At 65.9% G+C, this 57,324-nt stretch carries 49 protein-coding genes (2 of these 49 cut by a window edge); 26 read left to right on the top strand and 23 right to left on the bottom strand.

All coding sequences use genetic code 11. The features are described from left to right. On the bottom strand, positions 1-2,646 hold the 5' portion of the coding sequence (locus tag LGM56_RS03535) for an ATP-binding sensor histidine kinase (RefSeq protein ID WP_226202848.1). 2,496 nt of this gene lie to the left of the window's left edge; 2,646 of the gene's 5,142 nt are visible here — the first part of the coding sequence; its start codon is at positions 2,644-2,646; its stop codon lies off the left edge, out of view. A 498-nt stretch (positions 2,647-3,144) separates the two neighbouring features. Between LGM56_RS03535 and LGM56_RS03530 the strand changes: the two genes are divergently transcribed. After that, positions 3,145-4,053 carry an AraC family transcriptional regulator gene (locus tag LGM56_RS03530; protein ID WP_089496681.1) on the top strand — a complete coding sequence of 303 codons (909 nt, stop codon included), beginning with the start codon at positions 3,145-3,147 and terminating at the stop codon, positions 4,051-4,053. Between the two features lie 20 nt (positions 4,054-4,073). Here LGM56_RS03530 and LGM56_RS03525 read toward each other — a convergent pair whose 3' ends face one another. After that, on the bottom strand, positions 4,074-4,946 hold the full coding sequence (locus LGM56_RS03525; RefSeq protein ID WP_264170797.1) for an alpha/beta fold hydrolase: 873 nt from the start codon (positions 4,944-4,946) through the stop codon (positions 4,074-4,076). A 57-nt stretch (positions 4,947-5,003) separates the two neighbouring features. Further along, a complete protein-coding gene (locus LGM56_RS03520) occupies positions 5,004-6,017 on the bottom strand; it encodes an MBL fold metallo-hydrolase (RefSeq protein ID WP_089496679.1) in 1,014 nt (337 codons plus the stop codon). Between the two features lie 451 nt (positions 6,018-6,468). Between LGM56_RS03520 and LGM56_RS03515 the strand changes: the two genes are divergently transcribed. Beyond that, complete coding sequence (locus LGM56_RS03515; protein ID WP_089496678.1) at positions 6,469-7,431, top strand: LysR family transcriptional regulator; 963 nt, start codon at positions 6,469-6,471, stop codon at positions 7,429-7,431. 807 nt (positions 7,432-8,238) lie between these two features. Here LGM56_RS03515 and LGM56_RS03510 read toward each other — a convergent pair. After that, positions 8,239-9,333 (bottom strand): potassium channel family protein, encoded by a 1,095-nt coding sequence (locus LGM56_RS03510; RefSeq protein ID WP_069251854.1) that lies wholly within the window; start codon positions 9,331-9,333, stop codon positions 8,239-8,241. A 90-nt stretch (positions 9,334-9,423) separates the two neighbouring features. Continuing rightward, positions 9,424-10,758: an NAD(P)/FAD-dependent oxidoreductase gene (locus tag LGM56_RS03505; protein ID WP_226202844.1), complete on the bottom strand. Its 1,335-nt coding sequence runs from the start codon at positions 10,756-10,758 to the stop codon at positions 9,424-9,426. Positions 10,759-10,982: 224 nt separating this feature from the next. On the opposite strand from LGM56_RS03505, the gene LGM56_RS03500 reads away from it, so the two are divergent. Both LGM56_RS03500 and LGM56_RS03495 read left to right on the top strand, forming a co-directional pair. Continuing rightward, positions 10,983-11,837 carry a helix-turn-helix domain-containing protein gene (locus LGM56_RS03500; protein ID WP_006485970.1) on the top strand — a complete coding sequence of 285 codons (855 nt, stop codon included), beginning with the start codon at positions 10,983-10,985 and terminating at the stop codon, positions 11,835-11,837. Positions 11,838-11,963: 126 nt separating this feature from the next. Beyond that, entirely contained in the window at positions 11,964-13,631 is a 1,668-nt protein-coding gene (locus LGM56_RS03495; RefSeq protein ID WP_226202842.1) for an ATP-dependent helicase, read from the top strand. Between the two features lie 55 nt (positions 13,632-13,686). Here LGM56_RS03495 and LGM56_RS03490 read toward each other — a convergent pair whose 3' ends face one another. Next, a complete protein-coding gene (locus tag LGM56_RS03490) occupies positions 13,687-15,246 on the bottom strand; it encodes a methyl-accepting chemotaxis protein (RefSeq protein WP_089496676.1) in 1,560 nt (519 codons plus the stop codon). A 230-nt stretch (positions 15,247-15,476) separates the two neighbouring features. Between LGM56_RS03490 and LGM56_RS03485 the strand changes: the two genes are divergently transcribed. After that, positions 15,477-16,991, top strand: coding sequence for an MDR family MFS transporter (locus tag LGM56_RS03485; RefSeq protein ID WP_226202840.1), 1,515 nt, complete (start codon positions 15,477-15,479; stop codon positions 16,989-16,991). A gap of 86 nt (positions 16,992-17,077) precedes the next feature. Beyond that, positions 17,078-17,905: a hypothetical protein gene (locus LGM56_RS03480; RefSeq protein WP_226202838.1), complete on the top strand. Its 828-nt coding sequence runs from the start codon at positions 17,078-17,080 to the stop codon at positions 17,903-17,905. A 40-nt stretch (positions 17,906-17,945) separates the two neighbouring features. On the opposite strand, the gene LGM56_RS03475 is transcribed toward LGM56_RS03480, so the two are convergent. Next, a complete protein-coding gene (locus LGM56_RS03475) occupies positions 17,946-18,944 on the bottom strand; it encodes a quinone oxidoreductase family protein (protein WP_226202836.1) in 999 nt (332 codons plus the stop codon). Between the two features lie 131 nt (positions 18,945-19,075). Between LGM56_RS03475 and LGM56_RS03470 the strand changes: the two genes are divergently transcribed. The 3 genes from LGM56_RS03470 to LGM56_RS03460 all read left to right on the top strand — a co-directional run bounded on the left by LGM56_RS03470 (position 19,076) and on the right by LGM56_RS03460 (position 21,437). Continuing rightward, positions 19,076-19,948: a LysR family transcriptional regulator gene (locus tag LGM56_RS03470; RefSeq protein WP_226203239.1), complete on the top strand. Its 873-nt coding sequence runs from the start codon at positions 19,076-19,078 to the stop codon at positions 19,946-19,948. Positions 19,949-20,027: 79 nt separating this feature from the next. Next, positions 20,028-20,588 (top strand): GNAT family N-acetyltransferase, encoded by a 561-nt coding sequence (locus LGM56_RS03465; RefSeq protein ID WP_226202834.1) that lies wholly within the window; start codon positions 20,028-20,030, stop codon positions 20,586-20,588. 9 nt (positions 20,589-20,597) lie between these two features. Next, positions 20,598-21,437 carry a MerR family transcriptional regulator gene (locus tag LGM56_RS03460; RefSeq protein ID WP_089485512.1) on the top strand — a complete coding sequence of 280 codons (840 nt, stop codon included), beginning with the start codon at positions 20,598-20,600 and terminating at the stop codon, positions 21,435-21,437. Here LGM56_RS03460 and LGM56_RS03455 read toward each other — a convergent pair. Next, positions 21,408-21,548, bottom strand: a complete 141-nt coding sequence (locus LGM56_RS03455) for a hypothetical protein (RefSeq protein WP_226202831.1) — start codon at positions 21,546-21,548, stop codon at positions 21,408-21,410. The two genes, LGM56_RS03460 and LGM56_RS03455, sit on opposite strands and share 30 nt — an antisense overlap. A gap of 12 nt (positions 21,549-21,560) precedes the next feature. Between LGM56_RS03455 and LGM56_RS03450 the strand changes: the two genes are divergently transcribed. The 3 genes from LGM56_RS03450 (at position 21,561) to LGM56_RS03440 (ending at position 23,663) form a co-directional block, all read left to right on the top strand. Continuing rightward, complete coding sequence (locus LGM56_RS03450) at positions 21,561-22,544, top strand: sulfonate ABC transporter substrate-binding protein (protein WP_089496671.1); 984 nt, start codon at positions 21,561-21,563, stop codon at positions 22,542-22,544. A gap of 414 nt (positions 22,545-22,958) precedes the next feature. Next, the gene (locus tag LGM56_RS03445; RefSeq protein ID WP_006485974.1) at positions 22,959-23,162 is read left to right on the top strand and encodes a cold-shock protein; all 204 of its coding nucleotides are present in this window, start codon (positions 22,959-22,961) and stop codon (positions 23,160-23,162) included. A 276-nt stretch (positions 23,163-23,438) separates the two neighbouring features. Further along, a complete protein-coding gene (locus LGM56_RS03440) occupies positions 23,439-23,663 on the top strand; it encodes a hypothetical protein (protein ID WP_089427204.1) in 225 nt (74 codons plus the stop codon). A 314-nt stretch (positions 23,664-23,977) separates the two neighbouring features. Here LGM56_RS03440 and LGM56_RS03435 read toward each other — a convergent pair whose 3' ends face one another. Further along, positions 23,978-25,411: a CoA transferase gene (locus LGM56_RS03435; RefSeq protein WP_226203237.1), complete on the bottom strand. Its 1,434-nt coding sequence runs from the start codon at positions 25,409-25,411 to the stop codon at positions 23,978-23,980. 102 nt (positions 25,412-25,513) lie between these two features. Here LGM56_RS03435 and LGM56_RS03430 point away from each other — a divergent pair, with 102 nt between their 5' ends. Further along, positions 25,514-26,812, top strand: a complete 1,299-nt coding sequence (locus tag LGM56_RS03430) for a citrate synthase family protein (RefSeq protein WP_226202829.1) — start codon at positions 25,514-25,516, stop codon at positions 26,810-26,812. A 233-nt stretch (positions 26,813-27,045) separates the two neighbouring features. On the opposite strand, the gene speB is transcribed toward LGM56_RS03430, so the two are convergent. After that, positions 27,046-28,014, bottom strand: a complete 969-nt coding sequence (gene speB, locus LGM56_RS03425) for an agmatinase (RefSeq protein ID WP_226202827.1) — start codon at positions 28,012-28,014, stop codon at positions 27,046-27,048. A 435-nt stretch (positions 28,015-28,449) separates the two neighbouring features. On the opposite strand from speB, the gene LGM56_RS03420 reads away from it, so the two are divergent. The 5 genes from LGM56_RS03420 to LGM56_RS03400 all read left to right on the top strand — a co-directional run bounded on the left by LGM56_RS03420 (position 28,450) and on the right by LGM56_RS03400 (position 33,741). Further along, the gene (locus tag LGM56_RS03420; RefSeq protein WP_226202825.1) at positions 28,450-29,121 is read left to right on the top strand and encodes a lysoplasmalogenase; all 672 of its coding nucleotides are present in this window, start codon (positions 28,450-28,452) and stop codon (positions 29,119-29,121) included. Between the two features lie 246 nt (positions 29,122-29,367). Then, positions 29,368-30,957, top strand: a complete 1,590-nt coding sequence (locus LGM56_RS03415; protein WP_226202823.1) for a flavin-containing monooxygenase — start codon at positions 29,368-29,370, stop codon at positions 30,955-30,957. 21 nt (positions 30,958-30,978) lie between these two features. Then, positions 30,979-31,911 (top strand): SDR family NAD(P)-dependent oxidoreductase, encoded by a 933-nt coding sequence (locus tag LGM56_RS03410; protein ID WP_226202821.1) that lies wholly within the window; start codon positions 30,979-30,981, stop codon positions 31,909-31,911. Beyond that, the gene (locus tag LGM56_RS03405; RefSeq protein ID WP_226202819.1) at positions 31,908-32,813 is read left to right on the top strand and encodes a metal-dependent hydrolase; all 906 of its coding nucleotides are present in this window, start codon (positions 31,908-31,910) and stop codon (positions 32,811-32,813) included. The genes LGM56_RS03410 and LGM56_RS03405 overlap by 4 nt, the downstream gene beginning before the upstream one ends. A 4-nt stretch (positions 32,814-32,817) precedes the next feature. After that, positions 32,818-33,741, top strand: a complete 924-nt coding sequence (locus LGM56_RS03400) for an alpha/beta fold hydrolase (RefSeq protein ID WP_089496663.1) — start codon at positions 32,818-32,820, stop codon at positions 33,739-33,741. On the opposite strand, the gene LGM56_RS03395 is transcribed toward LGM56_RS03400, so the two are convergent. Then, positions 33,690-34,256: a putative glycolipid-binding domain-containing protein gene (locus LGM56_RS03395; protein ID WP_089496662.1), complete on the bottom strand. Its 567-nt coding sequence runs from the start codon at positions 34,254-34,256 to the stop codon at positions 33,690-33,692. The two genes, LGM56_RS03400 and LGM56_RS03395, sit on opposite strands and share 52 nt — an antisense overlap. A 256-nt stretch (positions 34,257-34,512) precedes the next feature. Between LGM56_RS03395 and LGM56_RS03390 the strand changes: the two genes are divergently transcribed. The 4 genes from LGM56_RS03390 (at position 34,513) to LGM56_RS03375 (ending at position 41,432) form a co-directional block, all read left to right on the top strand. Further along, positions 34,513-35,406, top strand: coding sequence for an urea transporter (locus tag LGM56_RS03390; RefSeq protein ID WP_226202817.1), 894 nt, complete (start codon positions 34,513-34,515; stop codon positions 35,404-35,406). Further along, positions 35,381-36,157: a class II aldolase/adducin family protein gene (locus LGM56_RS03385; RefSeq protein ID WP_089496660.1), complete on the top strand. Its 777-nt coding sequence runs from the start codon at positions 35,381-35,383 to the stop codon at positions 36,155-36,157. The genes LGM56_RS03390 and LGM56_RS03385 overlap by 26 nt, the downstream gene beginning before the upstream one ends. A gap of 52 nt (positions 36,158-36,209) precedes the next feature. Further along, on the top strand, positions 36,210-36,398 hold the full coding sequence (locus tag LGM56_RS03380) for a 4-oxalocrotonate tautomerase (RefSeq protein WP_039344138.1): 189 nt from the start codon (positions 36,210-36,212) through the stop codon (positions 36,396-36,398). Positions 36,399-36,590: 192 nt separating this feature from the next. Beyond that, positions 36,591-41,432, top strand: a complete 4,842-nt coding sequence (locus tag LGM56_RS03375; protein ID WP_226202815.1) for an NAD-glutamate dehydrogenase — start codon at positions 36,591-36,593, stop codon at positions 41,430-41,432. A gap of 40 nt (positions 41,433-41,472) precedes the next feature. Here the strand turns inward: LGM56_RS03375 and LGM56_RS03370 are convergent, their stop codons facing one another. From LGM56_RS03370 to LGM56_RS03345, 6 genes are all read right to left on the bottom strand, one after another. Further along, the gene (locus LGM56_RS03370; RefSeq protein WP_226202813.1) at positions 41,473-42,333 is read right to left on the bottom strand and encodes a class I SAM-dependent methyltransferase; all 861 of its coding nucleotides are present in this window, start codon (positions 42,331-42,333) and stop codon (positions 41,473-41,475) included. Positions 42,334-42,340: 7 nt separating this feature from the next. Continuing rightward, positions 42,341-42,691 carry a VOC family protein gene (locus LGM56_RS03365; RefSeq protein ID WP_089496656.1) on the bottom strand — a complete coding sequence of 117 codons (351 nt, stop codon included), beginning with the start codon at positions 42,689-42,691 and terminating at the stop codon, positions 42,341-42,343. A gap of 1 nt (position 42,692) precedes the next feature. After that, positions 42,693-42,869, bottom strand: coding sequence for a ribbon-helix-helix protein, CopG family (locus tag LGM56_RS03360; RefSeq protein WP_176050107.1), 177 nt, complete (start codon positions 42,867-42,869; stop codon positions 42,693-42,695). 91 nt (positions 42,870-42,960) lie between these two features. Further along, positions 42,961-43,791 (bottom strand): arylamine N-acetyltransferase family protein, encoded by an 831-nt coding sequence (locus LGM56_RS03355; RefSeq protein WP_226202812.1) that lies wholly within the window; start codon positions 43,789-43,791, stop codon positions 42,961-42,963. A gap of 121 nt (positions 43,792-43,912) precedes the next feature. Next, positions 43,913-44,599, bottom strand: a complete 687-nt coding sequence (locus tag LGM56_RS03350) for a hypothetical protein (protein WP_226202810.1) — start codon at positions 44,597-44,599, stop codon at positions 43,913-43,915. A 287-nt stretch (positions 44,600-44,886) separates the two neighbouring features. Then, the gene (locus tag LGM56_RS03345; protein WP_226202808.1) at positions 44,887-46,371 is read right to left on the bottom strand and encodes an amidase; all 1,485 of its coding nucleotides are present in this window, start codon (positions 46,369-46,371) and stop codon (positions 44,887-44,889) included. A 367-nt stretch (positions 46,372-46,738) separates the two neighbouring features. On the opposite strand from LGM56_RS03345, the gene LGM56_RS03340 reads away from it, so the two are divergent. Together LGM56_RS03340 and LGM56_RS03335 are read left to right on the top strand one after the other, a co-directional pair. After that, positions 46,739-47,173 (top strand): universal stress protein, encoded by a 435-nt coding sequence (locus tag LGM56_RS03340; RefSeq protein ID WP_089442158.1) that lies wholly within the window; start codon positions 46,739-46,741, stop codon positions 47,171-47,173. Between the two features lie 628 nt (positions 47,174-47,801). Next, on the top strand, positions 47,802-48,050 hold the full coding sequence (locus LGM56_RS03335) for a hypothetical protein (protein ID WP_039344123.1): 249 nt from the start codon (positions 47,802-47,804) through the stop codon (positions 48,048-48,050). A 68-nt stretch (positions 48,051-48,118) separates the two neighbouring features. Here LGM56_RS03335 and LGM56_RS03330 read toward each other — a convergent pair whose 3' ends face one another. Continuing rightward, positions 48,119-49,501, bottom strand: coding sequence for a lysozyme inhibitor LprI family protein (locus LGM56_RS03330; RefSeq protein WP_226202806.1), 1,383 nt, complete (start codon positions 49,499-49,501; stop codon positions 48,119-48,121). 224 nt (positions 49,502-49,725) lie between these two features. Here LGM56_RS03330 and LGM56_RS03325 point away from each other — a divergent pair, with 224 nt between their 5' ends. Next, positions 49,726-50,199, top strand: coding sequence for a nuclear transport factor 2 family protein (locus LGM56_RS03325; protein ID WP_226202804.1), 474 nt, complete (start codon positions 49,726-49,728; stop codon positions 50,197-50,199). Between the two features lie 9 nt (positions 50,200-50,208). Here the strand turns inward: LGM56_RS03325 and LGM56_RS03320 are convergent, their stop codons facing one another. After that, the gene (locus LGM56_RS03320) at positions 50,209-50,964 is read right to left on the bottom strand and encodes a BPL-N domain-containing protein (RefSeq protein ID WP_264170770.1); all 756 of its coding nucleotides are present in this window, start codon (positions 50,962-50,964) and stop codon (positions 50,209-50,211) included. A 600-nt stretch (positions 50,965-51,564) separates the two neighbouring features. Here LGM56_RS03320 and acnB point away from each other — a divergent pair. Continuing rightward, entirely contained in the window at positions 51,565-54,150 is a 2,586-nt protein-coding gene (acnB, locus tag LGM56_RS03315; protein ID WP_089427183.1) for a bifunctional aconitate hydratase 2/2-methylisocitrate dehydratase, read from the top strand. A 168-nt stretch (positions 54,151-54,318) separates the two neighbouring features. Here the strand turns inward: acnB and LGM56_RS03310 are convergent, their stop codons facing one another. The 4 genes from LGM56_RS03310 to LGM56_RS03295 all read right to left on the bottom strand — a co-directional run. Continuing rightward, positions 54,319-54,732: a PPC domain-containing DNA-binding protein gene (locus LGM56_RS03310; protein WP_226202800.1), complete on the bottom strand. Its 414-nt coding sequence runs from the start codon at positions 54,730-54,732 to the stop codon at positions 54,319-54,321. A gap of 66 nt (positions 54,733-54,798) precedes the next feature. After that, positions 54,799-55,350, bottom strand: coding sequence for a GNAT family N-acetyltransferase (locus LGM56_RS03305; RefSeq protein ID WP_226202798.1), 552 nt, complete (start codon positions 55,348-55,350; stop codon positions 54,799-54,801). A gap of 171 nt (positions 55,351-55,521) precedes the next feature. Beyond that, positions 55,522-56,922 (bottom strand): MFS transporter, encoded by a 1,401-nt coding sequence (locus LGM56_RS03300; RefSeq protein ID WP_089475139.1) that lies wholly within the window; start codon positions 56,920-56,922, stop codon positions 55,522-55,524. Between the two features lie 30 nt (positions 56,923-56,952). After that, positions 56,953-57,324: the 3' portion of an NAD(P)/FAD-dependent oxidoreductase gene (locus LGM56_RS03295; protein WP_226202796.1), read on the bottom strand. It continues 873 nt past the right edge of the window; the window shows 372 of its 1,245 coding nt (coding positions 874-1,245); its start codon lies off the right edge, out of view; the stop codon is at positions 56,953-56,955.

The following is a 57,324-nucleotide window of genomic DNA, read 5'->3' as shown; positions in this document are numbered from 1 at the left end:
GTCATTCATCTTCTCGAGCGCGACGAGCTGCGCGATCGAACGCCCGGCGAGTTCGGCCTCAATTTCACGATACGCGTCTGTCAGATCGTCGATCGACGGTTGGGCGGGAAAATCGATGTCGAACAACCTCAAGCCTTCGAGCGCGACATCGACGGCCCCCGCATAATCCGAATTGACGGTCAGCAGTGCTGCCTTGAGCCGATAAGCTTCCGCGGCATCGATCGCCGAACGCATGCGGGGCAGCAATGCATCGATTTCCCGTGCGGCGCTCTCTAGGTGACCAGTGGCAAGCAATGTGCGACAACGCAGCACGGTCAGAGCCTTCGCGAGATCGTACGTATCACTCCAGGCGCTCTTGCCGAGCAAGGTTTCGGCCGCTGCGAGAAATGCAAGCGTCCTGTCGCGCGCGGCGGCTGCCGCGGTGCGCTCCGCCGCGAGAATCAGCGTGCTTGCAAACGAAACTGCCCGTGCACGCTCGACCGGGATGCGAATCGCGCGCTCGATCTGCGCTGCGATATCGAGCACATTGTCCGGATTACCTGCAGACGACAGCGAAATCATTGAGGCAGCAATTTGCTCGTGCCGCGCCGCGCGGGTAGCCGGATCGATCAGCCCGTAAGCCGCCTCGCGAATCCTGTCGTGGGCGAATCCCCATTGCTCGCCCTGCCGCCAGACGAAACCCGTCCGCCGCGCTTGCTCCAGCCGATACAGTACGTCGCCCCGCGACGTTCCCAGTATGCAGGCGATGCGGCCGGAATCACACTCCGTCCCGATACACGCAAGCCAACTGAGCATATCCCGCTCGGCCGGCGACAATCCCCCCAGTCGATGCTCCAACAATTCGACGACGTTTTCCGCGTCGTGGTGTCGTTTGATTGCCTCTCCGTCCCAGGACCACTCATGACTGTCCCCATCGAAGCGAACTAGTCGGGCATCGAAGAGCGCACGCAACAGTTGCCGCACATGGAGCGGATTGCCTTCCGCCTTCGTATGGATCAGTTCACCTAGATCGCGCACACGATCGAGCGGTTCGTTCAGAAAAGATCCGATCATTCGAGCGACGTCGGATACTTGCAGCGGCGTGAGATCGATCGCAGTCGTGCAGACGCCGCGCAGGCGTTCGACGAACGCTCGAAAACGGGCTGTCTGATCGTACTCGGGAGGCCGACAGGTGACGACAACGCACAGGTTCGCCGGCGCATCGGCAATTAACGCCTCGACGAAGTCGAGCGTCGCGTCATCGGCCCATTGGACGTCGTCGATCGCAAGCAACAGCGGCGAACCTGGTGACGCGAAGGCGGAAAATGCGCCGGCCAGTATCTGGTGAACGCGCGATACCGGCATCGTGCCGGTCCCATCCGCTTCGACTTCCTGTATGCCCATCGTCTGCGCGAACTCGGGGGCCAATTGAGCTAGCAAGCCAGCGTGTTCGTGCAGACGCTCACGGATTCCCTGCGTCAGATGTACGCGTGCGTCGTCTTCCCGCGGGGCGACATGAGGTAATAGCGAGCGCAACGCGCCGACGATCGGCGCATACGGTTGCGAAGACTGATATTGATCGACCTTTCCGATGCCGCAGAACTGCGACGACAGATTCAACCGCACCTTGAGCCGGTTGATGAGCATCGTTTTTCCCAGCCCGGCCCCGCCCTCGATCAGTACCATTGACGAGCGCCCCGTCAGCGCAACATCGTCATAGGCATCGACGAGCTGGCGCAGTTCGCCTTCGCGCCCGACGAATGCACCGGACCCAGCCTCCTGCAAGAAGCGGTCGGCACGTGCGAGATCGAACGGTGCTACCGCACCGGACGCCGTCCACGCTGCCACAATGTACGCGAGATCGTGATGAAGCGATTTGGCGGTCTGATAGCGGGTATTCGGATCTTTCGACAACAGCTTGAGGATGACCTCGTCGAGTATCGGCGGCACGTCTGCCCGGTGCTTGCCCGGTTTCGCAGGCTCGATTGCGACATGTGCATGCAACCATTCGGCCAGCGAGGACACCTTGAACGGATACGTGCCGGTCAATAGCTCGAATAGCGTGACGCCAAGCGAATATAGATCACTTCGTTCGTCGTCGAACGCATCTTCCCACATGGTTCGCTCAGGCGCGGCGTACGGCGCCGCAGCCTCGCTGGGCTGCCGTCTGAAACGTAGCTCGCCAGTCAGGTCGCAAGCATGCATGAACGAGCGAATACGGACGATGCCATTCGAGTCACGTACGAAATTCGCAGGCTGAATATCGCCATGTACAAGACGCTGCTCATGCGTCTTCGCGACGCACCGCGCCATTCCAATCGCGATCGAGAGAAACTGAGCAACGGACAATTTTCCGCACAGCGCCGATAGCGACGTGCCAGCGCTCATCTCGTAAATCAATGCCGGTCCGTCCGCGGTCCGGACCAGCGCATGCGGTACGACGGCCCAGTCCTGTGACAGCTTGGCTCGGACATTGAATTCGCGTTCAAGGTGGCTGCACGACACCTCATTTGACCATTCCGTCTGCAATGCAAGCCAGGCTGTGTCCGACGCGAGATCGACAATCTGAAATTCGACAAACTTGTCTGATGCCCGAATGAAGTTCTGCGTGGCTTGCGCGTATCGTCTCTCGTCCCAGACGATCCCTTCAGCGACGTGATTCTCCATGCTTCGTTTCACTATTCAACACATAGTCACATACGACGAATCGCTTCCCCGACTCGTCCCTCCCACCCAGTGCCGCTAGCGGCACGACACTTCAAACGACACGTCCCGTCGGTTATGTGTATCTTGTCCGGTCACAATTTTTGGGATGTTCTGGCGCCATTGTGAGCGCATGTCGGCAAACGCAAGCTGATTGTCTGCGCGCTTCGAATCGCGGCGCTTTCGGGCCGAACCTTCGAAATTGCTTTCAACGTTCACTTACCCTGCACCGCAACGATCGATGCGGTCCCGACTTTATCTCAAAAGAGGAGGCTGTTCTTGTACTTTTGGTACGTGAATTGAAGGAGAGTTACGTCACAGCGCACCGATACGTTCATCGTAGGTTGCAAGCACCGATCGTGCGCACCGTGGCTTTCATTGATTCGAGGTTTTTTTGTGCGGCGCAACAGTGTAATCTTCACTCTTCGCCAACCTTCCTTATTTTGATCCGAGGTACGCCGCATGCTGCTTACTGCCCAGCCCGCCGCCGGCCCGATGAAGAAGGATACGCTTGGGTGCACGTCAAGCCAGCTGCGCACAAATCTGGAAATGCGCGGCACCGATGTGACGTTCTACCGAAAATGCATGGACAACGGTACCGTCCATCGGGTTGCCATGCCCGCCTCGGATCGTGGGTACTTGATTGGCGTATCGATGAACAGTGGTCATCGGCGCGACATTTTCCGTGGGCAACGCAAGATTGCACGACAATTCAGCGACGACTCGATCTATATCCGCGATATGTCCGACGACTATCGCGCCGATCTTCACGGCAATTTCGATTTCGTGCTCATCGAGCTGCCTGGATTATTTTTTGATCGTCTCGATGCCGAACGCGACGCGGGCCGGTTCGCCGGACTGACATGTTCGATCGATCAGCGTGACCCGGTACTGGGCCACCTTGCCCGCGCGGTCGCCGGGTGTTTCGATACCGCGGGCGCGCTGAACGCGCTCTTCGTCGAACAGATGGGGCTTGCCATCGGCATCCATCTTTCGAAGCAATACGGAACGCCTTTGCTTCCCGCAAGCCGTATGGGTGGCATGCTGTCGCGCGCGCAGGAAGCACTGGCAAAAGAACTGCTGATCGCGAACCTGAATGAAGGCATGGCAATCGCGGACGTCGCTCGCGAATGCAATCTGTCACGCGGCTATTTTATTCGCGCATTCGCCAAGACCACCGGTCGCACGCCGCATCAGTGGTTACTGGATCAACGCATTCAGAAGGCCCGCAAGCTCGTCGAGTCATCGGAGATGACGTTAACCGAAATTGCCACTTGTTGCGGGTTCGCCGACCAAAGCCATTTAAACCGCACCTTCACCCGGGTCGTTGGCAAACCGCCCGGCGCCTGGCGACGTCGGGGCGGCCGCTGACGCGATAAGCAAGCGGGTAATCAACGCTCGGTCCAACCGCTCAGAAAATCGAGCAGCAACGCATTGACGCGCTCGGGCTGCTCTTCCTGCGGCAGATGACCGCAACGTGAGATCGGCTCGGCGCGCAGATTGGTCGCCATCCCCTCCCACACCGCCTTCATATCGAACATTCCACCGACCGCGTAAAAGTCCTCGCCCCATATTGCCATCGTCGGGCAGGCGATCCGGATGTCGGCGTCCGCCTGATCTTGCTCGACGTCCTGCGCGTTCGCTCGGTAGTCCGACATCGCGCCCCGTACGGCGCCTGGTCGCTTGTACGCTTTCACGTACGTCTCGAAATCCGTTCCCTCGATCGTGTGCGGGTTGTAACACCAGTCGGAGAAGAAATGGCGCAACCAGGCCTCCTCATTGCCGGCGATCAGCGTCTCGGGCAAGTCCACTACCAGATGGAACAGGAAGAACCAGTATGCGCGCGCCGTTTTCGGACTCATGTTTTCTGCAACGATACGCGTCGGCACATTGTCCATGACCACCAGCCGGTCGACACGTTCCGGATGATCCTTCGCGAGCCGCGTAGCAACCCGCGCGCCGCGATCGTGCCCGACCAGCACGACTTTCTCGATCCCCAGCGCGTCCAGCAGGCGGATGATGTCCAGCGCCATGTTGCGCTTGTCGTATCCGGACGCCGGCTTGTCGGTTTCGCCGTAGCCGCGCAAATCCGGCGCAATCACGCGATACGTTCGGGCGAGCACCGGAATCTGGTGGCGCCATGCGTAGCTGGTCTCCGGAAAGCCATGAAGCAACACGACAACCGGCCCGCTGCCAGCGTCGAGGTAATGTTGCCTGATGCCGTTTGCGACCAGCGTATGGTGAGTGACTGCAATGTTTTCCAACGTTTCCACGATCGATCCTTCAAAAAGTCTTGGAAAATTGCCGCTGCCTGCGCGGCATCAAGGGCCAGGCGTTACACTGGTCCTGGGCATCGGCGAAGCGTCGTAGTTGACAGGCACCCAGTCAAAGGTGTCACCATCCTTCCGCACGTGCCCGAGTCCCGGAAACGAAACATGGGCCGCACCGACGAGGTAACGTCGGTCCGCAACTTCACGCAGAATTTCCTGTCGAGATTCGTGCGCTTCCGATGGATCGCTGTCGTACTTGACGGTAGCTTGCAGTTGCCGAAGCTGAATTGCAGCGACATGCACGACATCCCCCCAGACCAGCAGGCGCGCGGAGCCGCTTTCGACCAGATAGGCCATCTGGCCAGGTGTGTGGCCAGGAAGTGAAATCGCACGAATGCCCGGTTCGAGTACGCCGTCGCGATCGTACGTCTTGAACCGCCCAACAGCACGGTAAGGTTCTATTGCCGCTGTTGCTGCGTCAAAGAACGGCGCGAGAAGCGGCGACGCTTGAGTCTTGTTGGCCGGATTGAGCCAGTAGTCGGCCTCCTTGCGGCTTACCCTGACAACTGCATTCGGAAACACGGCCACACCTTTCGAAGCGATACCGCCGATGTGGTCTTCGTGCATGTGGGTAAGCAAAACCTCGTCGACCTGTTCTGGTCGATAGCCGGCTGCACGAAGGTTGTCGACCAATCGTCCGCAGCAATCACCATACAGCGAGCCAGCGCCAGCATCGATCAAGATCAGTTTCTCTCCGGTATTCACCAGAAACGCATTGATCGATCCTTGCACGGGCGGCGCAAGGAATGCGCGCTGCAGATCGTTCTCGATGTCTGCATTCGACACACCTTCGACCACCTTGTCGATCGGGAACGGATGGGTTCCGTCCGACAGCGCTGTAACTTCGAACGTCCCCACCATCGTTCTGTAGAAGCCCGGCGCCTGTTTGCCGGCAAACGGTGCGGCAGCAAAGGCAGCAGCTACCCATGCCGTCGCGAACCCAGCCAGACACAGCTTCAAGCACTTGCGCGCGTGCATCCAGGCTCTTTCTCGAAAGCTTTCCATTCAAGTCCTCTGGTGTTTGGTCATGTGCATCCAGCATAACGACCGCCGCACGCTGCGTCCCTAAACTTCCTGAATCGTTCTGATTCGTTTTCTTTAGTCGCTAACGCGAGACCCGGCACCGCGACCCCGAGGTCTCCGATCACTTCCGTCGCTTCCGGAAACGAGATATTGCGGTCGCCCTGATCACTGAGGAGCGTCGTCGCTGACGCGAGTCTCGATCGATATGTGTACAGGGAATTGCATGCCTATACGCAAGGAGTATCGACTGTGCCCGGATGTCTAAACCGACCTCCGCATGTATGGATAGCTTGATTGCCAGCACCCATCTATCTTTTGTCTGAAGCACGGCAGTTGATTGACAAGATCACGTGAGCGGAGGCCTGCACCAGCGGTGCATCACCGGTGACGAACCGTGCCACCCTCGACCGTTCGACCAGGACTGAACGTATCCATGGACAAGATCACAAACATGCGCATCTTCGCGCGCGTCGCGGAAGTCAAGAGCTTCACTGCAGCGGCGGAGCATTTGCAATGCACAACAGGCAGCGTTTCGCGCGCCGTGTCGACACTCGAAATCCAGCTACGAGCCCGACTGCTGAACCGCACGACGCGTTCAATTTCGCTAACCGAACCAGGTGAACACTACTATCGGAAATGCAAGAAAATCCTCGCTGATCTCGAGGATGCGGAGACTGAAGTCGGCACGGCGCACCTGTGTGCGCGAGGTCAATTAAAAGTACATTGCATGCCTGAAGTCGGACGCGTGCCCTTGACGCACGCAATCGTCGACTATCGACGAGATTTCCCCGCCGTTTCCGTCAATCTCCGATTCGCGCCGAGAACTGGAAATCTGGTTGAAGAGCATGTCGATGTCTCAATCGTCTCAGCGAAGTCGCTGCCGAATTCAGAAAACGTCGCGAAGCGGGTCGGGGAATGCCGCCGAGTCCTAGTAGCAGCACCATCGTTCGTCCGTGAGCATGCGATCGAGACAATCGACGATCTATCGCAGCATGCACTGACTCCGATCCCGCTAGCAGCCCGTTCTGTACGACCGGCGATCCAGGCTACTGTGCCCGGACATGTCAGCCGAGATTCCCATGCGCCGTTCGTCGTTGACGACCCGGAAGCTATCCGGATCGCGCTGCTTGCAGGAATCGGCGTCGGCGTGCTGCCACTTCATTGCATTGCGGACGACATACTTGAGGGTCGCCTGATACCACTATTTCCCGACCACACCATCGAAGGTACGAGTATTTTCATCGTCTATCCGTGTCGTCAGTTTCTCGATGCCAAGATTGCCACGTTTGTTGATTTTCTGACGGTGCGGTTGCGAGAAATACTCAGCGCGGCAACGACAACGCAGCAAGCAACTCGCACCGCGTTCAGACGCTCTGTCCCGCAGGCTCAAAGCTGACGACCGAATACAGTGGCTTCCAGGCGTCAAGAATTTCACCTTTCCGATAGCGGGTTAGGAGACTCGCCCAGCCCCATCACCAATTGCTTTTCCATGAGCGATCAGTCGCGTGATCGACCAGACCCTGGAGTTCTCCGGCGAAGCACATCAACGTGCCACCGGAACGCGTGGCGCTGGTATGCCGAGTTGGTAAGTGAGCGTCGCGCCGTATGCGAACACGACGGCGAACACTGGCAAATTTCGATTGACGGCCGTCGTCTGGCGGGCGATCACTCGTTCGATATGGCCCTCCTCAACGCATATGCAATCACAAAGGCGCGGGAGGCTCTGGGGCAAACGCAGACCGTCTTGCCGTAACCAGACCGCTTTCATTTCCTATTGCACAAAATCGCTGCCGGTCGCTCCGGTCGTGGGTACTGCCGGCACGCGCTGGACTGGGCATACACGCAAATACGAGCCGACTAGGTGCTCGACAGCCATCTAACGGGAGCGGTCGAGGGCGTCTATTACGCTGTCGGCAACACGATCCAGGCATCCGGCGGCCATGACGGCACGTATCTGGGTGCCGAACTCAAATTCGGATGGTAGGTGTGGCCGATTTATTGAAATCGTTGAAAAACATACCTGTTGCCGCATGGATGCCACCTAACCAGGCTTCGAACCATCGATTCCAACGAGGATCGAAGTGGCTTGATGCGGATTCCGGACGCCTACACGACGCCCATGCAGTGCGCACCGATAAGAATTTTCCTAAAAATGAAATATATCAACGCACTGAATTAGTTTATTTTTTCCAGTCCAATCTCCTCAAACATCCGGATCCGGAATCCGCGCCGACTGGATCACGACCAGCGTGTCCCCTTTCTCGATCCGGCACGGCGGGTCTTCATAGAACGAAAAGATCTTCCCGCACCGATCGAGCCCGACGACGATCGCGCCCGGCACGACGTTCGTCATGCAGCCGACTTCCTGCGGCATCGCCTCGCGCTCCAGCAGCGTCGCGCGGCCGCGCGTCGACAGCATGTCGTTCACGAACGGCACGATATAGCGGCTATGCACGGCGTCCGCGAGCAGCAGCGCGCCGATCTTCGTCGACGACACGATCACGTCCGCGCCCGCCTGCCGCAACTGCCGCTGGTACAGGTTCTCCTGGATCCGCACGACGATCTTCGTATCGGGCGCGATGCTGCGCACCGACAACGTGAGCAGGATCGCGGTCGGATCATCGGTCACCGAAATGATCACGGCCTTCGCTTCGCGCACCTGTGCCTGCTGCAGCAGATCCTCGTGCGCGGGATCGCCGAGCAATCCCGCCACGCCGAGCGACGTCGCGGCCTCGATCGCCTGCTGCTGCGAATCGATCACGATGAGCGTCGCCGGATCGACACCGCTTTCGAGCAGTTCGCGCACGGCGATCGAGCCGGACAAGCCATAACCGCAGACGACGATGTGATCGGACAACTGTTTCTGCAGGCGTTTCATGCGGAATTCCTCGATGACGCGCTGGATCACGAACTGATACGCCGTGCCCAGGAAAATGAACCAGATGACGATGCGGATCGGCACGATGAAGAACGCATCGATCAGGCGCGCCCGCGCGGTGACGGGCACGATGTCGCCATAGCCGACCGTCGCGACCGTGACCATCGTGAAGTACACGAGATCGGCGACGGTCATCGGCGTGCTCTTGGTCGAATCGCGCAACCCGTCGCGATCGAGATACAGCACGAGGAACGCGAGCGTGCACAGCAGCACGACCGCGCCGATACGGAACAGCAGCGTGCGCCGCGGCGACGTCGCGGGACGCGTGAACAGCGTGCGCGCACGCGGCGCCTGCCACGGATTGCGGGCGCGACGCAGGCGTGAGCGCAACGAGCGGCGCTGGGCGGAGGGCGAAGCCAACGGGGAATCTCCTGAAGGATGCGGGCTCGATTCTACGATGGGTCGGCCGCGACCGGCCGGCGTCCTCGTGTCGATGCGCCGATGCGGCCGTTACAGCATGCTGCGCGGCCGCACCATCGTGCCGTCGACGAAGCGCTGCGCACGAAACGCCGACAGGTCTAGCGACGGCGCCCCCGTGTCGATCCATTCGGCCAGCAGCCGCCCGACGATCGGCCCCATCGCGAAACCGTGTCCGCAGAACCCCGTCGCGATCGCGAGCCCGGACGGCGTGCCCGGCGCATCGATCACCGGAATGCCGTCGGGCAGCACGTCGATCAGGCCGGCCCAGGCCTCGACGATCTGCGCGTCCTTCAGCGCGGGAAAGATCGTCTTCAGTTTCGCGAGTGCGCGCGGCGCATGCGCGCGATTCGGCTGCGGCTGCGGATCGCGCGGCTCGATCGGCCCGGTCGCCCCGTTGATGCGTGCCAGCGCATCGCGCCACGCGGCCCCGTTCACGTGCAGCCGGAATTTGTCGCGCTGCGACCAGAACTCCGGCCAGAACAGGCTCAACCCGCGCAGGTGGCCAAGCGTCAGGTCGACGTCGACCTGCATGTCGTCGGCAAGATTGATCGCACCGTTCTTGCGCTGCCGGATACCGAGGCCGTGGCCCCACACCGTCGACGCCGACACCGGCGGCACCACATTGGTGCGCATGCAGGTGCCGCGCACGGCCTGTTGCGGGAGCCGAATGCCGACGCCATCGAGCAGCCGGAAGCTGGTCGCGCCGGCCGCGCAGATCACGCGCCGCGTGCGGATCGTGCCGCGCTCGGTCACGACGCCGACCACCGCACCGCCGGCCGTCTCGATCGCGGTCACGCCGCAGCCTTCGAAGAAGCGCGCGCCCGCCTCGGCGGCACGCGCGGCGAACGCGGCGGCCACGCGACGCGGCTCGGCCTGCCCGTCGGTCGCGGTGTACAGCCCGCCGAGCGTGCGTGCGTCCTGCGAAAGGCCGCTGACGCGCGCGTCGATCTGCGCGCGCGTCAGCGTACGCGTGTCGAGCCCGTGGTCGCGCGCGACGGCGAGCCACGCGTTGAACGACGCCCAGTCCGTTTCGTTGTCCGCAATATAGAGACAGCCGCCCTGCCGCCATTCGAGATCGAAACCGAGGGTTTCCTCTAACTCCTCCCAGATCCTGATGCCGGCCATCATCAGCGGCACCTCGGCCGCTTCGCGCCCCTGCTGCCGCACGAAGCCCCACGCACGGGTCGACTGCTGTCCGGCGAGGCGCGACTTGTCGAGCACGACGGCCTTCAGGCCGCGCAAGCTCAGGTAATACGCGGCTGCGCAGCCCATGATGCCGGCGCCGGCGATCACGATATCGGCTTCTGCCGGGAAGGCGGTATCGGCGAGGGTCAGGGCATCATGCAGCGGATAGGTTGTCGTCATTGTTTCCTGTCAGGCGTTAATGCATCCGAATGTGGGCGGCGGTGGTAACGTCGTGACACACCTTTCACACAAACGCACCTTTCGCCACGCTGAATAACGACCATTTTGCGGTAAAGTTATCTTTTCCGCGCGTGGCCGGTCGGCTCGCCCCTGGACGTCATGAAGACTGTCCGTCGAGACTGCCGCAAGGCGTCGTTCTGAACGTCACGATCCGTTCCCGTAGCATGACCACTGAAGCAATCACCACGGATTCCCTCGCGGTTGCCGAGCGCGTGCGCGAGCTGATGACCCGCAACGGCATCGGCAAGCGCCAGCAGACCACCGAGCTGTGCCGCATCCTCGACCTGAGTTTCTCGCAAGGCCACCGCAAACTGCGCGGCAGCAGCCCCTGGACGCTCGCGCAGATCAAGAAAGTCGCCGAAGCGTACGGCGAACCCGCCGCGCAGCTGTTCGGCGCGCAAACGCTCGACCCCGGCATGGTCGGCGCCTATTCGCAGGAGGCCGTCCTTTACGCGGGCGTCGCCGAGATTCCGTGCACCGCCTGGATCGGCGCGCCGCTCGAAGCCGGCGCGCGCCCCGAATTCGTCGCGTACGAACAGAACGGCCGCTGGCGCGTGCTGCGCCACACCGGCGTGCTGTACCAGAACGCGTACGACGTGCACAAGATCGAGATCTATCCGCGCCGCGCGGAAAGCGACAAGCTCGTCGTCGCGGTGATCGACCCCGATCGCGTCAGCGCGACCGAGCTGTGCCGCTATCTCGAACGCCAGGGTTTCGCGACCGCCGCATTCGACGGCCTCGCGCCGTTCGTCGATGCGCTGCAGGGCCAGGCGTTCGACGCGGTGCTGACCGAATGGCTGTTCGACGACAGCACGGCCGCCACCGCGATCAAGGCCGTGCGCACGTCCGACAACCCGGGCGCACCGATCTTCGTGCTGACCGGCGACCTGCTCACCGGCCGCGCGAGCGAAGCCGACATCAGCGAAGTGATCCGCGCGTTCGACGTCGTCTGCTACGAAAAGCCCGCGCGCATGGCGATCCTCAGCGCCGATCTCGCGAAACGGCTCGCCCGCGGGTAACGTCCCAGGGCCGTTCTTCCTCCTGACGGCCAACGTCCGCGCGGCACGGCGGTCGTGAACCGGTGCATAGCTCAGTACAATAGCCGCACCCGTTCACGCCCACGCCGGCTTCCGCCGCCCGACGCCATGGCCCGCCTCGTCCCCGACGACTGGAAAAGCCTCGCCGCGACCGGCGCGGCCGAACGCGAGCGCGAAACGCTCGCCGCGCTCGAACACGCGCTGCCCGACAGCTACACCGTGTATCACGGCGTGCACTGGACCCGCGCCGACCAGGCGTTCTCGGTGTTCGGCGAGGCCGCGTTCGTCGTCGTGAGCCCGGCCGGCCGCGTGCTGCTGATCGAACAGAAGGCCGGCTTCCTGCGCGAAACGCCGAAGGGGCTCGTGAAGGTCTATCTGCAGAAGGAACGCAATGTCCCGATCCAGCTCGCGCGCACGCAGGAAACGCTGCACCGGCGCCTGACGGCCGCGCTCGGCGCGGGCGTCTACGGCGTCGAGGCGCTGCTGTACTGCCCCGACTACTCGATCCGCGACGCATCGATCGCCGGCGTCGCGACCGACCGCATCGTCGATGCGTCGCGCAAGGCGCAGCTCGCGCAGGTGATCCTGCAGATCCTGCCGGAAGACGACGAGCACTTCCCGAACGCGCCGAAACTCCACCACTTCCTCGCGGACGAGCTCGCGCTCACGCCCGACACGAGCGCGCTCGTCGGGCAGGCCGGCACGCTCGTCACGCGGCTGTCGGGCGGGCTCGCCGCGTGGGCGCGCCAGCTCGAATTCGCACCGTTCCGGCTGCGCGTCACCGGCACGGCCGGCTCGGGCAAGACGCAGCTCGCCGTGCAGGCGATGCGCGATGCGGTCGCCGCCGGCAAGCGCGTGCTCTACGTGTGTTTCAACCGGCCGCTCGCCGACTACATCGCGCGCATCGCGCCGCCCGGCGCGAAGATCGCGAACTACCACCAGTTGTGCGACTGGGTCGCGCGTGACGGCGGCTATACACCCGACTTCCAGGTGCCCGGCGAATTCGAACGGCTCGAAGCGCGCTTCGGGGCAACCCTGATTCCCGAGCGCTGGCGCTTCGACGTGCTGGTCGTCGATGAAGGACAGGATTTCCATGCGCCGTGGGCGGCCGCCCTGGCGCGCCTGCTGGCGCCGGAAGGCGCATGGTGGTGGCTGGAAGATCCGCTGCAGAATTTGTACATGCGCGAGCCCGTCGCGCTGCCGGGCTGGGTCACGCTGAAGGCGCTCACGAACTACCGCAGCCCGCGCGATCTGCTCGAATTCGTGCGCGACATCGTCGGCCGGGTCGAGCCGCTGGCGGCCGAGCTACGCTCGGGCAGCCCGTTCGACGGTTCGGATCCGTCGGTGTCGTCGTACGGGGAAGAAGGCGCGTCGGCAGACGCGCTGGCCGACGCCTGCATCGACGCGACCAAGCGGGCGATCACGCACGCGCTGTCGCTCGGCTTCCGCAAGCAGGACATCGCGGTGCTGTCGTATCGCGGTCGCGAAGGCTCGGTGCTCGCGCCGCTCGACCAGCTCGGCCCGCACCGGCTCAAGAGCTTTACCGGCAAGTACGACCTGTTCGGCAACCCGGAGTATCGCGAAGGCGACGTGCTGCTCGATTCGATCTACCGCTTCAAGGGCCAGTCGGCGCCGTGCGTGATCCTCACCGAGGTCGACTTCGACACGCTCGACGCGCGTGCCGCGCGCAAGCTGTTCGTCGGCGCGACGCGTGCGACGATGAAGCTGCTGATCGTCGCGTCGTCCCGCGCGGCCGCGCAACTCGCGGCCGTCTGATGTAACGGGCGGACGGCAGGCGGGCCAGCGCCCGCCCGTCGCCGCCCACGGTCGATCAGGCGACGCGGAACGCGCCGACCGCGCGGCGCAGCCCGTCGGCCTGCTCTTCCAGCGACGCGGCCGCCGCCGCGGCCTGCTCGACGAGCGCCGCGTTCTGCTGCGACACCTGGTCCATCTGCGACACCGCGCGGTTCACCTGCTCGATCCCGTCGCGCTGCTCGTTCGACGCCGCCGCGATCTCGGTCATGATGCCCGTCACGCGGCCGATCGCCTGCTGGATGTCCTGCATCGTCGCGCCAGCCGTGCCGACGAGCCGCGAGCCGGTCGCGACGCGCTCCACCGATTCCCCGATCAGCGTGCGGATTTCCTTCGCCGCCGACGCCGAACGTTGCGCGAGCGTGCGCACCTCGCCCGCGACCACCGCGAAGCCGCGGCCCTGCTCGCCCGCGCGCGCGGCTTCGACCGCCGCGTTCAGCGCGAGGATGTTGGTCTGGAACGCGATGCCCTCGATCGTGCCGATGATGTCGGCGACCTTCTGCGAGCTCTGGTCGATCTCGTTCATCGTGCCGATCACTTCGCCGACCACCGTCGCGCCGCGCGTGGCGATCTCGCTCGCGGTATCCGCGCAGGCCTGCGCCTGCATCGCATTGTCCGCGTTCTGCTTCACGGTCGCGGTGAGCTGTTCCATGCTCGCGGCCGTTTCCTGCAGCGCGGACGCCTGTTCCTCGGTGCGCTGCGACAGGTCGGTGTTGCCGGCCGCGATCTGGTGCGTCGCCGTCGAGATCGCTTCGGAACCCTGGCTGACCTGGCGGACCGTATCCGCGAGGCTGCGCTGCATGCCGGTCACGCCCTTGACCAGTTCGGCCATCTCGTCACGCGACGACCAGCGCACTTCCGACGTCAGGTCGCCTTCCGACAGGCGGCGGAAATGCGACAGCAGCCGGTTCACCGGCTGGGTGATCGCGTAATGCAGGCCGATCGCGCAACCGAGGCACGCGGCCAGGCCGAACGCGATACCGGCGATCGCGCCCGCGCGCATCCAGCCGTAATAGGTCTGCGCGGTGTCGTACACGTCCTTGCCGCGTGCGACCTGGTACGCATCGAGCGCATCGGTCGCCTGCGTGAGCGCGACCGACAGCGGCGGCGCAACCGACATCAGCAGCCGGTCGGCCTCGTCGCGACGGCCGTCGCGAACCGCGTCGATCATCGGCTTCAGCGCCTGCCCGATCAGCGCCTGGCGCGCGGCGTCGAGGCGGCTCGCGAGCGGGCCTTCGTCGCCGTCGTGCGGCATCGACGCGTAGCCGCGCCAGGCAGTGTCGGCCTTCGCGAGATAGTTCTCGGCCTTCTTGACGAGATCGGGCACTTCCGGCGCTTCCGGATGCAGCATCGCGCGGTCGAGCGTCGTGCGCACGATCGTCAGGTTCAGGCTGGCCGCCGACAGCGCGGTCTTCGCAGCCAGTTGCTGCGTATAAGCCTCGTCGAGCGCGCGGTTCGAGCTCTGCATGCCGGCGAGGCCGATCAGCCCCGATACGACGAGCAGCGCGGCAACGAGGCCGAGCGTGGAGAAAATCCGCGTACGGATCGAGAAACGGGAAAACAGGGCGTTCAGGTTCATGACGGGACGTGAGCGGTGAAAAGAGCCGCGGCAATCGGTCCGCAGCACTCTGGATTACGGTTTGCCTGCAAAAAACTTGAGTCCGTCCCCGCTTTCCCGTGATCTCGGTCAATTTTCCGGGCCGGCAATCTCCTGTTACGGTTGCAACACATCGAGGCTGGGCAGAAATTGACCAGTCAACTATCTGTCGCTATAGTTCGACACAATTCCCTGCCATGGCAGATATCTCGATGACAACCAACATCCTCCTCACTCCGCCGGCCGCCGAAACGGCCCGCCGCGACGCGCCGACCGGGCTGATCGTCGCCGCGCTGCTGCTCGTCATGCTGCTGTCCGCACTCGACCAGACGATCGTGTCGACCGCGCTGCCGACGATCGTCGGCGAGCTCGGCGGGCTCGACCAGTTGTCGTGGGTCGTCACCGCTTACCTGCTCTCCTCCACCGTCGTGCTGCCGCTGTACGGCAAGCTCGGCGACCTGTACGGCCGCAAGATCGTGCTGCAGGCCGCGATCGTGCTGTTCCTCGCGGGCTCCGCGCTGTGCGGCGTCGCGCAGGACATGACGCAGCTGATCGTGCTGCGCGCGCTGCAGGGGCTGGGGGGCGGCGGCCTGATGGTCGTCACGATGGCCGCGATCGGCGATCTGGTGACGCCCGATCGCCGCGCGCGCTACCAGGGGATGTTCGGCGGCGTGTACGGCCTCGCGACGATCATCGGCCCGCTGCTCGGCGGCTTCCTGGTCGAGCACCTGTCGTGGCGCTGGATCTTCACGATCAACCTGCCGCTCGGCTTTCTCGCGCTCGCGGTGATCGGCGTCGCGTTCCGGCCGCACGGCGCGCACGTGAAGCACCGGATCGACTACATGGGCGCCGCGTTCCTCGCCACCGCCCTCACCTGCGTGATCCTGTTCACGAGCGAAGGCGGCTCGCTGCTGCCGTGGACGTCGCCGCAATTGTGGATGACGCTCGTGCTCGGCATCGTCGCGATCGGCGGCTTCATTTATGAAGAGCGGCTCGCGGCCGAGCCGATCATGCCGCTCGAGCTGTTTCGCCATCGCACCTTCGTGCTGGTCAGCCTGATCGGCTTCGTCGTCGGCATCGCGCTGTTCGGCTCGGTCACGTTCATTCCGCTCTACCTGCAGGTCGTGAAGGGCTCGACGCCGTCGCAGGCCGGGATGCAGCTGCTGCCGATGATGGGCGGAATGCTCGTGACGTCGATCGTCAGCGGCCGGCTGATCTCACGGCTCGGCTCGTACCGGATGTTCCCGATCCTGGGCACGCTGACCGGCGGCATCGCGATGGCGCTGCTGTCGACGCTGACGCTCGATACGCCGCTGCACACGATGTATGCGTACATGGCGCTGCTCGGGATCGGCCTCGGCATGGTGATGCCCGTGCTCACGCTTGCCGTGCAGAACACGGTCGAATTCCGGCACATGGGCGTCGCGACGTCGGGCGCGACGCTGTTCCGCTCGATCGGCGGCTCGCTCGGTGTCGCGGCGTTCGGCGCGCTGTTCTCGCACGGGCTGCAGTCGCGGGTGATGGCTGCGCTGCCGGCCGGCACGGAACTGCCGCCCGCGCTCGGCCCGGCCGCCGTCCACCAGTTGCCGGATGCCGTGCGCGACGCGTACCTGCATGCGTTCGCCGGTTCGCTGCACGTCGTGTATCTGGCCGCGGCGACGGTCATCGCGATCGCGTTCGTGCTTGCGTGGTTCGTCGAGGATGCGCCGCTGCGCAGCAAAAACTAAACGGGTCATTCCGACCCAGGCTTTCTTTCGGCTCCATTCCATCATACGATATTGAAATATTCGTAAGAATTGGAGCGTAGGGGACCATGGATCTAAGCGAAGTCAAGCACACCGAGTTGCATTCAAATGACGAAACTGAAAAACCACCGCAGACGAACACCTTAACTCCAGATCAAATTGGAAAAAAATGGGCGTGGGCGTTCAGAATTACATGGCTTGTGCTTATAGGTGCCGTCTACATCATCGGCTATCTTTTTCGCACCGGTTACTTTTCCCTATTTCACCTCGACGCCGGTTCATTTCCGCTTGCCACACCTGAATACTTTGTTCGCGGCGGTTATGCCATCTATCTCACTGCGAGCTCGATCTTAAATGTTGAGGGCAACGGAGCGTGGCAAGTCATTGGCATAACTGTAATATGCACCATCTCAATGGGCGCCTATTTGGCAGCAGTCTCGTTTATCATCGAATGGCTTTCAACCATCATAATAAAAGACAAAAACATCAATAGAACCGCAGAAAAAATAAAACTCACACTAAACAAAAGATTCCTCAAGAAATTTCCAGTAAAGCTTGGCATCGGTGGAATAGTGGCCGTCGCAGTAGGCGCATATTTTTTTGTTGCAATATGCATGATCTCCGTTTTTCTATATGCAATACCGAGCGCGATCGCAAATGCTGCCGCAGAGCGGCAATACCGCACCGAGCTAACCTATTTCGGCAACGGTTGCAAAGATCCGCGAGCACGATATTTCTGCTTTTCAGTGCAAGACAGCAGTGGCTCGACAATCGCACGTGGTTTCATGATTGCTGCCGCACCAGACTACGTTGCACTTAGTGACGACGGCCGAACGCGTTTGGTCTCGTTACTAGGACGCCAGTTGGTCCAACTGGACATGCCTCTGAAGGAGTAAATCGCCGTCCGTACCATCGCCAATTTAACGCGCCACCCCATCACGGCACCAGCACGACCCCGCCCGTCGTCGCGCGCGACTCCAGCAACCGGTGCGCATCGGCTGCCTGTTCGAGCGGCACCCGCGCGCCGATCTCCACATGCATCCCGGCCGCCAGCCGTTCGAGCGTCGCGCGCGCAGCCTCCCGATATCCGTCGACGTCGCGCGCGATGAAGCCCAGCACGCTCGGCCGCGCGAGCGCGATCGACCGCGCCGGCCCCAGTTCGTCGAGATCGAACGTCTGCCGCGCACCGATCGCGGCCACCTGCCCGATGCTCGCGACCATCCCGAACGGACGGACCGCGCCGAGCGTGCGCGTCAGCACGTCGCCGCCGATCCCGTCGATCGCGTAATCGACCCCCGCGCCGCCGCCGAACGCGCGTGCCGCCGCGACGAAATCCTCCTCCCGGTAATCGACGACCGCGTCGGCGCCATGCTTGCGAACAAGCGCGGCTTTCGCGGCCGACCCGACCGTGCCGATCACCCGCGCGCCGAGCGCACGCGCCCATTGCGTCGCCAGCAAGCCGACGCCGCCGGCCGCCGCATGCACGAGCACCGTGTCGCCGGCGCCGACCTGCCGGACGCGATGCAGCAGCATGTAAACGGTGATCCCTTTCAGCAGCCCGGCCGCGGCGGCTTCGTCGCTCAGGCCGTCGGGAATCGGCAGCACACGCCCGGCCGGCATCGTGCGCAGGCTCGCATAGCTGCCGGTCGGCATGCCCGCATACGCGACGCGCTGGCCGGGAACGAGATCCGTCACGCCCGGCCCGACCGCATCGATCACGCCGGCCGCTTCGACACCGAGCGCATCCGGCAGCGCCGGCAACGCGTGCGCGCCCGACCTGAAATAGATGTCGACGAAATTCACGCCGATCGCGGTCTGGCGAATCCGTACTTCGCCCGCGCCGGGCGGCGCGACGGGCGCATCGACGCGGCGCAGCACGCCGGCGTCGCCGTAGCGGTCGATCCCGATCCGGATGGCGGTGGCAGTCTGGGTCATGACGTTCCTCGTAATCGAATGAAGTGACACGATCATCCCATCGTGCATAATCGAACGGAATTACCGTCAATCGCCCATCTACTGTGCAAAATTCGACCGATCACGATCCCGGTTCCGCGTCCGCGCTGCCGATGAGCTGGGACGACATCCGTTATTTCCTCGCGGTGATGCGCGGCGGCAGCCTGTCGGCCGCCGCGCGGGCGCTGCAGGTTCAGCACTCGACGGTCGCGCGGCGCATCGACGCGCTGGAGTCCGCGCTCGGCATCCGGCTGTTCGACCGGCTGCCGCGCGGCTGGCCGCCGACCGACGAAGGGCTGCACCTTGCCGAGCACGCGGCACGCCTCGAAACCGACGCACATGCGTTCGCGCGCGCCGCCCAGGGCGCGGCGGCGCTCGACGGCGTGGTGCGCGTATCGGCGTCGCCGGTGTTCGCCAGCCACTTCCTCGCGCCGCGGCTCGCCCGCGCGCAGCGCGCATGGCCGGCGCTGCGCATCGACCTGCTGGGCGAGATGCACGCGGCGAACCTGTACGCACGTGAAGCCGATCTCGCCGTGCGGCTGTCGCGGCCGACCGAGCCGGGGCTCGCCGCGCGCCGGCTGGGCACGATGCGTTTCGCGCTGTGCGCAGCACCGGAATGGGCGGATGCACCGCCCGACACCTGGCCGTTCGTCGGCTACGACGACGCGCTCGCTCAGACGCCGCAGCATCAGTGGCTCGCCCGCTTCGCGGCCGGCCGCCGTTTCGCGTTCGTCACCAACGATCTGGCCGCGCAGCATCGCGCGTGCGCGGCCGGCGCCGGCGTTGCGCTGCTGCCGCGGTTTCTCGTCGACGATCCGGCCGCGCATGCGGGCGCGCCGCTCGTCGAGCTGACGGCTGCACCGCGCTGCGACATCGAGCGCGAGATCTGGCTCGTGGTGCACCCGGACGTGCGCCGGTCGCCGCGCGTGCAGCGCGTCGCCGACGCAATCGCCGAAGCCGTTCACGCAGCGGCCGGCCGGCTGTAGCCGGGTGCCGCCGAACAACGCTTTGCGATCCGCTCCAGCGACCGGCATAGTGACGCTTTGAATTCACCGGACTGCCGCCATGCCGACCGCCCCCGCCTGTGTCGTTCGCGACGCAACCGACGCCGACCTCGACGCGATCCGCGCGATCTATGCGCACCACGTGCACCACAGCGTCGCGTCGTTCGAGGAAACGCCGCCCGATGTCGCCGAACTGCGCGCGCGCCGCGACGCGGTGCTACGCGACGGGCTGCCGTATCTCGTCGCCGAATGCGACGGCCGCGTGGCCGGCTACGCGTACGCGACGCCGTACCGCATCCGCCGTGCGTACCGCTTCACGATCGAGGACTCGATCTACATCGACGATGCGCAGCGCGGGCGCGGAATCGGCCGCGCACTGCTCGCGGCGCTGATCGAACGCTGCGAGGCCGGCCCGTGGCGGCAGATGATCGCGGTGATCGCCGACGGCGGTACCGGCGGCTCGACGTCACTGCATCGCGCGTTCGGTTTCGAGCCGGCCGGCGTGCTGAAGGCGGTCGGTTTCAAGCACGGCCGCTGGATCGATACGGCGCTGCTGCAGCGCCCGCTCGGTGACGGCGCGCGCACGCTCCCCGTCTCGCCTGAGCCTGTCGCGTCGCGCTAGAATGGCTGCATGTCAAAACAGACTCATTCCACACCCGACGAGGCAGCGCCGGACGCCCGCAACGAGTACACGGTCGACGAACTCGCGCGCGTGTCCGACACGACCGTGCGCAACGTCCGTGCGTACCAGGATCGCGGTTTGCTCGCGCCGCCGGAAAAGCGCGGCCGCGTCGGCATTTACGACGACACGCACGTCGCGCGGCTGAAACTGATCAACCACCTGCTCGCGCGCGGCTACACGCTGTCGAACATCCAGGACCTGATCAAGGCGATCGACGAAGGCCACGACCTGCGCTCGATCCTCGGTCTCGAAAACGCGATCGGCGGCCGCTGGTCGCACGAACTGCCGAAGACCTATTCGCTTGCCGCGCTCGCGCAGATGTTCGGCCCGCAGGCCACCACGCAGCTGTCGCGCGTGACCGAACTCGGCCTGCTCGAACGGCGCGGCCTGTCGTTCGTCGCCAAGAGCCCCGCGCTGCTCGAAGCGGCCGCCGCGATGACGAAGGAAGGCATTCCGCCGCGCGAGCTGCTCGACGTGATCAGCCTCGCACGGCCGCATTTCGACGCGATTGCGCGGCTGCTCGTCGATCTCGTCGTGAAGCGGCTCGACCGCTACGACGCGGGCACGCTGCCGCCCGCCACCGACGTGCCCGAACTGGTCGACGCGATCTGGCGCCTGCGCCCGCTCGCGGCCGTGTTCGTCGAAGGCGAGACGAACCGCGCACTGGAAACCGCGGCGAGCGCGTATCTCGGCGGCCGCGTCGCGACGATCCTCGACAAGAAGCTCAGCGACGAGGCCGCGCGGCAGTCCGGCACACCTTCACCGGAAAACGGCGGCGACGAAGCATAGGCGCGCCGCCGTCATATTGATATCGGCAATGCTTCGTTTGCGGGCGTGATTGCCCATGCGACGATTCTTCCAACCGAGCGGCACCGCCGCCCGCCCGAAGACGTTTTGCATGGAGTCCGTTCGATGATTCGTTTCACCCGCTGGATCGCCCGCACCGCCGCCGTCACCACGCTCGTCGCGCTGTCCGCCGCGTCGGCCTTCGCGCAAGGCGGCGCCGACAAGGTCGTGCGCATCGGCTACCAGAAGGCCGGCCTGCTGTCGGTCATCAAGGCGCAAGGTTCGCTCGAAGCGCGGCTCAAGCCGCTCGGCTATGGCGTGCAGTGGTTCGAATTCCCGGCCGGCCCGCAGCTGCTCGAAGCGCTGAACGCGAACAGCATCGACTTCGGCTATACGGGCGCGCCGCCGCCCGTGTTCGCCCAGGCGGCCGGCGTGCACTTCGTTTATGTCGGCGCGGAACCGCCGGCGCCGCACAACGAGGCCGTGATCGTGAAGGCCGATTCGCCGATCGGTTCGGTCGCCGGCCTGCGCGGCAAGAAGATCGCGCTGCAGAAGGGCTCGAGCGCGAACTACCTGCTGCTCGAAGCACTGAAGCAGGCCGGCGTGCGCTACGACGAAATCCGCCCCGTGTATCTTCCGCCCGCCGACGCGCGCGCCGCATTCGAGAGCGGCAACGTCGATGCGTGGGTCGTCTGGGATCCTTACTATGCGGCCGCGCAGAATGCGCTGAAGGTGCGGACACTGTCCGACTACACGGGCCTCGCGGCGACCAACAACTTCTACGAAGCCACGCAGGACTTCGCGCAGCAGCATCCCGACGTGGTCGGCGCGATCCTGAAGCAGGCGCGCGAGACGGGCCAGTGGGTCAACACGCATCCGGCCGACACGGCGGCGCTGATCGCACCGAAGGTCGGCCTGCCGCAACCGATTGTCGAGACGTGGATCAAGCGTGTCCCGTTTGGCGCGGTGCCGCTCGACGAAAAGATCGTCGCGGCCCAGCAGGGCGTCGCCGATGCGTTTTATGCGGCGAAGCTGATTCCGCAGAAGCTGAACGTGGCCGACAACGCATGGGTCGATAAAAGTGCGCAGCGTGCGCTCGCGGCGAAGTAGCGGGAACGCAGCGCGCAATGTGTCAAAACGGCCGCCGGGCACACGACTCGTCGGCCTTTCTTGTCCTTGTCGAATTTTCGGGAAACGCGGGACGCGCTGTCGGCGTTCGCGCCAGCGCGCGAGTCTCGCGTTTGCGTCTATTGTGGACGCCCCTGCACGCCATGCCGCATAGCACGCTCCGCCCTGCAGGGCCACATCGCTTCATCCGCAAAACGGGCTGCGAAGTGAAACAGTTACAAGTTTGTGATTGACGCCACCGCTGCCCAGCGGTTAATGTCTCGGTCGAAGTTCAAGAAGTCCGATTGCTGTTCATCAATTGATCGCTCCTCAGCGGTATTCGTTGTCCTCTCCCTCCTTGACGCTTCAAGCGCTCTTTCCAGAGCAAATCTTCATATTTTTTCTCAAGGAATCTTCATGGATACCGGTATCGTCAAGTGGTTCAACGACAGCAAAGGTTTTGGCTTCATCACGCCCGACAACGGCGGCGACGATCTCTTCGCTCACTTCTCCGAAATTCGCGCCGACGGCTTCAAGACGCTGGCTGAAAACCAGAAAGTGAGCTTCGAAACGAAGCAAGGCCCGAAGGGTCTGCAAGCGGCCAACATCAAGCCGCTGTAAAGTTTGAAGAACCCGGCGCCCCGTCACGGGCGCCGGGTTGCAGCGACATCCTCGCGGAGCCTGGTCTCCCAAAGTTGGCGCGATTGCTCTTGGCTGCATCGGTTCATTGAGCAGCTCGCCGCGCGCCACACGCCTCGTTGCACTTCATTCCCCCTCCGGCTGCCAAGCCCTTTTTCGCTTTACGACTGCGCCAGATTCAACTCGCAATGGCTTTGAATCGGCATATCCGTGCACATCCGCACGGCACGCGCGCACTCGAACATGATTAAAATTAAAATGCATAACGAACAAATTCATCAATACAACGGCTATGCCGTCCAACCCTCGGCGCATCGTTTGCCCGACGGTAGTTTTTCGTCCAACCTGCTGCTTGAACGCGCCGGCAGCCCTCGCACCGAAGGCCGCTACCAGTTCTATTCGCTCGATTACTTCACGAGCGAGGAGCAGGCGTTGCAGCATTCGGCCCGCTGGGCACGCAACTGGGTCGACACGCGCGGTTAAACACAACGCCAGGCCCTCGATCCAGCGACGAGCAACGCGCCGACGGTCTTCGCCGGCCGACTGGCTTCACTAGCCTGCCCCCTCTCCGCCGAACGCGTTCCGTCTGATCAGGCACATCCCGATCGGCGGCCAGGGCGCGGTGGGGGGACATCCGGAAACACGCCGCCGATCGCTTCGGCCACGTGTTCCAGCCCGCTCGCGCACTGTCCGACGATGACGACCTGCGCATTGCGCTGAGCACCATTCATCGCCGTGGCCAGTTCGATTTCCGCCCCGTCGCCACTCACCGACACCAGCCGACTCGTCGCATCGCGTCACAGATCGTCGTTCGACGACAACCATTCGGGCTCGTACGCACCCAGCGCGCGTGCCGGATAAAACCATCGCAGCGGCGCACCGTCGATCCGTACGGGCGGAAGGAGCCGGGATGCCGGCCCCCACGACGTCGGTTCGACGTGTTCCGCACGATCACGTTGATCGTCGGCAACCAGCTCGATCACCTCGCTCATCGGCTCCGACCGCAACTGCAACTCAGCCGCCGTCCGCGCCAGCGAAGCGCACACCTCGGTACCGACGCCCTCGTCCATTCGCGTCGTCAGCCCGCGAATCGCGGCGGTCGCCATCAGGTAACCCGTCGCATGGTCGATCGCCTGAACGGGCAAGTTCACCGGCTCATCGCCACCCGTCACGCGCATGCCCGCCTCGGCGATTCCCGTGCTCATTTGAATGAGGCTGTCGAAGCCGCGCCGGTAACGCCATTCACCACTCCAGCCATAAGCGTCGAGCGACACGTCGATGAGCGCGGGATTCAGCTCGCGCCGATGCGCGGCATCGAGCCCGAGGCGCGCGAGCGCGTCCGACCGGTAACCGTGCACGACGATATCCGCGCTGCGCAGCAACTGCTTGAGCGTATCGAGATCCTCCACATCCTTCAGGTTCAGCCGCGCACACCGCTTGCCGAGGACGACTTCGGGCACCGTGCCCGGCTCTTCCCAGCCGTACGGATCGATGCGCAGCACGTCGGCACCCAGGCCCGCAAGAAACCGTGTCGCCACGGGGCCGGCGAGAATGCGCGTCAGGTCGAGCACGCGAATGCCGCGCAACGGCCGGTCTTTCGAAGGCCGCCAGGCGTGCGCGACGGCATCGGTCGCGGCACGGACATGCAGCAACGGCTCGGTTGCGACTGCCTTGCCCTGTGGATGCCCGGCCCACTCCTGCGCCGAGTACATCGCCGCGGCACAACCGCCGCGCTCGACGATCGCCTCTTCGAGCGCGCCGGCATCCCAGCGATTCACCGCTTGCGCGACCGACTGCGCATCGGCGGCGCAGCCGAGCACCGACAACGCGGCCAGCCGATGATGCGGCGCGTTCGTGTGCAACCGGATCCAGCGATCGCGTGCCCGATAGTTGCCGGCCACCGGATCCCATTGCGGCGGCATCGACCAGCCTTGCGGACGCAGCGACGTGCCGAACCATAGCGACGCCATGCGCCGGTCGATCCGAACCGCCGGCAACGTCCCGGTCGATGCATGCAGCAATTCGGCAACGGACGTTCCTGCCGCACCGATCGCCGCCGTGGCCAGGTCGGTTACGCGAAATGCCGAAACCAGTTCGCCCGCCCCGCTGAAGCTGCACGACTCGAGAAAAGCCTGAGACCCGCCCGCCGCGCGCCAGAACGCCCGTAGATGACGCGACACCCGCTCGTCATCGGCCGCGGCCCGTTCCCTCGACATTTGATCGACACCCATGTTCGTCTCGCATGAATTGGTGAGGCAAAGATCGTCTCGCTCGCATTTGCTGTCAACGTTGATTATCCTGATCAACCTGTCGAACGATTCCCCCTGCGCACGATGTCGAACTACCTGAATTCGACCGCAGCCGCGGCAAGGCTCGGTGTCTCGCGGCAAACCCTCTACGCGTACGTCAGCCGCGGCCTGCTTCGCGCGGAACCGGGCAACAGCCACCGTGAAAGCCGCTACCTCGCGGCCGATGTCGAGCGCCTCGCGGATCAACGCGCACGCGGCCGCAAGCCGAAGGAAGTGGCGAAGGCCGCGTTGAACTGGGGGTCGCCCGTGCTCGAATCGAGCATCACGTTGATCGATGGCGGCCGGCTTTTCTATCGCGGCGTGGATGCACTCGATCTCGCTGCCCGCGCGAGTCTCGAGGAAGTCGCGGCGCTGCTGTGGCGATGCGACGAGCAGACCGCTTTCGGCCGTCACGTCCCCACGACGCCGTCAGTACTGCGAACGCTCTTCAGGCACTACGCCGGTCAACGCACCGAGCAAGCACTGCTGCCGCTCTTCACCGTCGCGAGCGAGGACGCGCCCACGGCGATCTGGCATCAGTCGGCCGATCGTCAGGCGCAGGGCTGCGGCGATCTCGTGCGGATTCTGGCGGCGTGCCTGCTGCGCACCCGGATCGATACCGCCCCGATCCACGCGCAATGCGCGCGAGCATGGGGCGTCGGGCCGGCGGGCGCCGAGCTGATCAGGATGGCGCTCGTGCTGTGCGCGGATCACGAACTGAACGCGTCGAGCTTCACGGGGCGGTGCATCGCGTCGACGAACGCGAGCTTGCGCGCCGTCGTGGTCGGCGGCCTGGCCGGCTTGTCGGGCGAGCGGCACGGCGCCACCACCGCGCGCGGCGAAGCACTGTGGGACGAACTGGGTAATCAGGACGTCGAGCAAAAAATGGTCGCGCGTCTCGCCCGGGGAGACGGCTTGCCGGGCTTCGGGCATGCGCTCTATCCCGATGGCGACGTGCGTGCGACGTATCTGTTGTCGCGGATCCTGCCGCGACATCCTCAGTGGAAAAGGATGATCGATACCGGGAGCATGCTCGTCGGCCAGAAGCCCTCGCTGGATCTCGCGCTGGTGGCGTTACGCAGACATTTGCGGCTTCCCGTCGGCGCGGCATTCGGCCTGTTCGCGCTTGGCCGGTCGATCGGCTGGATCGCGCACGGGCTGGAGCAGCGCGAGCAATCCGATCTCATCCGGCCGCGTGCGGTTTATACGGGTGCCTGGCCAGATGGCGCCAGCGCCGGGGCGGCGGATCACACTCGTTCTCGCGGACGGTCGGGAAAACAGCAAACAACGCAACCGGCAGCGCCGAAAGACGACATGCTTGCGGCTTTTTTCAGGAGCAAATAGGTTTTTGCTCGATGAAGTCGCGGCACGTCATCGGGGATACGCTAACGCCTCGTTGGTGAACGGAAGCAGCCAACCACAGACGTTTCGCGGATTTCGCCAACGGGTCGGCAGGCCCCTCCACGGAAATCCGCGAAGACTTTTCTCCCGATTCACGGGATACGAACAGCACACGGCGCCTCGATCCGGCCATGCGCGCACCGCGCCAGCGGCACGCGCATGCCCGGCATGCCGACTTACTTCAGCGCCCCCGCCACCTTCTTCTGCCGCCACAGACACAGCAAGTCGCACGCGACATGCGCGGCCGCGATCGCCGTGATGTCCGCGTGGTCGTACGCGGGCGCGACCTCGACCACATCCGCGCCGACCAGGTTCACCGCGCCGAGCGCACGCACGATCGCGAGCGCCTGCGCCGATGACAGCCCGCCCGCGACCGGCGTGCCGGTGCCGGGCGCGAACGCCGGATCGAGACAATCGATGTCGAACGTCAGGTACGCCGGCCGCGTGCCGACGATATCGACGATCCGCTCGACCGCCGCACGCGCGCCATGGTCATGCACCCACGCCGCATCGAGCCGCTCGATCCCGAGAAAGTCGTCGTTCCACGTGCGAATCCCGACCTGCACCGACGTCGCCGGATCGATCAGCCCTTCCTTCACGGCCTTGTAGAACATCGTCCCGTGATTGAGGCTGTCCGGATCGTCGTCGGCCCACGTATCGCAGTGCGCGTCGAAATGGATCAGCGACAGCGGCTTGCCGTAGCGCTCCGCATGCGCGACCAGCAGCGGATAAGTGATGTAGTGGTCGCCGCCGAGCGTCAGCATCTTCGCGCCGGAACCGAGGATCGTGCGCGCATGCTCGACGATCGCGGGCTTGATCGACAGCGGGTTGTGCGCGTCGAACCAGCAGTCGCCGTAGTCGACGGCCGCGAGATCGTCGAACGGGTTGAAGCCCCACGGATACGGATGAAGCTCCGCGAGCTGCACGCTCGCCGCGCGGATTGCGGCCGGCCCGAGCCGCGCGCCGGAGCGGTAGGTCGTCGCGAGATCGAGCGGCACGCCGGAGATCGCGACGTCGACGCCATCGAGCGCGCGCGAATAGTTGCGGCGCATGAACGACAGCACGCCCGCGTAGGTGTTTTCGATCGACGAGCCGTACGGCGTCGTGCGACGGATCGCGCCGTCGCCGTGGAGAAGTTCGGTCATGGTCGGACCTGTTTTCGTGGAGAGGCCCGCCCGCACCGCTTCGCATCAGCGCACGGGCCGGGCACGGCTGGGATTCATCGGGCCCGCACCGGCTCGTGCATCCAGTCGCGAGGCCGGGCGGAAACAACGACAACGACGGCAACCACCACATCGACAACGGCAATACCGCGGCGATCATAGCAAGCCGAATTGCAGTCGTTGCCCCGGTTCAACCGGGGCAACGCGCGGAGAAATCCGGCGGCCGCGCCCACGCATCGGAGCCCGGCATCGCCGGGTTGCCGCGCCGGCGGGCAATCCTCGTGCATCGCGATCCCGGTCGTTTCCTAGAAGGATTCGCCGGTTTTGGCACGCCCTTTCTTCCGGATAATGGCCGACAGCCGCGCGCTCGACCGCGCGCCGTCCACCGCAGACGACAACAAACCGGAGACACCCGCCTTGATCGCCACGCTTCCCGCCCCCTACCGCCGGCTCTGGCCGCTCGCCGTCGTCGCCGCGCTGCTCTATGGACTGTCGCTCGCCGCGGCGCCCTATCCCGGCCAGGCCGCCGCGAAAGCCGCGATGGGCATCCTGTTGCTCGCGGCGGGCAGCACCTGCGCCGCACCGCGCGAACGCGCGTGGTTGTGCGCGGCGCTCGTGACGGCCGTGCTCGGCGACGTACTGCTCGCGCTGCCCGACTGGCCGCTGTCGTTCGTCCTCGGCCTCGGCGCGTTCCTGCTCACGCACCTGTGCTACTGCGCGATCTTCATGCGCTGGCGCGCGCGGCCGCACGGCTGGCGCATCGTCGCGCTCGTCGGGCTGTGGATCGCCGCGCCGGCGTTCTACGTGGCGTTCTTCCCGCACCTCGGCGAGCTGATGGCGCCGGTCGCCGTCTACATGCTCGTGCTGTGCGCGATGGCGAGCTTCGCGCTCGCCGCCCGCACGCGCGGCCCGCTGGTGGCCATCGGCAGCCTGATTTTCGTCGGCTCCGATACGCTGATCGGCGTCGGCCGCTTCCTCGGCGGTTTTCCGGGCATCGACTACCTGGTCTGGGGCCTCTACGCGCTCGCGCAGGTCACGATCGTGGCCGGGGTTTTCCATGAGACAGCCGCTCGGCCGATCCATCCCTGATACCGTTTCAAACAGGCCGCCGCGCGCCGGCGGTCTCGCCCGCACCCTCTCACGCCCTGTCGACGGCCCTTTCCGCGTGTCCCGCATTGCGGAAACCGGCCCGTTCCAAACCCCGCTCAGCCTTTTCCCGTCTGGCTTCCGGCCCTTAGAGCGCCGCTTCTAGCCTCTTGCGGTTTCCGGGTTCACCCACTATCGTTACATCAAACAATGTAACATTAGAAAATGAGCCAAATCGGAGACACCCGGATGAATGCTCGCACGTTGCCTTTCGGTCCGCCCGGCCACGACGGTCTGGACGAAACCATCGACATCGCCATCATCGGCACCGGCTTCGCCGGCCTCGGGATGGCGATCCGCCTGCGTCAGACAGGCGTGACCGACTTCGTCGTCCTCGAGAAGGCCGCGTCGGTCGGCGGCACGTGGCGCGACAATCATTACCCCGGGTGTGCATGCGACGTGCAATCGCACGTCTATTCGTTCTCGTTCGCACCGAACCCGCGCTGGACGCGCATGTTCGCGCCGCAGCCGGAAATCCGCGCCTATCTGGAGGACTGCGTGCAGCGCTTCGGCGTCGGCCCGCACCTGCGCCTGAACCACGAACTGCAGCGCGCCGAGTACGACGAGGCCGCGCAACGCTGGCGCCTCACGTTCGCGAACGGCAAGCGGCTGTCCGCGCGCGTGCTGGTGTCGGGGATGGGCGGCCTGTCGCGCGCCGCGCTGCCGGCGATTCCCGGCGTCGAGACCTTCAAGGGCCGCGCGTTCCACTCTCAGCAGTGGGATCACGACTATCCGCTCGAAGGCAAGCGCGTCGCGGTGATCGGCACCGGTGCGAGCGCGATCCAGTTCGTGCCGCAGATCGCGCCGCGCGTGAAGGCGCTCGCGCTGTTCCAGCGCACGCCGCCGTGGATCATGCCGAAGCCCGATCGCAACCTGACCGGGTTCGAGAAGTGGCTGTTCCGCACGCTGCCGTTCACGCAGAAGGCTGTGCGCAACGGCATCTACTGGATGCTCGAATCGCGCGTGCTCGGCTTCGCGATCCATCCGTCGCTGATGAAGAACGTGCAGAAGCTCGCGCTGCGCCACATCCGCAAGCAGATTCCCGATCCGGAGCTGCGCAAGACCGTCACGCCGAACTACACGCTCGGCTGCAAGCGCGTGCTGATCTCGAACGACTACTACCCGGCGCTGTCGCGCAAGAACGTCGACGTGATCACCACCGGCATCGACCACATCGAAGCCGACGCGGTCGTGACGACCGACGGCAAGCGTCATGAAGTCGACTGCCTGATCTACGGCACCGGCTTCCAGGTGGCCGATCCGTATCCGCGCGGCGCGATCATCGGCCGCGGCGGGCTCGACATCGTCGACGCCTGGCGCGACGGCGCGCACGCGTATCTCGGCTCGACGCTGCCCGGCTACCCGAACTTCTTCATGATCGTCGGCCCGAACACGGGCCTCGGCCACAACTCGATGGTGTTCATGATCGAGTCGCAGATCGAATACATCCTCGGTGCACTGCAGGCGATGCGCCGCGAACGGGCGGACGCGATCGAGGTGCGCCCGCTCGTCGAGGCGCAGTTCAACAGCGACCTGCAAGGCAAGCTCAAGAAGGCGATCTGGTCGACGGGCGGCTGCAAGAGCTGGTACCTCGATCCGCGCACCGGCAAGAACACGACGCTGTGGCCCGGCTTCACGTGGCGTTTCCGCCAGGCGACCGCGCACTTCTCGATCGCCGACTACCACGCGTATCGCGCGCCGCAACACGACACGACCGCGCGGCCCGCCGCCGCGCCCGCCGCTTCCGCTTCGACTTCCCCGTCCGCCGAAGCGGCCTGAGCCAGACAAGGAGCCACCGACATGAGAGATTTTGCCAACAAGGTTGCCGCGATCACGGGTGCCGGCTCGGGCATGGGCCGCGCGCTCGCGATCCAGCTCGCGCAGGCCGGCTGCCACGTATCGCTCGCCGACAAGAACGGCGTGGGCCTCGCCGAAACCGAACGGATCGTCCGCGCGATCGCGCCGAACGTGCGCGTGTCGACGCGCGTGCTGGACGTCGGCGACCGCGACGCGATGTTCGCATGGGCCGACGACACCGCGAAGGAACACGGCAAGGTCAACCTGATCTTCAACAACGCGGGCGTCGCGCTGTCGAGCACGATCGAAGGAATGGAATACAGCGATCTCGAGTGGATCGTGAACATCAACTTCTGGGGCGTCGTGCACGGCACGAAGGCGTTCCTGCCGCACCTGAAGGCCTCGGGCGAAGGCCACGTGATCAACACGTCGAGCATCTTCGGGATCTTCGCGCAGCCGGGCATGAGCGGCTACAACGCGACCAAGTTCGCGGTGCGCGGCTTCACCGAATCGCTGCGCCAGGAACTCGACATGATGAAGTGCGGCGTATCGGCCACCTGCGTGCATCCGGGCGGCATCCGCACGAACATCGCGCAATCGAGCCGCGTCGCGAAGAACATGGTCGGCTTCATCGTCGAGAGCGAACAGCAAGGCAAGGACAGCTTCGAGAAGTTCTTCATCACGACCGCCGACGATGCCGCGCGCACGATCCTCGCCGGCGTGCGCAAGAACAAGCGCCGCGTGCTGATCGGCCGCGACGCGAAGGGCGCGGACTGGATGGCGCGCATCCTGCCCGCCGCGTACCAGGCGCTCGTCGTGCTGGCGACGCGCCGCGAGGCCGCGAAGGCCCGCCGCGCCGCGCGCGGCACGCCGGCGGCCGCACCGCTGCACGCCACCTACAACAATGCAGGCAACCAGGGAGGAGAACAATCATGACCACCCCGAACATGATGCCCGTGCGGCGCGACATCCGTTTCGCGCTGCCCCCCGAACGCGCACGCGACTGGCACGTGCAGGGCGTACCCGTCACGCACTTCATGAACGCGCTGTCGCTGCTGTTCCCGGCCGGCGAACGCTTCTTCATGGATTCGGTGCGCAACTACCGCGACCAGATCGAGGATCCGGAACTGAAGAAGCAGGTGCTCGGCTTCATCGGCCAGGAAGCGATGCACACGCGCGAGCACATCGAATACAACGACCTGCTGCAGGCGTCGGGCCTGCCCGCGCACAAGCTCGACAAGCGCCTGTGGACGATCCTCGGCTGGTTCAAGAAAGTGCTGCCGCATTCGATGCAGCTCGCGATCACGATCGCGCTCGAGCACTACACGGCGATCCTCGCGAACCAGCTGCTGTCCGGCCACGAGCACCGCATCGACGGTTCGGTCGAAGGCTACCAGCAGATGTGGATGTGGCACGCGATGGAGGAAACCGAGCACAAGGCGGTGTCGTACGACGTGTGGCGCACCGTGATGAAGCCGGGCCTCGGCAGCTACCTGCTGCGCACCGGCACGATGCTGACGACCACCGTGTTCTTCTGGGCCATCGTGTTCGACTTCCACGTGCGCCTGATGCGCGCGCACCGTCGCGAGCACGGCAAGTTCGGCGGCATGTGGCGCCTCGTGAAGTACCTGTACAGCCCGAAGCACGGCGTGTTCCCGAGCATCGCACGCGAATGGCTCGACTACTTCCGCCCGGGCTTCCACCCGTGGGACCACGACAACCATCAGTACCTGCACGAGCTCGACACGCTGCTCGAGAACATCGACGCGACCAACGCGCGCTACGCCGCGCAAGCCGCCCCGCGCCGCGTGCCGCTGCACTCGGTGGCGCAGGCATGACGCCATGGCGCGCGCCCACGAGATGCTGACCGTCCAGTCCGGCGACGTGAAACTCGCCGTCTACGTGAGCGGGTCGCGTCGCGCCCCGCCGCTGATCCTCGTACACGGCTACCCGGATTCGGCGGCCGTGTGGGCGCCGATCCGGGCGCGGCTCGCGAAGCGCTACCGCGTGATCGCGTACGACGTGCGCGGCGCCGGCGCGTCCGATGCGCCGCGCCGCCGGGCCGACTACTCGCTCGAGCGGCTCGCCGCCGACCTGAAGGCGGTGGCCGACGCGACCTGCGGCGGCCGGCCGTTCCATCTCGTCGGCCACGACTGGGGGTCGATCCAGTGCTGGGAGGCCGTGACCGACCCCGCGTTCCGCGGCCGGATCGCGTCGTACACGTCGATCTCGGGCCCGTGTCTCGATCACGTGTTCCGCGCGAAGATGCGGCTCAAGCAGAGCCTGAAGTCGTGGTACATCGCGTTCTTCCACCTGCCGCTCGTGCCGTCGCTGGTGTGGCGGCTCGGCGGCGCGGCACTGTGGCCGCGCTGGCTGCAGCTCACCGAGCGTGTGCGTGCGGAGCGCGATCCCGTGCAACTGAAGAACGCGCTGAACGGGCTGCAGCTGTACCGCGCGAACTTCATCGCACGGGCCCGCAAGCCGCGCGAGCGGTACGCGCAGGCGCCCGTGCAGATCCTGGTGCCGGTGCGCGACCGCTACGTGACGCCCGAGATGTCGGTCGACCTCGACCGCTGGCTCGGCGACCACGTGCGCGAGGAAATCGACGGCACGCACTGGATCGTGCTGCGCCACCCCGACCTGATCGCGTCGCGGATCGACCGCTTCGCGTCCGCGCAGGAGCGGCCGGCACTCACCCCGGTCGCGGCCCGGGTTCAGCGCACTGCGGGCGCCAGCGCCGGGAGGCGTCTGAACAGCGTCTCGTAATCGACGACGAGCCCGTCGTCGTCGATCTCCATCTCGGCCGTGAAGTCGCGGAAGATTCCTTCGTAGCGGTAGCGCCGGCCCGGCTCGAGGCACGCATAGGCCTGCTTGACCGGCGTGACCTTCAGGTCCGGCGTCGAGATGTACGCGACGTCGATCGGCCGCCGCTCGCCGCGCGCGAGGCCGAGGCGGCCGATCGGCAGCGAATTCGTGAACGGCGTCGCCGCGATGTCGATGTCGATGCAACCGTCGAGTTCCGACAGTGCGCGGCCCGAGCCGTCGCGCCAGTGGCCCGCGCCGTCGCCGCGCAATTCGAGCGTGCCGCCGCCCATCACCTTGAGCACCGCATGGGTCACGTGCCAGTGCGCGTCGCACTCGACGCGATACGCGAGCCCGTACGCACGGCCATACCGCTGGCCGACCACCGCGCTTTCGACGACGATCCCGCCGCCGCTCCGGTCGAACGTCAGATGTTCGACCCCGTCGCCTTCGAGCGACGCCCAACGCACTTCGCGCATCTTTCCGCCTCCCGGTATTCCCGATGCGAGGCATCGTCGCACGAATCGCTCAACGAAAGTGCCGGCCACCGCGAGGATTCGAGTCCCGAACCGGCCACCCCGCCGAAAGTGCCGACGACGCGGCGTTCGGGCTCGAACCGACCTCCGGATTCACCGTTTCGGGGCATCGGCCACAAATCCTGACTATCCAGAATTCCCTATTCCGGTGCACGGGATTGTGTCCTATGCTCGCGGCTCGTCCTGTTCCGCCGCCATCATGCCTACCGCCCGCCCCGTTTCGCCATCGATCGACCTGCGTATCCTGCTGCGCGGCATCGGGCAGATCGTGCTGCAGGCGAATGCGCTCACCGGCGCGCTGCTGCTCGCCGCACTGGCGCTGACCGACCTGCGGCTCGCGAGCGCGGCGCTGGTCGGCTCGGCCGCCGCCAGCATGACGGCGGTGCTGACGGGCGCCGAGCGCCGCGACGTCGAACAGGGGCTGCACGGCTTCAACGGCGCGCTCGCCGCGCTGATCGCCGTGCTGTTCGCACCCCATCAACTTGCCGCCATCGTGCTGGTGCCGCTGGCCTCGATCGGCGCGGCGCTCGTGCAGCACGCGATGCGCGTGCCGCTCGCACGCTGGCGCCAGTGCCCGTATTCGAGCCCGTGCCTCGCCGTCACCGCGCTGTGGTTTCCGTTTGTCGCATTGCAGCAGGCAGGCGGCGTGACGGCCGGCCCGGCGCTGACGTTTTCATCCGCGGCCGACGCGCTGCTCTCGGGCATCGCGCAGACCACTTTCGCGCAAGGCGCATGGGCCGGCGCGCTGATCGTCGTCGGCCTCGCCATTGCATCGCGCCGCGCGGCCGCATTCGCGCTCGGCGGCGCGCTGGTGTCGACCGTGCTGCTGGTCGCGCTCGGCGCCAGCGGCGCATCATTCGCCGACGGCGTGCTCGGCTTCAACGGCGCGCTCGCCGCACTCGCGCTGATGCCGCGCGGCCCACGCGCGGCGCTCGCGGCCGCCGCACTCGCCGCGCTGATCCAGTGGCTCGCGACGCGCGCCGGCATTCCGGCGTTCACGGCCCCGTTCGCGCTCGCGTCGTGGGTCACGGTGATCGTCGCCCGCCGCTTCACCTTCGGAGAACCCGATGTCGTCATTCGCACACCGTCCTGATGCCGTGAAACCCGGCGGCCCGATCTCGGACGCCGAACGCCGGATGCGCGTCGACCTCGCCGCCGCGTACCGGCTCGTCGCGCTGAACGGCTGGGACGACCTGATCTACACGCACCTTTCCGCGACCGTGCCCGGCGAGCCCGGCCACTTCCTGATCAACCCGTTCGGCCTCACGTTCGACGAAGTCCGCGCGTCGAATCTCGTGAAGATCGACCTGGCCGGTAACCGGATCGGCGACAGCGAGCATGCGGTCAACGTGACGGGCTTCGCGCTGCACGCGGCCGTGCATGCCGCACGCGCCGATGCTGTGTGCGTGATGCATCTGCACAATACGGCCGGCATCGCCGTGTCGATCCAGCGCGACGGGCTGCTGCCCGCGTCGCAGCACGCGCTGCGGTTTCATGGCGACCTCGCGTACCACGACTACGAGGCGCTCGCGTTCTCGCCGGCCGAAGGCACGCGGCTGACCGCGAGCCTCGGCGCGAAATCCGCGATGCTGCTGCGCAACCACGGCACGCTGACGGTCGGCCGCACCGTGGCCGAAGCCTATGTGCTGATGGACACGCTGATCAAGGCGTGCGATATCCAGGTGCGCGCGCAGGCCGGCGGCGGGCCGCTCGTGCTGCCCGCACCGGCCATCGCCGACCGAACCGCCGAACAGCTGCGCGACGGCGGCGCGATCGAGGGCGAACTGGAATGGCCGGCGCTGCTGCGCCGGCTCGACCGGATCGATCCGACGTATCGCGACTGACGACGCCGGCTCCCAACGCCTCATTCATCCCAACCAATCGGAGCACTCCGTCATGCCGACTTTCAATATCCAGCTCTTCGAAGGCCGCACCGTCGACCAGAAGCGCGCATTCGTCGAAGCCATCACGCGCGTCACGTGCGAGACACTCGGCTGCGAACCGGGCTCGGTCGACATCATTCTCACCGACGTGAAGAAGGAGAACTGGGCGACGGCAGGGAAGCTGTGGAGCGACGAGCGCTGAGCATCAAAGGCGGCGTCGCTTCGACGCGGCATGCCCCACACTAATCGACACGCTGCAGCGCCCACGACGGGCGCTGCACGCGGCCTTCTCCAGCCGCCCCTCGTTGTGCGCCCGCACATCGCTTTGTCACGCAATCGGCGCATAATGCCGGACAGACGCAGCAGCCGATGGCCACCCGACGAGGAGACCGCCATGGAAGCGAAGAACGAGGAAGTCGTCGCACACCTGCTCTCGGACGTCGTCGAGTTCGCGCGCGGGCGCCTGCCCGAAGCCACGTTCCGGATCGTCGAACCCTTCCTGCGTCACTACTACGATTTCGTCGATGCCGACGATCTGCAAAGCCGCAGCATCGCCGATCTCTACGGCGCCGCGATGGCGCACTGGCAGACCGCCCAGAAATTCGTGCCCGGCAGCGAACGGCTGCGCGTGTACAACCCGATCCTCGAACAGCACGGCTGGCATTCCGATCACACGGTCATCGAGATCGTCAACGACGACATGCCGTTCCTCGTCGATTCGGTGTCGATGGCCGTCAACCGCCTCGGGCTCGCGCTGCATTCGGCGCTGCACCCGGTATTCCGCATCTGGCGCGGCCGCGATGGCGGCATCGAGCGCGTCGACGCGGGCGGCGCGACGCCCGGCGACGGCCAGTCGCAGCTCGCGTCGTTCATCCATTTCGAAGTCGACCGCTGCGGCGATGCCGCGCTGCTCAACACGTTGCGCAACGACATCGCGCACGTGCTCGGCGACGTGCGCGCGTCGGTGGAAGACTGGCCGAAGATCGTCGAGATCGCACGCGCGACGATCAAGGAAATGAAGGCGCGCGAATCGACCGCGGAAGACATCGAGGCACGCGCCTTCCTCGAATGGATGGCCGCCGATCACTTCACGTTCCTCGGCCAGCGCGACTACGCGCTGGTATCGGACGGCACGGGCTTCGGGCTGCGCGGCATCGAAGGCACCGGCTTCGGCATCCTGCGCGAATCGCTGCGCACGTCGGGCGCGCCCGACGTGACGCCGCTGCCGCAGGCCGCCGCCGACATCATCACCGGCTCCTGGCCGATCTTCCTGACCAAGGCGAATTCGCGCGCGACCGTGCACCGGCCCGGCTATCTCGACTACGTCGGCGTGAAGCTCGTCGGCCCCGACGGCAAGGTCGCGGGCGAGCGCCGCTTCATCGGGCTCTACACGTCGACCGCGTACATGGTGTCGAGCGCCGAGATCCCGATCGTGCGCCGCAAGTGCGCGAACATCGTGCGGCGCGCGGGCTTCCTGCCGAAGGGGCACCTCGGCAAGTCGCTCGTGACGGTGCTCGAAACCTATCCGCGCGACGAGCTGTTCCAGGCCGACGAAGACCAGCTCTACGACATCGCGCTCGGCATCCTGCGGCTGCAGGAACATCAGCGCACGCGCCTGTTCGTGCGGCGCGACCGCTTCGACCGCTTCGTGTCGTGCCTCGTGTTCGTGCCGCGCGACAAGTACAACACCGACCTGCGCCGGCGCATCGCGAAGCTGCTCGTCGATGCGTACAACGGCGTGAACGTCGAGTTCACGCCGCTGCTGTCGGAATCGGCGATCGCGCGCATTCATTTCGTCGTCCACGCGGAACCGGGCACGATGCCCGACGTCGACACGCGCGAGCTCGAAACGCGGCTCGTGCAGGTCACGCGCCGCTGGCAGGACGATCTCGCCGACGCGCTGCTCGACGCCTTCGGCGAAGAGCAAGGCAACCGCCTGCTGCAGCGCTATGCCGATTCGTTCCCGGCCGGCTATCGCGACGACTATCCGGCGCGCACGGCCGTGCGCGACATCGAGCTGATCGAGCGCGTGAAGGATTCGGGGCAGCTCGCGATGAACCTGTACCGGCCGATCGAGGCCGACGCGCGTGCGTTCCGCTTCAAGGTCTATCGCGCGGGCGACCCGATCGCGCTGTCGCGCAGCCTGCCGATGCTCGAGCATCTCGGCGTGCGCGTCGACGAGGAACGGCCGTACCGGATCCAGACGCAGGACGCCGCGCATGCATGGGTACACGACTTCGGCCTCGAGCTCGCCGACGATACCGAGTTCGACATCGAGCGCGTGAAGGGCCTGTTCGAGGATGCGTTCGACCAGATCTGGAGCGGCCGGATCGAGAACGACGACTTCAACCGCCTCGTGCTGCGCGCCCACCTGAGCGCACGCGAAGTGACGATCCTGCGCGCGTATGCGAAGTACCTGCGTCAAGTCGGCTCGACCTTCAGCGACGCGTATATCGAGCGCGCGCTGACCGGCAACCCGGCGATCGCGCGGCAGCTCGTCGAGCTGTTCCTGCTGCGGTTCGATCCGGCCACCGGCGACACGCGCGACGTACAGGCCGAGCGGCTACTGAAGGCGATCGAAGGCGCGCTCGACCAGGTGCCGAACCTCGACGAGGACCGCATCCTGCGCCAGTTCCTCGGCGTGATCAACGCGACCGAGCGCACGAACTACTTCCTCGCCGATGCGAACGGCGAACCGAAGCCGTACCTGTCGTTCAAGTTCAATCCGGCGAAGGTGCCGGGCCTGCCCGAACCGAAGCCGATGTTCGAGATCTGGGTGTATTCGCCGCGTGTCGAGGGCGTGCACCTGCGCGGCGGGCGCGTCGCGCGCGGCGGCCTGCGCTGGTCGGATCGCCGCGAGGATTTCCGCACCGAAGTGCTCGGGCTGATGAAGGCGCAGATGGTGAAGAACGTCGTGATCGTGCCGGTCGGCTCGAAAGGCGGCTTCGTCGTGAAGAATCCGCCGCCGCCGAGCGATCGCGAAGCGTGGATGCGCGAAGGCATCGCGTGCTACCAGACCTTCCTGCGCGGCCTGCTCGACCTGACCGACAACCTCGTCGGCAACGCGATCGTGCCGCCGCCCGACGTCGTGCGTCACGATCCGGATGACCCGTACCTGGTCGTCGCCGCCGACAAGGGCACGGCCACCTTCTCCGACTACGCGAACGCGATCTCGCACGAGTACGGCTTCTGGCTCGACGACGCATTCGCGTCCGGCGGCTCGGTCGGCTACGACCACAAGAAGATGGCGATCACCGCGCGCGGCGCGTGGGAGTCGGTGAAGCGGCACTTCCGCGAGATGGGCATCGATACGCAGACGACCGACTTCACGGTGGTCGGCGTCGGCGACATGTCGGGCGACGTGTTCGGCAACGGGATGCTGCTGTCGCCGCATATCCGGCTGGTCGCCGCGTTCGATCACCGGCACGTGTTCCTCGATCCGAACCCCGATCCCGCGACGAGCTTCGCCGAGCGCGCGCGCATGTTCGCACTCGAACGCTCGAGCTGGGCCGACTACGATCCGGCATCGATCTCGTCGGGCGGCGGCGTCTACCCGCGCACCGCGAAGACGATCCCGCTGTCGCCGGCCGTGCAGGCCGCGCTCGGCATCGACGCGCATGCGCTGCCGCCGGCCGAGCTGATCCGCGCGATCCTGCAGGCGCCGGTCGACCTGCTGTACAACGGCGGGATCGGCACCTACGTGAAAGCCGCGCGCGAAACCCACCTGCAGGTCGGCGACCGCGCGAACGACGCGGTGCGCGTGAACGGCGCGGACCTGCGCTGCAAGGTGGTCGGCGAAGGCGGCAACCTCGGCTGCACGCAGTTCGGCCGGATCGAGTTCGCGCAGCGCGGCGGCCGCATCAACACCGATGCGATCGACAACTCGGCCGGCGTCGATTGTTCGGATCACGAAGTCAACATCAAGATCCTGCTCGGGCTCGTCGTGTCCGACGGCGAGATGACCGAGAAGCAGCGCAACGCGCTGCTCGCGGAGATGACCGACGAAGTCGGGCTGCTCGTGCTACGCGACAACTACTACCAGACGCAGGCGCTGTCGATCGCCGGCCGCTACGCGGTCGAGCTGCTCGACGCCGAAGCGCGCCTGATGCGCTGGCTCGAACGCGCGGGCCGCCTGAACCGCGTGATCGAATTCCTGCCGACCGATGACGAAGTCGCCGAACGGCAGGCCGCGAAGCTCGGCCTCACGTCACCGGAACGCGCTGTGCTGCTCGCGTACAGCAAGATGTGGCTGTACGACGCGCTGCTCGAATCCGACGTGCCCGAGGATCCGCTGGTGGCCGCGATGCTCGTCGACTACTTCCCGAAGCCGCTGCAGCAGCGCTTCAGCGAGCCGATGCGCCGCCATCCGCTGCGCCGCGAGATCCTCGCGACGCACCTGACCAACGCGCTCGTGAACCGCGTCGGCTGCGCGTTCGTGCACCGGCTGATGGAGGAGACCGACGCGAAGCCCGGCGACATCGTGCGGGCGTGCATCATGGCGCGCGACGTGTTCGACCTCGATGCGGTGTGGCGCGATATCGACGCGCTCGACAACCGCGTCGCCGACGACGTGCAGGCGCGCATGTTCGTCGACGTCGCAAGGTTGCTGGAGCGCGCGGCGCTGTGGTTCCTGCGGCACCTGCAATCCGGCGCGGTGGCCGATGGTGGCGTCACCGAGCTGATCGCGCGCTGCCGCGACGCGGCGGAGCGGCTCGCGCCGCAACTGCCGTCGCTGCTGCCGGCCGACGATCTCGAGGCATTGTCCGAGCGGCAGCGCGTGCTGGTCGAAGCCGGTGTCGACAGCGCACTTGCGGTGCGCGTCGCGAGCGGCGACATCTCGGCCGCGCTGCTCGACATCGCCGAAGTGGCCGCGACCAGCAACCGCAGCCTCGAACTCGTCGCGGGAGTCTATTTCTCGCTCGGCACGCTGCTCAATTACAGCTGGATCGGCGAGCGCGCGGCAACACTGCCGACGCCGACGCACTGGGACATGCTGGCGCGCGCGGCCGCGCTCGCGGAAGTCGCGCGCCTCAAGCGCACGCTGGCGACGAGCGCACTCGCGGAATCGCCGGATTCGACCACGCCGGAGACGATCGTCAGCGCATGGCGCGCGCGCCGCGAAGCCGCGCTCGCGCGTTACGAGCACCTGCTCGCGGATCTGCGCGCATCGGGCGGTGCGAGCCTCGCGGTGCTGCTCGTGGTCGTGCGGGAAATGGCCGTGCTCGAACGGGCGTGATGGTCGCTGTGGTTGCTGTGGTTGCTATGATCGCAACAGCTCAGACCGTCGCGACCAGCAGCTCTTCCGCGTTGTTCGGCGGCCGCAGGCCGTCGGTGCGATCGGCGAAGTAACGGCGCGTCAGTTCGGCGGCCGATACGTGCGCGGCCTCTGCGAAACCGGCCTCACGCGCGAGCGCCTGGATCTGCGCCGGCATGAAGAAGCTGATGAACGGCGTGCCGCTGGCGCGCGCGCCCTTCGCGGCCATTTCCAGCCCGGGGCGCACATCCGGATCCGCCTGCTCCAGCGGCAACAGGAACGTCATCGCGAGCGTCGAGCCCGGCGCGAGCGACGCGACTTCGCGCAACGCGGCCGCATTCGCTTCGTGCGTCAGGTACATGCTGACGCCGGTGGACACCACGACCGCCGGCTTGCCGGCATCGAAGCCCGCGCCGACCAGCGCAGCACGCCACGACTGCTTCGCCTCGAAATCGACCGGTACGAAACGCAGCCAGTCGGGCACGCCGAAACCGAGTTCGACCAGGCGGCGCTGCTTCCAGGCCTGCGTCGCGGGCGGATCGACTTCGAAGACGGTCACGCGCGACGCCATCTCCGGCCGGCGCTGCACGAAGCTGTCGAGGCCCGCGCCGAGGATCACGTACTGGCTCACGCCGCGCGCGGCCTGTTCGACGACGAGATCCTCGATGAAGCGCGCCCGCGCGACGATCGACGCACGGAACGGCCGCGTGAACTGCGGATCCATGTCGCCGCGCTGCTGCCAGCCGGGTTCCGGTGCGAGCAATTGCAGCCCGACTTCATCGGCGAGCACGTGCGGCGGCGCGTCGAGTTCGACGTGCAGGGCGCGCCACAGCGCAACGCGCGCGGCCGTGCTGTCGGGGGCGCTTTCTCGGGGTTCGGTCATGATCGCCTCACGCGCCCTGCTTGCCCGGCGCCTGCAGGCGCCATACGCGGCCGTCCGGATCGCGCACGGTCATGTCGCGCGTGCCCCAGTGGGTATCTTCGAACGGCGTGACGACGTCGACGATCGGCTGCGGCTGCACCGCCTGCTCATCCGCCACCTTGAGCACGACCTGCATGGCCGGCGTCTCGCCCGGCGGCACTTCGGCGATGAACAGAAAGGGGCCGTCGCCGCTGCGCAGCTGCCCAGATTGGTGATCGGTTTCGAACTCCAGCTTGAAGCCCAGCGCCTGGAAGAACTTCGCCGACTTGCCCCAGTTGTGCGTCGTCAGGTACACGGCTTCGATTCGCTCGGATGACATGTCACTCCTCCTTGGTGGACGGCTCCGCACCCGGCGGCGGCGCGGCCAGGTACGCGCGCAATGCGTCGGCCACCAGCGCGGACAGCGACTGCTCCGTTTCGATGGCGCGATGCTTGACCTGCCGGATCAGGCCGAGCGGCAGGTACACGTTGAACTGCTTCACTTCTTCATCGGTCATGCTTGCTAGTATGCTAGCAATCTAGCAAAAGTCAATCGCAGGCGCGACCCGTGGGTGCGGGCCGCCGTTGGCGATCGGTCGTGAATCCGGGTTACGCGGCGGCGCGCGCCGCCAGTCGCACAAACAGCGCGTCGAGATCGAATCCCGTCGTGTCGATGCCGATCGTGTCGCGCAGGCACGCGCCCCAAGCGGCCGCATCGTCGAACGTGACGGTGCGCCCGACGCCCGCCGCGTCGCGGATCGTCAGCGTGGTGTTGCGCAGCGCGGCACGGCCGTCGGGCAGCACGCGGCAGGCGATCAGGTTATGCAGGAAGATCGATTCGGGATACGTCGACGTGAACCAGTTCGCGGCGTCGTAATCGATCCACTCGACCCGCTTCGGCTGGAAGCGATAGGTGGTCTGCCAGCCGTCGGGCGTCTCGATCTGCATGTCGAATTCACCGTCGACCGGCGCGGCGACGACGCGGAACGCGCCGTGCGGCGTCAGCTGCCGCTCGTCCGGCACGAAACGCAGCGGCGCGGTGAGCGTCGCGCTGCCGAAGCCGATGTCGGCGAACCAGGCCGCGCCGTCGAGATCGATGCGCAGCAGCATGTGCGTATGCGCGGTGGCGACTTCCGGTGGCAGCATCCAGCGCACGCGCGCGATCATCGGCGTCACGCGAAAGCCGATCGCCGTGAGCGCGGTGTAGAACAGCTTGTTGAGTTCGAAGCAGTAGCCGCCGCGGCGATGCGCGAGCACCTTGTCGACGATCGACGGCAGGTCGAGCGCGACGCGCGCGCCGGTCAGCGGATTGAGGTTTTCGAACGGAATCGCCTGCGGGTGCAGCAGATGCAGCCGGCGCAGCACGTCGAGCGTCGGCTCGACCGGGCCGTCGTAGCCGATGCGGGAGAAATAGCGCGAGAGGTCAAACGAGTCTGTCATGAACCTGCACCGAAAAAAGGGACACGCCACGATAGCATCGTGCGCAATCCCCATGTTGGGCGGGGTCATCTTCGTGTCGCGCGCGATGCCGGCACCGCATCGCGCACGGCCCCGCGCAACGTTACGGCAGCAGCTTCAGCGCGGACGATGCGACCGACGGCACCGAAATGCCCTGGCTCGTCGCGAACTGCACGGCCTGGCTGAGCGTCGTCGCGAGCGACTGCAACTGGCCCGGCGCGCTTTGCGCGATATACGACGCAGCCTGCATGTTCTGCGGATTCAGGCCCGACTGCAACAGCGACGCCGCGCTCGTCGAACCGAGATTGCCGAGCCCCGACTGCAGTTGCGAGTACTGCGTGAGCCCCTGCCCGAGCGACGCGAGGCCGTTGCTGAATGCCTGCTTGTCGATCGGGCCGTGCGTCGCACCGCCGCTCGCGAAGGCCTGGCCGAGCGCCTGCGATACCGATTGCTGCGCGCCGCCCATCTGCGACAGCGCGGCCGGCGTCAGCGCATTGCCGCCGGCGAGCTGGCTCGCGGCTTGCTGCGCCTGCCCGGCAGCACCGGTCAGCCCCATCGCCGACGCGAGCGACGACTGGCCGGTCAGCACCTGCTGGTTCGCGCCAACATAGGCCTGCAGCAATTGCGCGACGCCGCCCTGCGCGGGCGCCGCCTGCTGCTGCCCGCCGCCGAGCAGCGATGCGCCGATCGACTGCAGGTCGAGCTGCGCGTGCGCGGTGGCGCTTGCGAGAATGCCGAACGCGATGCATGCCGAGGCCAGGTGCCGGCCCGTCGCGCGAATCTGCTTCATGTGTTGTCCTCGTGCCCGAATGGTTGAGCCCGATATTGTCGAAGCGCGCCGCGCGCGGCCGCAACGACTGAAACACATCGAAACGAAATCACGCCGCACGGCCGCTTGCAATTGCGCGCGTCACGTACGTGGTCGAGGGAATTCATCCACGATTGCGTGCGATTTCGCGCGGGGGCTGGAATTCGTTCGCGAGCCGCATGAATGGCGGTGGCGGCAGAGGTTGGCAAAGTGAGGCGGCCGGTGGCCGGTGGTCGGCCACCCGCTTTCGGCTTTCGGCCAGTGTCGCGCTACGCCGCCATCCACGCCGGCAACCGCCCGCCGACCCAGTCAGCCGCCTGCTCGTAGCCGCGCGCAAGCTGCAACACGGCGAGATCGGCGCGCGGACGCCCGATCAGTTGCATTCCCATCGGCAGCCCGGCATCGTTGAAGCCGACCGGCACGCTGATCACCGGGCAGCCGGCCAGCGTCCACGGCACGACCGTTTCCATCCAGCGGTGGTAGGTATCCGTCGCACGGCCCGCGATCTCCTTCGGCCAGCGCTGGTCGACGTCGAACGGGAACACCTGCGCGGTCGGCGCCGCGATGAAGTCGTAGCGGTCGAAGAAGCTCAGCACGGCCTGATGCCACGCGGTGCGCTCGACGCTCGCGTCGAACACGGCCGCGCCCTGCATCGCGAGCAACCCCTCGACCTCGTAGATCGCCTCGGGCTTCAGCAGCGCGCGCCGCGCCGGGTCGCGATAGTGCGCAAGCAGCCCGCCGCCGGACAGCAGGTGCCGGTGCGCGAGCCACAGGCGCCAGATCCGGTCGGGCGCGAACGCCGGCAACGCGGCATCGACGTCGCAGCCGATCTCGCGCAGCGTCGCCAGCCCCTGCTCGCACAGCGCGAGCACGCCGGCCTCGGTCGCGAGATAACCGTTCCAGTCGCCGACCCACGCGATGCGCTTGCCGCGCAGGTCGGCGTCGAGCGGCTGCGCGAACACGGCCGGATCGTCCGCGAGCGACAGCGGATCGTTGCGGTCGTAGCCGGCCTGGATCGCGAGCAGTTGCGCGACGTCGCCGACCGTACGGCCCATCGGCCCTTCGATGCCGAGCTGCTGCACGAACACGTCGACGCCCGGCCAACGCGGCACGCGGCCCTGCGACGGACGGAAGCCGTAGATATTGCAGAACGCGGCCGGATTGCGCAGCGAGCCGCCGAAATCGCTGCCGTCCGCCACCGGCAGCATCCGCGACGCGAGCGCCGCCGCCGTGCCGCCGCTGCTGCCGCCCGCGCTCTTGGTCAGGTCGTACGGGTTGCGCGTCGCGCCGTAGACCTCGTTGAACGTGTGCGAGCCGAGCCCGAATTCGGGCGTGTTGGTCTTGCCGATGAAGATCGCGCCGGCCGCGCGCATCCGCGCCACGCCCACGGAATCGGCCTGCGGCACGTTCTCGCGGAAGATCGGCGAGCCGTAGGTCGTCCGCAGCCCCTTCGTCATCGCCAGGTCCTTCGGCGCCTGCGGCATCCCGTGCATCCAGCCGTGGTACTCGCCGCGCGCCAGTGCGGCATCCTTTTCCGCGGCTTCGGCGAGCAGTGCGTCGCGATCGCGCAGCGCGACGATCGCATTGACCGCGCCGTTCACGCGCTCGACGTGATCGAGATACGCACGCATCGTCTCGACGCACGACACGGCCTTGCCGCGGATCGCCGACGCGAGCTCGCCCGCCGACAGGCGCACGATCGGATCGACGGGGATGGAAGCGGGAGCGAGAAGCTGCGGGGCGCCGTGCGGCATGCGAAGTCTCCTGGAATCGGAATGGAATGGCGGGCCGCATGGCGGCGGTCGCGCCCGAACCGGCCGGGAGCGGCCGCGCCGCGGCCGATGCACTACTCTACGCGACGCCCGATCGGCGACCTCCGATATTTTCCGCCGCGATTCATTGCGGTTCCGACTGAATCGGGGTGGCGGGCCACGCTTCGCGCGCGCCGCCCCGGCCGATGAAATCGTTTATGCGCATAAACTTAAATTTCTTATATTTCTATTAGGCGCGGCACGAGGCGGCGCGCGTTAACGACATTTTTACGCGGTCGCCCGTTCTCTTTAGATCGTCCGGCCCGGCGGCGCGCTACGCTGGAATCATCACGTTTCCTGGACAACATTCATGCTCAAGCTGCTGGTTCCGGTCGGCCACTCTCCCCGCTCGCTTCAGGCGGTTCGCCACGCGACCTTCCTGTACCGCGAACGGTGCGCGTCGGAAATCGTGCTGATCAACGTTCAGGCGCCGCTCGAATCGACGCGGCTCGAGGCCTACCATCCGCTGTCGCGGCTGCGCTCGATCGAGGAGAAGTTCGCGTCCGACGATCTGGCCATGGCCGAGCGGATCCTGCAGGAAGCCGGCGTCAAGTACAGCGTCGTGATGAAGGTGGGCCCGGTGGCCGATACGATCGCGTCCGTGGCGGCAGAGACGGGGTGCGACGAAATCGTGGTCGTCGCGCCGCGGCACGACCCGTTGCATGCGCTGCTGTCGGTGTTCCGTCGCAGCGTGATGAGCCGGCTGGTGCGGATTTCGAATGTGCCGGTCACGGCCGTGCAATGACGGCGACGGCGCGCGACGCCGCGGCAGCGGCCCGTTCGTCGACGGGCCGCGGGTTTGCGACGCGCGGTGCGACACGTGTGCGCGTTGCCGCTCACCCGTGTTGCATCGGCGTTCCCGCAGCGCTTAGTCGATGACCTTGCGCACGAACACGAAATAGGCGGCGGCCGAAGACGCCACGAGCAGGATGGCCCACATCGGGGCGAGGCTGATCAGGACGGAAGAGACGTTAAGCATTTGGATTCCTCACTAATTCGATAGCGATGTTCGACACGCACCTGCTTGCCGGAACCGACGCATTCCTCCGCGATCGCGTTCCGTCAAATCATGCATTCATGCTATCGCTTTGAACGGCTGCGCGACCGCACCCTTCCGTCCGTAACCTGACATTCGTCAAACTCCCGTGAATCGCGCGCCTGTCGCGCAGAAGACCGTCGCGCGCATGCGTCGTCGCCCGTCCCGTTTCACCCGCCAGGCGCACTGACGTCGCGGCCTTCCCCCGCAGGCCAGTCTCGGAAAACGGGACAGGATCACCCGTCGCATCCTCATTTCAGCAGACGTTTACCGGGGGAACCCCCAAGTGCTTCGTCGAACGGGTCCGCGTTACGCTTGAGCCACGAGGAGACGAACCATGAGACGAGCCGTACATATCGCTGTTTTCGCGCTGCTGGCGTATCTCATTGGCGATCGCGCGATCCTGCACGCGCAGGGCCGCGACACCAGCCCGCTCGCGTGCGAACAAGGCGCCGCGCAAGTGAAGGTCGATGCGCTCGGCCGCGGTTTCGGCGAGGCCGCTGCCAGCAGCCAGAGCGAGGCGTTCATGTCGGGCTGCCTGGTGACGGGGCGCGGCAACCAGGATGTCGCGCTGGCGAACCGCTAAAAGGCGCCCGTTGACGCTCCGGTCGCGCTCCGGTCACGACGGCTGAACCGGAGCCGCGCACGCCTGCCTCAATTCCCGCTGTTGACGGTCATTTTCTCGATCGAAGTCGCAACGGATGTCACGGTCCGGATGCCGCTCACGCTGAATGTCTGCTCGCGGCCCGACGCGTCGCCGGGAAGACGCATCGACAACTGAGCGACCAGGCCATCCTTCCGGTAATCGCCGAACCAGTCGATCAACCGGCCGATATAGCATTTGTCGCCGACATGAACCCCCATGTCACCGACGATCTCGTACGCATAGTGGCCGGGCCCGTAATTCGCGTATTCGCTGCGATCGTCGCCCTGCACCGAAGGCGGGATCGGACACAGCGGCGCGTCGGAGCCCGCATCGCGCGCGGTGTTGTCGTTCACGTCGTGCAGCGCTTTTTCGAGCGCCGCATGCAGCTTGCCGTCGAGTACCGTCGGACCACTCTGGCCTTCATTGTGTTGCTCGATCGGTACCGACAGGCGGTAACGGTAATGCACCGTCAGTTTCGGCACCTCGCCGACGACGGTAAACGGCCGCAGCAGGTAAAACTCGTCCATGCCGTAGTGACTGTCGCGATACAACGCATAGATGCGCCCGCGCAAGCGAATCCATTCACCGGCCTGATTCGCGCCGCGGCCATTCGTCGTGTACAAGCTGCGGTCGAGTGCCTCGTTCGAATCGCCGGAGACCTCGAACTTGCCGCCCTTGCGGCGCAACACATCGACCGACGACCACAAGCCGGTTCCGTTCGCCGCCGATTCGACGACCAGATCGCGCTGCCCGTCGCCGTCGAGATCGATCAGCGTGTACGACGCCCCCGTCGCGGTGTCGTCCGCACCGCCCGGCGATGCCTTCAACGCCCGCCACTCGTCGGCCGTCACGCCACCCGGCCGCGCCGTCGGCAACACCGGGCCCTGCCCGTCGCTGGCGTCGCTCGAAAAGCGCGTCACGCCGTTCGTGATCCGCAACCGGTCGATCACTTTCTCGACCGGCGAGCTGGAATCCGTGCGGCGCGCCTGGTCGACGAGCGCGCGCAAGTCGTCGAGCGCCGCCTTGTCTTCGGCGTCGGGGCGATAGGCGAGCGCCGTGGCGAGCTGCGACTGCAGGTCGCCAATCCGCGTCAGGTAGCGCTGTTCGAGGCAACCGTGATCGGCGCCGCATTGATCGCGGGCCTTCAGCCAGCCGAGCTGCGCGGTGCGCAACGCGGCACGCTGCCCCTGCGGCAATGCATCGGACAGTCTCCGGTAGAAGGCCGACAGCCGGCTATCGTCCAGACGCAGGTCGTTCGATGCGCAGATGGCTTTTTCCGTCGGGCTGGATGCCTGTACGCAGTCGAGCCCTGCCGCGAAAGCCTGGGGCGCGTAAGCAAGCAGCACGAGCAAGAACGCGCGCCGCAGCGGGATTTCAAGGCGGAATGTCATGAGTGGGTTCCTGGCAGTCGATGCGCGCGCTCGGGTCGAGGCACGATCGGACTTCAGCGCCGGATTGTCCGTCAATTGCCCGGCCGGCGGAACAGCCGCGAGGACCGACGCGCGCACCCGCTGCCATGGGCGACAGCCGGTTTGATTTCCGCTAGAGTGGCGTGCCCGGCATCCGGCCGCCGCGTCGAGACCCCGCTTCATCGCCAACGACAACACACCCAAAGATGAGCCATCCGCACACCGAATTGATCCAGCGCTTCTACACGGCGTTTCAGCAGCGCGACATCGACGCGATGCTCGCCTGCTATGCCGATGACGTCGTCTTCAGCGATCCCGCATTCGGCGAACTGCGCGGCGACCTCGCACGCGACATGTGGCGCATGCTGGTGGCGCGTGCGCAGGATTTTTCATTGACGTTCGGCGACGTCGCCGCGGATCAGCAGGCCGGGCGCGCCGAGTGGATCGCCCAATACCGCTTCACGGCGACCGGCCGGATGGTGGTCAACCGGATCGACGCGCGGTTCCGGTTTCGCGACGGACGCATCGTCGAGCATCGCGACAGCTTCGACCTGTGGCGCTGGGCACGTCAGGCGCTCGGGCTGAAAGGCGCCCTGCTCGGCTGGACGCCTTTCGTGCAACGCGCGATCCGCGCGCAGGCGCGCAAGAACCTCGATGCTTATCGCGCCAAGCGGAAATAGCGCACACCGTCATGGCTTCATCGTCGCGTTGATCAGGTCGTCGGCCATGTCCGGCCGAACGCCGTCCGGATTCTTGAGACCGTTCTCGCGATACCAGCTTTCGTCGGCTTCGGGATGCGGGCCGACGAGCCCGACGCGCCCCTTGCCGTAGCGATAGGTCGCCGCCGCGATATCGCGGTTCGGATAGGTCGCCAGCACGACCGCGCCCCGGGCGGCCGGGAGCATCGCGCCGTCCTGGAAGTAGATCCAGCGCTTTCTCCCGCGCCAGACCACCGGTGTCACGGTGTCCTCGATACCGTGAAGCTTCGAGCCCGGCCGGCCGACCTCGGAGTCCAACTCGCCGGCAACCAGCCCGAAACCCGGGTCGCCCGCCAGGTAGGCTCCCATGCAGATGCCCAGATAGCGGCCGCCGTTCGACACGTAATGCCGCACGGCGTTGATCGAACGCTTGCCGATGCTGGCCGCCGCGCCGGGGATGTCCTGTCCGCCGCCCGGCTGAACATAGAGCGCGGCGCCGGCCAGGACGGCGGGCGTGATCTTGAGTTTTTCCGCCGGCCCGACGTAGATCACCCTGAACCTGTGGCTGGATTCACGCAGGCGCTGCGCGATCGTCTCGGGGCAGCCATCGCATGCGGCCGGGCCGCGATAGACCAGTGCGACGGGACGGCTGGCGGAGTCGCGCGCTTCACCATCGGCCACCGCCGCGTGAGCAACCGACGACGCAATGAGCGACACCACCACGAAAATCGATTCTCTGGATCGCATGTACTTGATCGACGGGCTTTGAGGGCTCGCGGCCGTTCAGGACGGTGCAACCGGCACGTGCCGATGTGGGCCCCATCTTTTGAAACCTGCTTGAAAGCCGCGTGAAATAGAGCGTAGGCGCGCGAAAACGGCCCGTGTGTAACGTTTCTTGCTTGCTTGTGCAGATATCTGCGCCGCCGGTAGCCGGTAGCCGGACTCCCGACGCGTCGTTACCGGTGGCGCCCCTCCCCGGCCGTGGCCTCGAACGGTTCGTGTCGGTTCGCATGACGTCAGCCAAAACCGACAACGGAGGCACCCGACGCAAACGAACGCGCCCGGATCGCAGTCAGGCACCCCGCAGCGCCTCCCCTCCACTGTCGGGACCACCCAAAACACCCTGCCGGCATCCGCACCCGGGTGAACCTCCAAAACACACCCCGACCCACCGACGCCCCCGTGCCACCGGGCTTTCCCGTACCCGGTCATCAACTCTTATATAAGACATAAGACATTTGACGTTAAAGAGCATTGAGATTAGAATCCCGCTCAAAGCAGTGTCTGGAACAGCCCCGGAGTGCCGGCAAGGCCTTCCCCTCAAACGCAATATCAGCAGGTCTCCCCATGCTTGAAAACTTTCGTGCTCACGTGGCCGCCCGCGCCGCGCTCGGTATTCCTCCCCTGCCGCTGACGGCTCAGCAGACCGCCGAACTGGTGGAACTGCTGACGAACCCGCCCGCCGGCGAAGAGCAGACGCTGCTCGACCTGATCACCCATCGCGTGCCTGCCGGCGTCGACGAAGCCGCCCGCGTGAAGGCCGGCTTCCTGGCCGCCGTGGCCAAGGGCGAGACCGCCTGCCCGCTGATCTCGCGCGAACGCGCGACCGAACTGCTCGGCACGATGCTGGGCGGCTACAACATCCAGCCGCTGATCGAGCTGCTGTCCGATGAAGCCGTCGCCGCCGTGGCCGCTGATGCACTGAAGAAAACCCTGCTGATGTTCGACCAGTTCCATGACGTCAAGGAACTCGCCGACAAGGGCAACGCGCACGCGAAGGCCGTGCTGCAGAGCTGGGCCGACGCCGAATGGTTCACGAGCCGTCCGGAAGTGCCGCAAAGCCTGACCATCACGGTGTTCAAGGTGACGGGCGAAACCAACACCGACGATCTGTCGCCGGCCCCGGACGCCACCACCCGCCCGGACATCCCGATGCACGCACTGGCGATGCTGAAGAACGCACGCCCGGGCATCACGCCGGAAGAAGACGGCAAGCGCGGCCCGGTCAAGTTCATCGAATCGCTGAAGGAAAAGGGTCACCTGGTCGCCTACGTGGGCGACGTGGTCGGCACCGGCTCCTCGCGCAAGTCGGCCACCAACTCGGTGCTGTGGTTCACCGGCGAAGACATCCCGTTCGTCCCGAACAAGCGCTTCGGCGGCGTGTGCCTCGGCGGCAAGATCGCCCCGATCTTCTACAACACGATGGAAGACGCCGGCGCGCTGCCGATCGAGCTTGACGTGTCGCAGATGGAAATGGGCGACGTGGTCGAACTGCGCCCGTACGAAGGCAAGGCGCTGAAGGACGGCAAGGTCATCGCCGAATTCCAGGTCAAGTCCGACGTGCTGTTCGACGAAGTGCGCGCCGGCGGCCGCATTCCGCTGATCATCGGCCGCGGCCTGACCGCGAAGGCACGTGAAGCGCTCGGCCTCGCGCCGTCGACGCTGTTCCGCCTGCCGCACCAGCCGGCCGACAGCGGCAAGGGCTTCTCGCTCGCGCAGAAGATGGTCGGCCGCGCGTGCGGTTTGCCGGAAGGCCAGGGCGTGCGCCCGGGCACGTACTGCGAACCGAAGATGACCTCGGTCGGCTCGCAGGACACCACGGGCCCGATGACCCGCGACGAACTGAAGGATCTCGCATGCCTCGGCTTCTCGGCCGACCTCGTGATGCAATCGTTCTGCCACACCGCCGCTTATCCGAAGCCGGTCGACGTGAAGACGCACCAGACGCTGCCGAACTTCATCAGCACGCGCGGCGGTATCGCGCTGCGCCCGGGCGACGGCGTGATCCACTCGTGGCTGAACCGCATGCTGCTGCCCGACACCGTCGGCACCGGCGGCGATTCGCACACGCGCTTCCCGATCGGCATCAGCTTCCCGGCAGGTTCGGGCCTGGTCGCGTTCGCGGCCGCCACCGGCACGATGCCGCTGGACATGCCGGAATCGGTGCTGGTCCGCTTCAAGGGCAAGATGCAGCCGGGCGTCACGCTGCGTGACCTCGTCAACGCGATTCCGCTGTACGCGATCAAGCAAGGCATGCTGACGGTCGCCAAGCAAGGCAAGAAGAACATCTTCTCGGGCCGCATCCTCGAAATCGAAGGCCTGCCCGACCTGAAGGTCGAGCAAGCGTTCGAGCTGTCGGATGCGTCGGCCGAGCGTTCGGCTGCCGGGTGCTCGGTGCACCTGAACAAGGAACCGATCATCGAGTACCTGAACAGCAACATCACGCTGCTGAAGTGGATGATCGCGCAGGGCTACCAGGATCCGCGCAGCCTGCAGCGCCGTATCCAGGCGATGGAGCAGTGGCTGGCCGACCCGCAACTGCTGTCGCCGGACGCCGACGCCGAGTACGCGGCCGTCATCGAGATCGACCTCGCCGACATCCACGAGCCGATCGTCGCATGCCCGAACGACCCGGACGACGTGAAGACGCTGTCCGACGTCGCAGGTGCGAAGATCGACGAAGTGTTCATCGGCTCGTGCATGACCAACATCGGTCACTTCCGTGCCGCGTCGAAGCTGCTCGAAGGCAAGCGCGACATCCCGGTCAAGCTGTGGGTCGCGCCGCCGACCAAAATGGACCAGAAGCAGCTGACCGAAGAAGGCCACTACGGCGTGTTCGGCACGGCCGGCGCGCGTACCGAAATGCCGGGCTGCTCGCTGTGCATGGGTAACCAGGCTCAGGTGCGCGAAGGCGCGACGGTCATGTCGACGTCGACCCGCAACTTCCCGAACCGTCTCGGCAAGAACACGAACGTGTATCTCGGCTCGGCGGAACTGGCGGCGATCTGCTCGCGTCTGGGCAAGATCCCGACCAAGGAAGAGTACATGGCCGACATGGGCGTACTCAACGCGAACGGCGACCAGATCTACAAGTACATGAACTTCGACCAGATCGAAGACTTCAAGGAAGTGGCCGACACCGTGCAGATGTAAGCACGCGGAGCGCGCTGCGGCGGGTGGTTGACGGCGCAGCACACTACGTAATGGCGTCGCAGGCTGAATGCCGGCGGCGCCATTTTTTTATGCGGTTTCGAAACAAGCCTCTCCGGAGATAGCGGGAAAGCCGCGATGACCGGCGTTTCTACCGCTGCGTCGCGACGCTCACGCGCCCTCGCCGCCCGGCTCGCTGCGGATCACCAGTTCGTTGAAGCCGGTGTGCGGGTCGGGTTCGCGCGCAAAGCGATGCGCGGGCAACACAGCCAGCAGAATCTCGGCGGTCGTGCGCACCACGCAGCCGCTCGCGACATGGCCGCCCGTCACGCGGCCGGCCGCATCCGAGATCGACATATGCAGATGCGCGCCGTCCGGCGACACCGAGCCGGCCAGCGTCAGGATTTCGAGGTCACCGCGCAACTCGGTCGGCACGTCGGCCCCGGCAAAGCGCAGCTGCGCGACGCTCAGGCTGCCGATGCCCTGGATCACGAAGGCCGCGTGCGATGCGTGGCCGCGCAACGCTTGCTCGATCGCGCCGCGCAAATCGTCGCCGGGGGAAAGACGCAGAGGATGAGCTTGCATGGTCGAGCACCTGCCGATGGTGGATGGTGTCGGCCAAGGGTACGTTTGCGCCGTGAATCCGGCAAGTCACCCGCGCCGGTCGCTCGCCAGCAACCCATACAGCGCGCTGTCCGACACTTCGTCGCCGACGATCCAGCGTTCGCGCAGCAGCCCTTCCCGCACGAAGCCCAGCCGTTCGAGCAGCCCCGCGGACGCGGCGTTGCGCGGATCGATATCGGCTTCGAGCCGGTTCAGCCGCAGCGTGCCGAACGCATGATCGATCATGGCCGATGCCGCCTCGCGCATGTAACCGCCGCGCCAGTACTTGCGCCGCAGGCTGAAGCCGATCTCGGCGCGCCGGCATGGCTCGTTCGCATGAAACAGCACGCATTCGCCGAGCGCTTCGCCGGTTTCCCGCAGTTCGAGCACGCAGGTCAGGCTCTCCCCGCTCGCGGACGTCTGCACGTTGCGCGCGACGCGTTCGATCGCCTGTTCGATGTGCGTCATCGGCGAGAACGAGAAATAGCGCATCGCTTCGGCATCCGACCAGATCTCGAAGAAGGTGGGCGCATCGGCTTTGCGTAGCGGTCGCAGGACGAGGCGGGAGGTGTCCAGCGTGACGGGTTCGAACAGAGGCATGGCGACAATCGTTCTGAAAACGAGATCGTGAATTAGAACATGCAAGCCGCAAGTCGGCCATCTCACGCGTTCGCGCGCCCCGCCGCACAGCAGCAACCCCGATCGCCGCCCAACAAAAAGGCCCGGGCGTCGCCCGGGCCTCGTCACTGCAGCCGTTGCCACCGGCCGCGCTTACGCTTCAAGCGCTTCGAGCACCTTGCCCTTCGTCTCGATCCCGACGAAGTGCACGGTCACCGCCGCGATCAGCGGCACGATGCCGATCAGGTAGAACGCCGGCGCGAGGTTGCCGCCGATGATCGCGTGCGGCACCACCATCGGCGCGACGAACGATGCGATCTTCAGCCATGCGCTACCGAGCCCGCAGCCCGACGCGCGGATGCTCGTCGGATACTGCTCCGGCGTATAGACGTACGCGGTAATGAACCCCGACGCCATCAACCCGAGCGACAGCGAGCAGAAGATCGACACGACATACACCGACGACGCGTGATAGAAACCCGCGAACGCCAGCGACAGCGCGCACAGCACGAACGACCACACGATCACCGGCTTGCGGCCGAGCTTGTCGACGAGCAGCGCCGACGCCAGCGACCCGAGCACGCCCATCACCGAGCCGATCACCGCGAGGTTCAGCGCGAGCTGCAACGGCGCGTGATAGAAGTTCTTGTAGATCGTCGGCAGCCACGTCGACAGCCCGTACTGGATGAACCCGCAGGTCGCCCACAACGTCGCCACCGCGAGCGTGCGCTTGCGATACGCGGCGCTGAACAGGTCGCTCATCTTGCGCTTCGGATGCTGGCGCACCATCTCGTCGAACGCCGCTGCCTGCGTGACCGGCGGCAGCTCGCCGCGCACCGACGCTTCGAACACGCCGACCGCCCGCCCGGCTTCCGGAAGCCGCCCACGCGATGCGAGCCAGCGCGGCGATTCCGGTACGAGACGCGTGAGCACCAACGACAGGATCAGCGGCAGCCCGCCGACGAAGTACATGATTTCCCAGCCGAAGCGCGGCACGAGCCACGCACCGAGCGCCATCGACACGAGCAGGCCGATCGGGAACACGATCTCGTACAGCAGCACGAAGCGGCCGCGGCCATGGGCGCGCGTGATCTCGTTGATGTACGTCGCCGCAACCGGCAACTCGCCGCCGAGACCCAGGCCCTGCAAAATCCGCAGCAGCACGAAGATCTCGAAGGTCGGCGCGAAACCGCACGCGATGCTCGTGATGCCGATCACGGCCGAGCTCCACGCGATCGCCTTCACGCGGCCGTGCTTCTCCGCCAGCGCGGGAAACAGGAAGGCGCCGATCAGCTGGCCGATCGCGCCGGACGCGATCAGCATGCCGATCTGCGTCGGCGACAGCCCCCATTTGTGAATCAGCAGCGGCAGCGTCGCCGCGATCGTGATCACGTCGAAGCCGTCGAAGAACGTCGCGGTGCCGATCAGCACGCGCGCGCGGATCTGCATCGCGTTGGCGGGAAGCCGCTCGAGCCGCGCGATGATCGCGCCGGGCGTGGAGGCGGCAGCTTCCATCGTGGCGCGACCGGCCACGACGTTGTCGAAAGTGCTCATGCGGGGAGTCTCCTGTGTCTCGTCGCCCGGTCAGGCCAGTGTCCTGCTCGTGTCTGCCAGCGCTTCCGTATCCACTGCCCGGCCCTGGTTCATCCACTTGCGCGCGAGCTTCAGCTCACGTGCGTTGTTGACGGCGATGACACCTCTCACATGTCCTTCGCCTACGAAAAACAGCGTCGCGCGTCGCGCGGCAAGCTCGCCGCGCACGACGAGCTGCGCATCGGCCGGCAGATCACCGAGGATCTGCAGGTTCACGTCGTACTGATCGGACCAGAACCACGGAATCTCCGCGTACGGGGCGCGCACGCCGAGCACGGCCTTCGCCGCCGCGATCGCCTGGTTCTGCGCGTTGGCCCACGACTCGAGCCGCACGCGCCGCTTCAGCCAGCCGTTGTGATGGTT

Source organism: Burkholderia sp. AU38729 (assembly GCF_020419725.1).
Classification (GTDB): domain Bacteria; phylum Pseudomonadota; class Gammaproteobacteria; order Burkholderiales; family Burkholderiaceae; genus Burkholderia.
Note: the sequence above shows the minus strand (reverse complement) of the source record. Positions and strands in the feature narration are given on the sequence as shown.

What these genes read in the sequence shown, in the direction of transcription:
- LGM56_RS03530 (WP_089496681.1), top strand. Translation starts at nt 3,145, where the DNA reads ATGCTGCTTACTGCCCAGCCCGCCGCCGGCCCGATGAAGAAGGATACG.
- LGM56_RS03520 (WP_089496679.1), bottom strand. Translation starts at nt 6,017, where the DNA reads ATGGAAAGCTTTCGAGAAAGAGCCTGGATGCACGCGCGCAAGTGCTTG.
- LGM56_RS03515 (WP_089496678.1), top strand. Translation starts at nt 6,469, where the DNA reads ATGGACAAGATCACAAACATGCGCATCTTCGCGCGCGTCGCGGAAGTC.
- LGM56_RS03505 (WP_226202844.1), bottom strand. Translation starts at nt 10,758, where the DNA reads ATGACGACAACCTATCCGCTGCATGATGCCCTGACCCTCGCCGATACC.
- LGM56_RS03500 (WP_006485970.1), top strand. Translation starts at nt 10,983, where the DNA reads ATGACCACTGAAGCAATCACCACGGATTCCCTCGCGGTTGCCGAGCGC.
- LGM56_RS03495 (WP_226202842.1), top strand. Translation starts at nt 11,964, where the DNA reads ATGGCCCGCCTCGTCCCCGACGACTGGAAAAGCCTCGCCGCGACCGGC.
- LGM56_RS03490 (WP_089496676.1), bottom strand. Translation starts at nt 15,246, where the DNA reads ATGAACCTGAACGCCCTGTTTTCCCGTTTCTCGATCCGTACGCGGATT.
- LGM56_RS03485 (WP_226202840.1), top strand. Translation starts at nt 15,477, where the DNA reads ATGACAACCAACATCCTCCTCACTCCGCCGGCCGCCGAAACGGCCCGC.
- LGM56_RS03480 (WP_226202838.1), top strand. Translation starts at nt 17,078, where the DNA reads ATGGATCTAAGCGAAGTCAAGCACACCGAGTTGCATTCAAATGACGAA.
- LGM56_RS03475 (WP_226202836.1), bottom strand. Translation starts at nt 18,944, where the DNA reads ATGACCCAGACTGCCACCGCCATCCGGATCGGGATCGACCGCTACGGC.
- LGM56_RS03470 (WP_226203239.1), top strand. Translation starts at nt 19,076, where the DNA reads ATGAGCTGGGACGACATCCGTTATTTCCTCGCGGTGATGCGCGGCGGC.
- LGM56_RS03465 (WP_226202834.1), top strand. Translation starts at nt 20,028, where the DNA reads ATGCCGACCGCCCCCGCCTGTGTCGTTCGCGACGCAACCGACGCCGAC.
- LGM56_RS03460 (WP_089485512.1), top strand. Translation starts at nt 20,598, where the DNA reads ATGTCAAAACAGACTCATTCCACACCCGACGAGGCAGCGCCGGACGCC.
- LGM56_RS03455 (WP_226202831.1), bottom strand. Translation starts at nt 21,548, where the DNA reads ATGCAAAACGTCTTCGGGCGGGCGGCGGTGCCGCTCGGTTGGAAGAAT.
- LGM56_RS03450 (WP_089496671.1), top strand. Translation starts at nt 21,561, where the DNA reads ATGATTCGTTTCACCCGCTGGATCGCCCGCACCGCCGCCGTCACCACG.
- LGM56_RS03445 (WP_006485974.1), top strand. Translation starts at nt 22,959, where the DNA reads ATGGATACCGGTATCGTCAAGTGGTTCAACGACAGCAAAGGTTTTGGC.
- LGM56_RS03440 (WP_089427204.1), top strand. Translation starts at nt 23,439, where the DNA reads ATGCATAACGAACAAATTCATCAATACAACGGCTATGCCGTCCAACCC.
- LGM56_RS03435 (WP_226203237.1), bottom strand. Translation starts at nt 25,411, where the DNA reads ATGGGTGTCGATCAAATGTCGAGGGAACGGGCCGCGGCCGATGACGAG.
- LGM56_RS03430 (WP_226202829.1), top strand. Translation starts at nt 25,514, where the DNA reads ATGTCGAACTACCTGAATTCGACCGCAGCCGCGGCAAGGCTCGGTGTC.
- speB (WP_226202827.1), bottom strand. Translation starts at nt 28,014, where the DNA reads ATGACCGAACTTCTCCACGGCGACGGCGCGATCCGTCGCACGACGCCG.
- LGM56_RS03415 (WP_226202823.1), top strand. Translation starts at nt 29,368, where the DNA reads ATGAATGCTCGCACGTTGCCTTTCGGTCCGCCCGGCCACGACGGTCTG.
- LGM56_RS03410 (WP_226202821.1), top strand. Translation starts at nt 30,979, where the DNA reads ATGAGAGATTTTGCCAACAAGGTTGCCGCGATCACGGGTGCCGGCTCG.
- LGM56_RS03405 (WP_226202819.1), top strand. Translation starts at nt 31,908, where the DNA reads ATGACCACCCCGAACATGATGCCCGTGCGGCGCGACATCCGTTTCGCG.
- LGM56_RS03400 (WP_089496663.1), top strand. Translation starts at nt 32,818, where the DNA reads ATGGCGCGCGCCCACGAGATGCTGACCGTCCAGTCCGGCGACGTGAAA.
- LGM56_RS03395 (WP_089496662.1), bottom strand. Translation starts at nt 34,256, where the DNA reads ATGCGCGAAGTGCGTTGGGCGTCGCTCGAAGGCGACGGGGTCGAACAT.
- LGM56_RS03390 (WP_226202817.1), top strand. Translation starts at nt 34,513, where the DNA reads ATGCCTACCGCCCGCCCCGTTTCGCCATCGATCGACCTGCGTATCCTG.
- LGM56_RS03385 (WP_089496660.1), top strand. Translation starts at nt 35,381, where the DNA reads ATGTCGTCATTCGCACACCGTCCTGATGCCGTGAAACCCGGCGGCCCG.
- LGM56_RS03380 (WP_039344138.1), top strand. Translation starts at nt 36,210, where the DNA reads ATGCCGACTTTCAATATCCAGCTCTTCGAAGGCCGCACCGTCGACCAG.
- LGM56_RS03375 (WP_226202815.1), top strand. Translation starts at nt 36,591, where the DNA reads ATGGAAGCGAAGAACGAGGAAGTCGTCGCACACCTGCTCTCGGACGTC.
- LGM56_RS03370 (WP_226202813.1), bottom strand. Translation starts at nt 42,333, where the DNA reads ATGACCGAACCCCGAGAAAGCGCCCCCGACAGCACGGCCGCGCGCGTT.
- LGM56_RS03365 (WP_089496656.1), bottom strand. Translation starts at nt 42,691, where the DNA reads ATGTCATCCGAGCGAATCGAAGCCGTGTACCTGACGACGCACAACTGG.
- LGM56_RS03360 (WP_176050107.1), bottom strand. Translation starts at nt 42,869, where the DNA reads ATGACCGATGAAGAAGTGAAGCAGTTCAACGTGTACCTGCCGCTCGGC.
- LGM56_RS03355 (WP_226202812.1), bottom strand. Translation starts at nt 43,791, where the DNA reads ATGACAGACTCGTTTGACCTCTCGCGCTATTTCTCCCGCATCGGCTAC.
- LGM56_RS03350 (WP_226202810.1), bottom strand. Translation starts at nt 44,599, where the DNA reads ATGAAGCAGATTCGCGCGACGGGCCGGCACCTGGCCTCGGCATGCATC.
- LGM56_RS03345 (WP_226202808.1), bottom strand. Translation starts at nt 46,371, where the DNA reads ATGCCGCACGGCGCCCCGCAGCTTCTCGCTCCCGCTTCCATCCCCGTC.
- LGM56_RS03340 (WP_089442158.1), top strand. Translation starts at nt 46,739, where the DNA reads ATGCTCAAGCTGCTGGTTCCGGTCGGCCACTCTCCCCGCTCGCTTCAG.
- LGM56_RS03335 (WP_039344123.1), top strand. Translation starts at nt 47,802, where the DNA reads ATGAGACGAGCCGTACATATCGCTGTTTTCGCGCTGCTGGCGTATCTC.
- LGM56_RS03330 (WP_226202806.1), bottom strand. Translation starts at nt 49,501, where the DNA reads ATGACATTCCGCCTTGAAATCCCGCTGCGGCGCGCGTTCTTGCTCGTG.
- LGM56_RS03325 (WP_226202804.1), top strand. Translation starts at nt 49,726, where the DNA reads ATGAGCCATCCGCACACCGAATTGATCCAGCGCTTCTACACGGCGTTT.
- LGM56_RS03320 (WP_264170770.1), bottom strand. Translation starts at nt 50,964, where the DNA reads ATGCGATCCAGAGAATCGATTTTCGTGGTGGTGTCGCTCATTGCGTCG.
- acnB (WP_089427183.1), top strand. Translation starts at nt 51,565, where the DNA reads ATGCTTGAAAACTTTCGTGCTCACGTGGCCGCCCGCGCCGCGCTCGGT.
- LGM56_RS03310 (WP_226202800.1), bottom strand. Translation starts at nt 54,732, where the DNA reads ATGCAAGCTCATCCTCTGCGTCTTTCCCCCGGCGACGATTTGCGCGGC.
- LGM56_RS03305 (WP_226202798.1), bottom strand. Translation starts at nt 55,350, where the DNA reads ATGCCTCTGTTCGAACCCGTCACGCTGGACACCTCCCGCCTCGTCCTG.
- LGM56_RS03300 (WP_089475139.1), bottom strand. Translation starts at nt 56,922, where the DNA reads ATGAGCACTTTCGACAACGTCGTGGCCGGTCGCGCCACGATGGAAGCT.